This window comes from Nonomuraea sp. NPDC049684 (assembly GCF_044465345.1).
In the GTDB taxonomy this organism is placed as follows: Bacteria; Actinomycetota; Actinomycetes; order Streptosporangiales; family Streptosporangiaceae; genus Nonomuraea.
This window is the reverse complement of record NZ_JBITLO010000029.1, coordinates 1-56,817: the sequence shown is the minus strand read 5'-3', so window position 1 is coordinate 56,817 and position 56,817 is coordinate 1. Positions and strand designations below refer to the sequence as shown.

Here is a 56,817-nt window from a genome sequence, read left to right as displayed (position 1 = left end):
GACCATGTTTCCTAGATCACCTGTCGCCTATGTCCTGGGACAGAAACGTCAGGCATCTCATGGGACTAGACACGTGGATCACGCATCGTGGATCACGCATCTGACCTGCGAGCCTGTCTGATCGCCATCGTGCTCGGCTGTGGCTCCATGCCGGTTGTCTCAGGTCTCAGCCGATGTACGGGTCGGCTGCTTCGAGGTAGTGGTTGATGCGCATGCGCATTGACTGATCCATCGGGTGGCTCTTGATGTCCTGTCGCGCTACCCATCGGACCTCGCGGGACTCTGAGCTCGGAGTCGGCTCGCCCCCAGTCAGGCGTGCCGTGAGCACGATGGAGAACTCTTGCCGCGCCTCCCCGTTGCTGGTGTAGAGGATGACGTGCCTAGGGTCGCTGTACGTGCCGACGATCCCGGTGATCTCGCAGGTGATTCCTGTCTCTTCCAGGGTCTCACGGATGGCTGCGGCAGGGATGGACTCGCCGAGGTCGATGGCACCTCCGGGGAGGGCCCAGTTGTCGTTGTCGCTACGGCGGATTAGGAGCAGGGCGCCGGCCTCGTTGGTGACGGCCACATTGACCGAGGGCACGAGGCTGTTCGGCAGAGGGGCGTCTGGGTTGTCGTAGTAGTCGATCCGGCGGTTCATGCTCGGGGAGAGTACTCCGCCAACGTGCCGCGGCTCAGCTCTTCGTGGATTCGGCTTCGCCGGGTGGGCTGACGAAGCTGCCGAGGTTCGGCACGGTGTAGATCAGCCCTTCGTCGCGCAGCTGGCGGATCGCCTTGCGGATGGTGTCGCGGGCTACGCCGAACTCCTGGACGAGGCGGACTTCCGAGACGAGGTACTTTGGCGGGTATTCGCCGCTGCTGATGCGTCCGCGGAGGACGTCGGCGACCTGCTGCCAGCGGGGGCGATCCGGCTCGAATTCGATCACGAGGCCCAAGCGTAGAAAGGGGACTTCAAGGGTCGTCACTTGCCTATAGGGATCTATCGGTACCTCTCGGTATCCCTAGGGGTAGGCTCCGCGCGCAGCTTCTACGCTCGTGACATGGCGACCAAGAGTCACTGCCTGTAGCGCTTCGCGCCTGCTTCCCCGGCTGGTCCTTCTTCCAGAGTGACGCAGGCGCCTTCTATGGGAGTCGGAGCGGCGTACGGCTCAGCGACAAAGACGTTGACGCTGGGATGCGGCAGACGGTGAGCGCGGATGACCTGGAGACCTTCGTCAGGCTGCTTCTCGCGCAGGCGCAGTTGGGGGCCGAGACATGACCGTACCGTCGTGGCGCTTCGACCATCACAGCCATCACTTGGCAGTTCCTCAGGAGGATGTGCTTCAAGTGGCCTGGCAAGACGTTGTGCGGCGATGCGATCGGATCAGGGTCCATGAGCATACGTGCACCTGCATGCCTCCGATGTACGAGCTGTGCGCGGCCGGCGGGTTGTCGTTCATCCGACGCTTGTCATCGGACGGCCGTCCGCGCGTCGTTCAGACTGAATGGATGTCTGCTCGGGCTGCTCGGCGGCTGTGGATGCAGATCCTCACCGGCTACGCGCGTTGATCCATCGGCACCACTTCGCGGCCGTGGTAGGCGCTTGCGATTTGCTGCGCTATCTCTTCCGGCGCGATCAGGTCGGTTCGGTGTCGGTGATGGAAAGTGATCTCACCATGGGTGTGCAGGTCGGCGAATGCCTCGTCCCATGCTGCCAAGCGGTGTGGGGTGTCTATGTCGAGGCGCTGTCGCGAGCGTTCCTCGCAGACCGCCCGCGGCACCCACAGCAGGACGACCAGCCAGGCTGTTGCCTCGGTCAGCCGGCGGATGTCGGCGATGGTGCCCAGATGGACGATCGGTACCTGGCCGGACGAGACCAGTTCGTCGATCTGGTGGCGGTCGATGGCGTACGTGTTGCCGTAGCGGCGCGTCTCCAGGAGGAGGCGGCCGGCGGCTCGCAGCCTGGCCAGCTCCTCGACGGTGACGAAGTCGTACTCTGTGCCGCGCTGGTTGCCGGCTTTGAGCTTGCGCACCAGAACGAACCGCGGGTCGAGTCGGCCGAGGGCGGCGGTGATGGTGCTCTTGCCGCTGGCGGGTGGCCCGTACAGGACGATGCCCCTCATGTGAGGATCCGCTTCAGGGTCTCGCGGGTCTGGTCGGCAAGGCTGATGGCGGCGCCGAGGCGGTTGTCGACGGTGATGTGGGCGGTGGGCGGGCTGGTCTCGGAGTTGAGGCCGCTGACATACGTCTGCCAGTTGGCGAGCTTCCAGGCGTCTCGGGGCGCGCCGCGGAACTCGATGTACTCGCGCATGGAGTCGGCGTCGCAGCGCACCCAGACTACGGCCACGTCGATGCCCTTGGCCGCGCATCGGTTGGTGAGGCGGGAGATCCAGTCGGGGGATTGGAGTTCGGCAATGAATGGCGCCGCGAGGATGGCCGAGGTGCCGACTTTGAGGTTGTCGAACGCGTTTTCCATCAGGCACCGGTACTCCAGTGGGCGGACCTCGCTCAGGTACAGCTCGGTGTGCCGGTCGTGGGGGTCGCCGCCGAGGGAGACCAGTAGGCGCTCGACCATGGGCGGTCAGGGAGTCCTTGTCCAGGAAGGCCCAGCCGGTGATGTCGGACAGGAAGCGGGAGAACTCTGTCTTCCCGGATCCGGCGTAGCCGCCGACGAGGGTGAGGATGGGCTTGGGGCTGCCCTGGCCGTGGCGGCGTCGCCAGGCGTCCACGACTCGGTTGAGGAGGGCGTTCTGCTCACCGTTGGTGGGAGCACCGGAGACTTTGACGAGGGCTTGTTCGATCACCTCGGCGGCGGCGTTGTCCACGGCGGGTCGGTGGGCTGGGGCAAATCCGAGATGGAATTTTCCACTTCGGATATTTCGCCAGGAAGCGGCAGTCGGAAACCCAGTGTGGGTTCGTTTGCCTGGTATAGGAGACAATAGGCTCGTCGGTAGTGAGGCCCGGGATATACCGATCCCTGTTCGTGTGCCCAGAGTGTCTGGAAATTCGCGGCCGGCGCGGTGAGCCCGTGCCGGGCGGCGACCTGGCGTAGCTGGTCACCTGCGGCTTCGAGGGTGAGGCCGTGTGCTTCGCGGTACTGGCGCAGCAGCAGAGGTTGCCATCCGGGGCGGTGAATTGTCTTCATCGCATCCTTTTGCGCGCTTGGAGGGGCGGACATGTGTAAGCGCATGTGTAACCGCCGTGCAGGCAGCAATGCAGAAGCTTAGCTAACGCTCCGTGATACTCAACAGCGGCGATACGCGATGAACTAACGGCATCCCGCAGGGGATTACGAACCACCAGAAAGGGGGTGCCGAGAGTGAGGCCATTCGGTCGGAGGTGGAAGAGTTGGCCTGTCGGGTCAGCGAGATCGCTTCCGCTCTTGGAACACGGCCTTCTCCAGGTCGGCGATCCGCTCGCCGAGAGTCGCCAGAGTGCTCCGCATCTGAGAGAGCTGGTCCATGACGTCCGACGAGGCCGGCTCTTGGAGCGACTCCGCCGCGCCCTCCCGTACGAACACGCCCTTGCCCTGCTGGCCGACGATCAGTCCCTCGGTGCGGAGCACGCTGATCGCGGCCTTGACCACGCTGGCGGACACGTCGTAGCGCTGGCCGAGCTGGGCGGTCGAGGGCAGCGCAGCGCCGGGCGCGAGTGAGCCCGTTCTGATCTGCGTACGAAGGTCGTCCGCTATCTGGAGGTAGCCGGGGCGACCGCTCTTCTCGACCATGCCGCGCCTTCCGTGAGGTCGTCTGGCCTCTACTTCAGCACACCCCGCACGACATGCCAACCGAGTCTTCGTGGAATCCCTTGACAACTTAGAACGCCAAGTGTTCCATGAATACTAAGAGTCACAACGTCGCTACGTAAGGAACTCACGCCATGCGCACCGTCCCCATCCCTGTGGACACCAGCAAGCTCGCGATCACCTGCGTGAAGGCGCCGCGCCCGCGGCTGCTCAACAAGGACACCGGCGAGATCAAGACCGACAAGAACGGCAACACCGTCTACGAGGTGACCGTGTCGGTGGAGGACGAGTTCGGCCGCATCGAGCTCGTGAAGATCGGTATCAGCGGAGAACCGCCCATCAAGGCCGGTGACGCCGTCAACGCAGTCGGCCTTCTCGGTTACGTCTGGGAGATCGCCGGCCGTTGGGGGATCGCCTACCGGGCCGCCGCCCTGCTCCCGCAGCAGGAGGCGGCCAGTGTCTGATCAGCTCTACACGCTGCTCGGAGTCCTGGCCGCTGTCGCGGCCGGGCTCTGGGCCTGGCGCCGCTGGCACCACCCGTCGTTCTGGCTCGTCGTCGGCTATCCGCTGACCGCGATCAGCGTCCGGGCGTCCTGGCGCAAGGTCGCCCTCGGCTGCGGGCTGACCAAGAAACGGCAGCGGTTCTGGTTCACCACCGTTCCGGGCATGGTGGCCTCGACCGGCGTCGTCCGCGTGAGGCGCAAGTTCCAGCGCGTCGCCGTGGACACCAAGCCGTTCATGTGGCTGCCGCTGCCGACCCGTTACGGCTGGCGGGTCACGCTGCACACCCTTGAAGGCCAGATCCCCGCCGACTACTCCGACGCCGCCGAACGGCTGGCGCACTCCTGGGGCGTGCACGCCGTGCGCGTCTCCTCCGACAAGCCTGGTCGGGTACGGATCGCCGTCACCCTGCGCGATCCGCTGGTCCAGGTCGATGACCTGCCGCCCTCGACGGAGCTGCTCAAGGTCACCGTCGGTCGGCTGGAGACCGGTAAGCCATGGACCGTCGACTTCCGGACGGTCCCGCACTGGCTGAACGCCGGCGCCACCCAGTCCGGCAAGTCCAACCTGGCCAACGCGCTCATCGTCGGCCTGGCCCCGCAACCCGTCGCCCTGGTCGGTTTCGACCTCAAGGGCGGAGTCGAGTTCACGCCGTACGCGCCGCGGCTGTCCGCGCTGGCCACGAGCCGCGCCGAGTGCGGGGGACTGCTCGACGACCTGGTGGAGCTCATGACCGACCGGATGGGCTTGTGCCGGATGGCCTCGGCCCGCAACATCTGGCAGCTCCCGCCGGGCATGCGTCCGGTCCCGGTCGTGGTCCTGGTCGACGAGCTGGCCGAGCTCTACCTGATGGCCGACAAGTCGGAGAAGGACGAGATCGCCAAGACCTCGACCGCGCTGCTGCGGGTGGCGCAGCTTGGCAGGGCGTTCGGCATCTATCTGTTCTGTTGCGGTCAGCGCATCGGCTCTGACCTCGGTCCCGGTGTCACCGCCCTTCGGGCTCAGTGCTCCGGGCGGATCTGCCACCGGGTGAACGATCCCGAGACCGCCACCATGACCCTCGGCGATCTCGACCCGGCGGCGCTCGACTCGGCTCGCGCCATCGCCGCCGAGACGCCGGGTGTCGCCATCGTCGCCGGTCAGGACGGTCAGTGGTACCGGGCCCGGTCCTTCTACGTCAGCGAGCAAGTCGCCGAACACGCCGCCCACACCTACGCCGACAGAGCGCCGAAGTGGGCGGATGTCATGGCCGCACAACCTCACCAGACACCCGACTCCCAGACCGCCTGACTCGCCGGAGAGGAGGAGCAAGATGCGACGCTTCGCCGCCTGGCTGCTCGACACCGGCCCTGTCGTCGTCCTGGCCCTCATCGCCGGAGCTGGATCCTTCACCCACATCCGCGACACCGCTACCGAGAACGGCCAGCAGGGCTGGATGGCGTGGGCCATCGCCGTCTGCATCGACCTCACCTGCGTCATGGCCGCTCGCGAACGCCAGCGCGACAAGAAGACGGGCAAAGTTCGGCGCGGTCTCGTCTCCTGGCCCGTCCTCGTTCTGTCCGGCGGCGTCGTCCTGTCCTTGGCCGCGAACCTGCAACAAGCCGCTCCGACCGTCTGGGGCTGGATCACCGCCGCCACTCCGGCCGGCGCCTTCCTTGTCGCAGTCTCCATGCTCGAACGCCGCGCCACCACTGCCCGTACCGAACCGTCCCAGGACGTCCTACAGCCGTCCTCGTCCTGGGCAGAAGCGTCCCCGTCCGTCCCTGAGACGTCCCAAGCCGTCGCGTACGAGGACCGTCCCGCGCTCGTCCCTGCTGACGACGACGGTCCCGCTCCCGCACCTGCCCTGGTCGACTACGCCCGCCGCGTGGCCGCAGAACACCAGACCAAGCACGGCAAGCCCATCACCTGCGACCTGCTGCGCGCCCGCCTGGGCGTGTCCAACCAACTTGCCTCAGCCCTGCTCCGCACCCTGCGGGCCACACCAGAAATCCCTTGAGAGGAACGTCATGCCCGACTACCGCCGAGAACTGATCAACGGCCTGCTCAGCCTGGCCATCTTCCTGGAGACCCACCCCGACGTACCGGCTCCGCCCGACCCGACCCTCCACTACTTCTCCGCCCACGAAGCCGACGAGGACATGCGCGCCGAGATCGACCAGATCGCCGCCCGGATCGGATCACCCATCGAATTCGACAACTCGCCGTACGGCCACTACGCGACCTCCGTGCACTTCGGGCCGGTCGAATACCGGGCCGTGGCCATCCTCGCCGCCGCCCAAGCCCGCCACGACGCGGTGAACAGCTACCGCGACTCCATCCAGCACGACGAGATCTAGGAGATCACTAACATGCGTATCCGCCTCGAAGGAAACCGCGCGGAGATCACCCTCGGTCTGATCCATCTACGTGAGGTCTTCACCATCACCGCGATGTCACGGGCGTACCCGGACCGCGTCCACCCGCGCAAGTACCGCGTGTACGTCCGCATCGTCCCTCGGGACAACCGGTGACCATCCCGATCCCGCGCTACTGCTGCTGCACCTGCAACGGCACTGGCATCACCGACGACCAGACCTGCGCCGACTGCCACGGCAGCGGCATCGACAACCACGGCGCATAACGCGCAGCGCCCCCCGCCTGGCCACACATCCGCCAAGATCCGCGCCAGGCCGGGGGCCATCCACACCAGCGTCACTGGATAGGACGGAACCCATCTTGCCCCACCTTGCCCGCTCTCACGCGGTAGCCGGGATGATCGACCGGCTCCACCAACCCGACTACGACCGCTGGGCCCACCAGATCAAGCGCACTGGCGGCTGCCGACAGCCCATCCATCTGCGTGGCAAGGTCGAGCACTTCGACCAGGCCACCGGCCAACTGCTCCACCGCTACAGCACCAACCGGGAACCGGGCGGCGTCCTGCGCGTTCCGTGTAAGACTCGCCGCGCCTCCCGTTGCCCGGCCTGCGCCGAGGTCTACCGCGCCGACACCTACCAACTCGTCCGCGCCGGCCTCGTCGGTGGCAAGGGCGTCCCGGCGACGGTCAGCTCGCATCCGTGCCTGTTCGTCACCCTTACCGCGCCGTCCTTCGGGGCGGTTCACGTGCGGCGGGAGAAGAACGGCAAGGTCCAGCCCTGTCACGCCCGCCGCAACGCCCAGACCTGCCCGCACGGACAGCTCATGTCCTGCACCGACTGGCACCACGCCGACGACCCGCGTCTCGGCGAACCGCTGTGCCCCGACTGCTACGACTACGACGGCTCCGTCCTGTTCAACGCCATCAGCCCCGAACTCTGGCGCCGCTTCACCCTCGCCCTACGTCGCCGCTTCGCCCGCCTCAACGGCCTGACCGTCAAAGCCCTGCGCGACCAGGCGACCATCGCCTTCGCCAAAGTCGCCGAATACCAGCGCCGCGGCGTCGTCCACTTCCACGCCGTCATCCGCCTCGACGGACCCGACGGCCCCCACTCGCCGCCACCGGCCTGGGCCACCGCCGACGCCCTGGCCGACGCCGTCCAGCACGCGACAGCCGCCGTGACCGCCGAGATCAAGCCGCTGGGCCGAACGTTCCGATGGGGCAAGCAGCTCGACGTCCGCCGCATCACCATGAACGGCGACCTCACCGAACAAGCCGTCGCCGCCTACATCGCCAAGTACGCCACCAAGGCTGCTGAATGCGTGGGGACGTTGGACCGCCGCATCCAACCTCTCGACAACCTAGAAACACTGCCCGTTCGCGACCACGCCCGCCGCCTGATCGCCGCCTGCATGCGACTGGGCAGCGACGAGGACCTGGCCGACCTGCGGCTGACCCACTGGGCCCACATGCTCGGCTTCCGCGGCCACTTCTCCACCAAGAGCCGCCACTACTCCACCACCCTCGGCGACCTCCGCGCCGCCCGCGAAGAACACATACGAACAGAAGAGATCAGCCTCGGGCGGGTGCCGCTCTTCGACGAAGACACCGTCCTCGTCGTCGCTCACTGGGAGTACGCCGGACAAGGCCTCTCCCTCGGAGACCAACTCCTCGCGGCTGCACTCACTGGCACACCACTCGCCACGCAGTTGGTGACCGCCGATGAGTAGGCGCGACGAACTGCTGACCGTCCCGCAGGTTCTCGCCGAACTGGGCGGCGTCTCCCGGCGCACCTTCTACCGCTGGCGCGAGCTTGGCCGCGCGCCGGTCTGCGTCCAACTGCCCAACCTCGAACTCCGCGTCTGGCGGAGCGACCTCACAGCCTGGCTCGACTCGCGACGGGGGGCCGTATGAACACTACTTACGACGTGAAACTCGGCGAGATCCAGCACCGTACGGACCGTGAGACTCCTACATTCATCGCCCGCTGGCGGGTCGCGGGCAAGCCCAAGTCCAAGAGCTTCAGGACCAAGGGCCTGGCCAACGCATTCGTCTCTGACCTGCGCCAGGCTGCCAAGGCGGGGGAGGAGTTCGACATCGCCACCGGCCTGCCGGTGTCGATGCTCGCCGCCGGGTCCTCCGGGCCGTCCTTCCTGGAGTTCGCTCAGGCGTACGTTCTCCGGCGCTGGAACACCTCAGCGGCCCGGACCCGTGAGACGGACGCGTACGCACTCCTAACTCTGATTCCGGCCCTGGTGACCGACACACCTCGCCGTCCCGCCGCAGAAGAACTGCGGGAGGTCCTCAGGATTCACGGACTGCTTCCAGAGGGCAGACGTGCAGCCCTAACGACGGCCCAAGCAGCAGCATTGGCCTGGCTGCAGAGGGCATCACTCCCGCTCTCGGCACTGGGAGAGGCACACGTTCTGCGTACGGCCCTCGACGCCATCTCGGTCACCTTCGCCGACACTCCAGCGGGGGCGAACACGGTACGGCGCAAGCGCGCCATACTGCATCACCTGCTGGAACACGCAGTAGAGCAGAAGGTGTTCAACACCAACCCGCTGGACGAGATCAAGTGGACAGCCCCGAGGGCCGTCACAGTCATCGACCCTCGTACGGTGGTGAATCCCGCCCAAGCACGGCAACTTCTCAACGCCCTGCCCAAGGTGGGCCGCAAGCGAGGCGCCCGACTACAAGCCCTGTTCGCCTGCATCTATTACGCCGCTCTCCGGCCAGAGGAGGCGGCCGACCTCCGGCTGAAGAACTGCACGCTGCCCGAAACGGGCTGGGGCCTGATCGTCCTGGAGAAGGCCCGGCCCCAAGGCACAAAACGCTGGACCAACTCCGGCGAGACCCACGAGTCCCGCAGCCTGAAGCACCGCGCGGACAAGGAGACACGAGATATCCCCATTCCGCCCACCCTGGTCACGTTGCTCCGGGACCATGTCGCCGAGTACGGCACGGCCAAGGACGGCAGGATCTTCAGCACGGGCACAGGCGGCACCTACTCCAGTTCAGCGCACTCCTACGTCTGGCAGGAAGCCCGCAAGCGGGCTCTCACCCCAGAACAGGCCGCCTCCTCACTGGCAGCACGACCGTACGACCTCCGTCACGCAGCGGTCTCCCTCTGGCTGAACGCCGGCGTGCCGGCCCCCGAGGTAGCCAAACGAGCCGGCCACAGCGTCGACGTGCTCCTGCGGGTCTACGCCAAATGCATCGACGGGCAGCAAGAGCAGATCAACAGCAAAATCAACAACGCCCTCGACACATAACTAACTCTTGTCCCCTTTCGGCCCCGGATCTGCCGGGGCCCTTTCGTTTCACGCTGCTCGCCATGCCGCGTCGTTCCCACAGAAACCCATCACGCTGCGCCACCCTGTCATGCACGCGCAGCGAGAGGAGGACCATGCACACCGACCCCGACCACCCAGCGCTGCTCCCCGCAGAGCCACCCTCGCCGCGGCAACCGCCATACGGCCGGTCGCTTCGAAACCTTCCTCGGGTCCTCAACACGTCCGACGCCATCGACTGGCGAACATATTCACCCCCCGCCTCCCCCAAGCGATCAGGTATGCGAAGGCGAGGCCGCTTGATCCAGTCGGCGCTCATCGCCGGCCTCTTGGCCTGCGGCAGCTTCAGCCTCTGGTCGAGGGCATGGGGCAATGACAACGCGTCGCCTCGAACGACGGCTACCTCGACGCCGACACCCCACCCGAGCCTTGCTGACCGCCCTGCGGTGCTCACCCCGCCAGCGACGCACGCACGCGCATCCCATGCACCTCCACCTTCGACAGTGCCGCGGGCAGACCGCAAGCAGTCGAAGAACAAGATGAGGCGGCCCGGGAGTCACCATCAACCACAGGACTCGGCTGTGCCACCTCAGCGCTTTGAAGCCATCCCCCGGACATCGCACACGACGGCTGCGACGCCCCCTCGTCGTCTGAGGAGGCTCAGACCCATGATTCCTGAGGAACGCGACAGGACGAGCCCGGCTCCCTGGATCGCCACGAAGTGTGACGAGCTGTTTCCGCCTTCCCGATCAGAGTTCCTCATCCGCAATCGGGCATGTCACTTTCTCTACGGATAGCGCCTCATCCCCGATTGGAGCTGAGGAGGAGGGGGCGGAGTTGCCGGGCGAACTCGATGGCGTCTGCACGGTGATCTCGGCCCGGTGCCCCGCGGACTATTTGGATCTCAAGCATCTTGGAACCGTTACGCGTCCATGCGAGCGCCTTTGCTCCAGTCGGGTTTCCATCCGTGTCTTTTATGACTGCGCTATAGCCCGGCCCCGAGTCGATCGGCAAGTCGGTTCCCTTGTCGACGAACTTGGTGTTTTCTAGGCTCCCCAACGTGGAAGTGAAGGGGCTGTGCAGCTCGATAAACAGTAGCGCCTTGTCTCGAATGCTTGGGGATCTGGTAACAATGCAGCGAGAGGAGTCTTTTGGCGAGTCGGTGCCGCTTGCGTAGAAAGTGTCCAGGCCAATGGTGCGAGATATGGCCCCACTGGAAATAAAACCGCACTCTAAGGGTGGCGTTGTAACACTGCCTAGTGGCCGCCTGTCAGTAGGGGGAGATGGCGACGACGAACATGCTGCCGCAGTGACAAGAGCGGCTGACAGTATTGCCGCTGAACGCCGTGCTCTCATTCCTCCGCCTCTGGATAGTCGTCGCTAGGTCGTTGGAACCCCTCCCAGACAGAACTGTCAGTCTTGCGCCAGAGGCCTGACGCTGGTGAAAGTCTTAGCCATTCATCGTAGGCGAACGCCTGTTCGGAGGTCATCTCGCTTCGCGGTATTATCTGGCCATTGGCGATGAAGTCTCCTGCAGAATTCTTCTTATAGTTATCAAAGGCGTGAGGATGAATGGCACCTGGAGTTTTTTCATCGCCGAACAGGCCATGTCGCATCATCGCATCGACGGTGAGATCTTTGAATAGGTTCTGGCTCTCGACGAGCGTATCTACTGCCTTGCTTCGGGCCGCCTTCCCTTCAGCGAACTTGACGCTGTCGCTGGCATATGCTTCCGCGAATTCATACCCCGAGACGACCCAGTCCCCGGCGGGCGTGAGCGCTAGCTTGAGCGTTCTGGTGAACGCATCTTTGAGTGCGTTGTTGGCCTCATCTCTGCGGTCGGCTTCCTTGATGTTCGCAAGGTTTCCGGCGTCGACTATGAGATGCAGCGACTTGCTCAGGCCATAAACTCTGGCATTGAAGAGGTCTCCCATTTTTCCTGTCATACCATCAGACAGCAACTTCTGACGGTATGCGCGCTGTTCGGCGTCCGTAGCGTTTGGATGACTACTGCGCCATGCGCTGAATGCCAAACTGATTTCTCTTCCGATGTTGACTCCTTGGTAATCGAAGACCTTCACGCTGTACTCTCCGTGTGCCTCGGCGGCCGCCTTGAGCGCTTGGGGATCTTTGAAGGCCCATGTCATCACGTTCTTGACCGCGTCCTGATTGAACAGAGCTCCATAGGGCTGAATTCCGGGAAGGCTCGGGTCTGGGTCCGGTAACTCTGTTACACCCATCGACTCCTTGTTGCTACTACCAGAGATGCGATGAACGTCGCCCATGTAGGCCGAGAAAACACGGCCTGCGCTCATGCGTGTGTCAGGGAGGTTGGCCTGAGCTCGAGGGTCTGACCAGAAGTGGACAGCCCAGGACGCGATCAAGGCTGACTTGTACCCTCGTGAACTGCCGGGAGGTTGGCCGTGGTCGCGGAACCTCGTGGTGGCCGCCTCAATGGCCCGGCCGAGGTCGCCGCTGCTGTGGCCCCAGCGGTTGTCCCGCATCAAGAAGGACAGGGGCTTACGGGCGGGATCGGTGAAGAAATCCTGCGCAACTCTGGCGTTGTTAGCCAAAGCCGCTGCCAGGCCGGCACCGAACCGGATGATGTCCTCCTGTTGGGATGGTGGCTTCTTGGCGTTGTCGAAGACCTTGTTGGCGATCTCGCGCAGGAACGCGTCGTCGAATGTGCCGTACCGTAGGAGTTCATCAACCACGGTATCGCTCAGCAGATCGTCGGTCGACAACAGCTCGTCGACGTAGCTCTTGGGTAGCTTCATCTCGCCGACTCCACGCGAGGCCGTTCCCAAGGTGACGCTCAAAGCGCGTGCCACACCGTCCATGACGGGGGAGGACAACGACGCTTTCCCCCAGGGCTTTTCCGCAGAGCTGCGGTGCTTCAGGTAGAGGTTCGTCAGGAGCACCTTCAACTCCTTGGGAGGCATCTCCTTGAAGAAGGCGACCGCGAAGTAGGGATCGTGCTGGTGCTTCTCCAGCAAATCCAATGTTTCCTTGGTGAGGCCGCCCCTAGCGCTGAGAGCGTCTTTCATGGCCTTGCGAAGCTGGTCGGCTACGGACTTGGCGGCTGCGGCGCCGCTTGCCGGCGAGTTAGAAGCCCACAGCGTTTCATCCGCCCAGACAACACCCTTGTCGAGCGCGATCTTCTGAGTGGCGATGATCAGGTCCAGGCGGCGCTGAAGGTCGGGAATCTGCTGGGCGATCTGAGATGCGACGTCTGCCAGTGTGCCCGGCCCAGTCATGCTGGCGCCGATCGAGCCCAAGGCTCTACCGATCTGCGCATCCGCCTCCGGCCATGACTGTTTCAGGCGCTTGATCTCGCCGATCAGCTGAGTCATCAGCGCCGGGTCGATGCCGATCCGGTTCGCAGATGGGCTCATCAGCCAACCCTTCCCGGCAGATTGAACGGCGGGGTCCAGCCTTGGCCCAATGCGGTCGTCGGCTCGGCAGGGTCGGGATGTGCGGACTCGACCAGTGCCAAGGCTCGGTTGAAGGCGCCTCTATAGGCTGCCTCCCACGCCTGGCAGTCCTTGAGCAGCTTGTCGGCGGCCTTGCCCTTCATCGCGCCGTCTTCGAGCAGCCTGACGAGTTTGCGCACGTCGTTAGCGTGCTGGTCGCGTAACTGCTCGATCGTCCGCCGGGCGGCGGCGATCTGTTCCTGGGACGCCATCATCCTGGATCCTTCGGATCTTGAGGACGACTATCTGTGGGATCAATGTGACGATAAAGGGCGGTCGTAGTGCCGTCGAGCCGAATGACTCATACGGCATAATCTCAACGTTTATCTCGGCTGATGCGTATCACGCATAATGGCAATCGCCTCGGCTACGTCCGCCACCACGTGATCGGCCCGATGCTCGTGCCCCGACCACGTACCTCGATCGACCCAGATCCCGCGCAAACCCGCAGCGTGAGCACCTGCGATGTCCGCGATGAGGTTGTCACCCACCATCCAACCGCCATCGATGAGGCTGGCTCCGCACCGCTCGGCGGCGATCTGGAACAGGCGAGTATCCGGCTTCCGGACGCCCTCAACCCCCGACACGGCGTAGCCGTCAACCGCGTCGGCCAGCCCGGTTCGGTGGAGCTTGCCGAGCTGGTTGTCCGCCATGCCGTTCGTGACGATTCCTACTCGCCACCCCGCGCCCCGTAGGTCAGCCAACCCCGCCAGGACGCCGGGGTAGCACTCCACGAGGTACGGCATCCGCTGACGGTAGCCGGTCCACAGCGCTTCGACCGGGTCCGGCAGCGCGAAGTGCTCGCGCACCTTGGTGAAGAAGACGTCTCGGTGAGGGTGTACGCCTTGATCCAGGGACGTGAGCCAGGAGATGTCTTCCGGCTTCAAGTGATGGTGCTCAGCGAACTCCTCGGCCCACCGCAGGAACGCGCTGCTGAGGTCAATGAGCGTCCTGTCGAGGTCGAAGAGGGCAAGGCGCTGCACGATGACACCCTAGGCGTGAACATCCCACGACAACAGCCCATCTTGTGGCCGCTGAGTACCTCGGCCAGTGCCCTCCGATTCATCACGTCGCATCAACTGGCCTGGCGCCCGCGAAATGCGGAGAGGTGATGCCGGCTGCTCCGCTCAAGGCTTTCGTCGGCTTATCCGGGAGTGGATCCAGGCAAGATCCCGCTAATCTTTGACACATCGGTGATGCGGCCCGACGGGCTTCCGCCCCAGTTGCGGACACGCCCCCATACCGCACGAGTCTTTCGTGCTGCCTGGGGGTACATCCGTGGCCGTTTTCCGGCACTCGGCGGAAAGCCTTGTCCAGTTGGTGTCTGAGTCGGTGCCCGAACGCGTCCTCAGCGAAGTGATCGCCGAGAACATGCGCGCCACCCAGGGCATCAATCCAGGCAAGAGCGAGCGTAGGTCCTGGGACCGGAGCATCCCGATCTTGGCCCGCGATCTGATGGAAGCCGGGCTCGGTGGCGTCGAGATGCTGATTGAGTACCAGCTGCCGTTAACCAGCAAGCGGGCGGACGTCATTCTCGCCGGACGCGACCGGCGCACAGGAGCCGACTCCTACCTGATCGTCGAGCTCAAGCAGTGGAGCCAGGCCGAGCTGTACGAAGACGACGCTGAAATGGTGCTGGTGTCTGGCATGGGGCCGCGACCCAAGCTTCACCCGGTCGTGCAAGTGCGGGGCTACTGCGAATATCTGGCCGACTTCGTCGGAGCCCTGGACCAGCACCACAACGCCGTGCGTGGAGTGGCCTACCTGCACAACGCCAGCGACCCGGACATCCACGATCTCTACGACCACGTCGAGGACGAACGCACCCGGCTCTTCAGCAAGACACGCCGCGGTCAGTTCGTCGACTACCTCCAGGCGCAGTTCGCGCCTGAGCCTGGGGCTGCTGCGGCCGACCGCCTGCTGTCCAGTTCCATCCGGCCGTCCAAGCAACTGCTCAAGGTCGCTGCCGGCGAGATCAAGAATCGGGATCAGTTCGTCCTGCTGGCCGAGCAGCGGTTGGCCTACGAGATGGTCCTGCACGCGGTGGAGAAGGCTCGAGCGAGCAATTCGAAGCAAGTGGTGATCATCACCGGAGGGCCGGGTTCCGGCAAGAGCGTCATCGCGCTGTCCCTGCTCGGTGAGCTCTCCGGCCGTGGGTACTCGGCTCTGCACGCCACCGGTTCACGGTCCTTCACCGAGACGATGAGGCGCGTCGTCGCCAAGGGGTCGACTCGGCTGAAGGGGATGTTCAAGTACTTCAACAACTTCATGACCGCCAACCCCAATGACGTGGATGTCCTGATCTGCGACGAGGCCCACCGCATTCGCGAGACCTCGGCCAACAGGTTCACCAGATCAGACCAGCGAACAGGCCGGCCGCAGCTGGATGAGCTGATCAACGCAGCGAGAGTGCCGGTCTTCCTGCTGGATGAGCATCAGGTGGTACGGCCCGGCGAGATGGGGCGCGTCGCCGACATCACCAGCTACGCCGAATCGCTCGGCCTCGCCGTGCACCAGGTCGATCTGGACGCACAATTCCGCTGCGGTGGGAGCCGCAAGTACGAGGAGTGGGTGCTGCGCCTGCTGGGCTTGGACGGCGACTCGCCAGAGGTGTGGAAGGGGGACGACCACTTCGCTGTCTCCCTGACTGAGTCTCTGTACGAGTTGGAGGCCACGCTGCGAGCCAGGCTTCAAGCGGGCTACTCGGCGCGGATGACAGCCGGGTTCTGCTGGCCCTGGAGCGCGCCGAATGGGGATGACAGCCTGGTCGCCGACGTGCGGATCGGTGACTGGGCGCGGCCATGGAACGTCAAGGGTGACAGGGCCGTGGGGAACGCGCCGGCCAGCGCCTTGTGGGCCTCGGCGGCTGGTGGCTTCGAGCAGGTGGGGTGCGTCTACACGGCGCAGGGCTTCGAGTACGACTGGAACGGCGTGATCTTCGGTCCGGACCTCGTCTACCGCGACGGCAGGTTGGTCACTGTTCGCAGCGCCAGCAAGGATCCAGCGCTCATGCGGAAGGGAGTCAGCGACGAACAGGCGGACCGGTTGATCCGCAACACCTACAAGGTGCTGCTGACCCGCGGCATGATGGGCACCGCCGTGTACTCGGTCGATCCGGCGACGCAAGAATTCCTCTCGGGACTTCTGGAATCGCAGGTATGAGCGATCGGGCAGAGTTAGAACCTCTCTCTGTCAGACTCTCGTGAGATCTGGGAACGAAGCAGTCTTCTGTGAATCAGGCAGGGCGACATGTTCACCTGAGCCAACGGTGGATCACAGCGAGGGCGCTGTGATCCCTTCGATGTGTCACCCGACATGGTATGAAGATGCCGCTGTTGATCCATCTGGGGGAAGCGAGCCGATGTGAGCGAGGCACTTGCTGGTTTAGTAGGGGTTCTGGTGGGCTCCATCATCACGGCGATCGTAACGATCTACGGGGAGCGTCAGAAGGGTAAGCGCGAGGCAGCCCAAAACGATCGACAGTACGAGCGCGAGCGTCGGTCAGTACGCGATGCGCTCCAGCGAGACAGCATTCTCGCCCTCCAAGCCGCTGTGGCCGATCTGATCACGGCGGCATATGCCGAACTTGACCGACTCATCGCCATCGCAAAAGAGGCAGGTGAGTGGCCGGCCCGGCAATGGGAGACACCTACAGCAGTCGGATGGTCGCCTGCCCTGCTGCTACTGAAGTCATCCCGAGCTCGGGTCTTTAACGAAGACATCCGCTCGCTGGCCACCGAGCTAGAGAAGGTGGCAGGGGACTCGATATGGGCTAAGAGCCTGGACGAGGCGCAGCAGCACAGCAAGCGCCTCGAACCATTGCTTGACCGCTTCAACGATGAAGTCGCACGGGCGCTTCCTTCGCACTATTAGCGTCTTGCGGCCCGTGCACGTCCTGGCGAAAGATCGCGTCTTACCGTAGCTCGTCTACCGGATCCTGCTCGTAAAGCTCATCCTCTACGCGCGGGGCAGCCGGGGGCACAGCTTGGATTGGGCACGGGTCAGCCTTGAGTGAGCCCGCACGCACCTCCAAGATCATCCCCCGTATGCCCCCGGAGCGCTGTCCTACGGCTGCATTCGGGTGCGCTCGGCGACCTACCACGGGTGGGGTGAGCAAAGGCCTGCGCACGAGAAGCCGCAGGTCAGAGGCTGAAATGCCTGGTGGAGAAGAGTGCCCCCGGCAGGATTCGAACCTGCGGCACCCGCTTTAGGAGAGCGGTGCTCTATCCCCTGAGCTACGGAGGCGGACTCTCGTAAGCCTAGCGAAAGTTGGGCAGTGCGTGGGCCGCTGGGCCGGGGTCAGTTTGGTGAGGTTGGTTATGGGTGCTCTGAGCTGCGGTAAAGGCATGGCAAGCGGTCGGATTCCGGTGCTTCGTGCGTGGCTAGGTTCTGCCTGTGACCATGAGGCGATCCACGCAAGCTCGTAGGCGGCCCGTTGTGTTGTTCGGGGCGTTGCTGGCGCCGGCGATTCTTGCCGGTGGGCTGTTGGCGGGGGAGATGCGGGGGTTCGAGGGAGTTGGTGCGCCGGTGGGGATGGAGGAGCGGAGGGCGGTGCGGGTGGCGTTCGAGCCTGTGTGGATGCCCGCGCCTGCGCATCCTGATCGGCGGTACGAAGGGGTGATTCCGGCGCCTGTGCGGAAGGTCCCCAAGGTGTCTGAGGCGTTGGAGGTGCGGTCGTCGGTGCCCGCGCCAGAGCCCGGGCCGGATCCTGTGGTTGAGGAAGATCCGTACGAGCCTGAGGCTTCGCGGTCCTCGCCTGGGTGTGCGGGGGAGTGGGAGGACACCTGGCTGTGGGACATGTGCCGGGAACGGGAGCAGGAGGCGGCACAGAATGCCCGGTATGGCTGGTTGTCTGGCTTGTGAAGTCGGTGAGGGGCGTGGGCTGAGGAGGGTGTGGTCACGGGGTGCGGCGGTGCCCAGGCCGCCGACGGCCGGCTAGGCCAATGACCTGTCTGACTACCGTGTCGCTGTGTCTCGGAGCGGTTGGGCGGCGGGAGGTGCTTGGGGATCCTGATGTCCGTTGCGGGTGGGGCTTCCGATCAGGGGCACTGCGCTGCCGGGGCAGGGGCTTCGGCTTCGGTGGCACTTGGAGGCAGACCTGCGTGCGATCGCGCGGCTGGTGTGAAGGCTCTGAAACAGAGGGTTGGGTTGAGGTCCTGAGTGACCCGGCGACGATGCGCTTCGTGTGGAGGGCTGTAGGTCGGGTGGCGCAGCTCTTGGGATGGACCTTCCGCGACAGGCTCGGAGGTGGGGGGACGCTGTCGGCGGTGATCTCAGGAGGAACTGGCCGCAAGGGAGTAGAGCACTGTTCCGGAGGAGACCGAGCCGCCGAAGATCAGACGACGGAGGTTCCGTAGAGGGGGCTTCGCGGGCCTCGTAAGCGGTCGCGGGTTCTCGTGACAAGAGGGACGCCGAAGGCTTCGGAGAGGTGAGCAAGGGTGCTGTAGCGGACATCGGACACGAACCGCCGCAAGGAAGCTCAGAGTGGCGTCATGCGTGGAGCTATGCCATGCCAGGGCGCCTGCAGGTCAGGGTGTGCGCGGGGCGGCGATGTATGAGGGGCGCAGCGTGTATGTCAGGCAAGGGTGCAGTTGGCCCGTTTGGCCAGTGTGCGCTCTCGCAGCCGTCTCCGGGCTGTGCGGTGACAGCGCGTTGCGGGCCGCCGGAACCCTGGCAGAAGAGGCCAGGACGGGGGCGAGACGGAGGTAGGGATGCGATGCCGCTGGTGGGGAGGGGGAGCCGTACATAGTGCGCTTTTTGTCTCATAGCAGCTCTTCGGAGTTCGGTCCGGACACTCGGGGGGCTGTAGTAACGTGCGTGCCTGACCCGGGTAACGAGTGTGCAAACGGAGGAGTCGAACGTGCCATCCCCTCGATCAGCGGGTCTGATCGCGGTCGTCATGGCGATGGCTTCTCTCTTCGTGCCATCAGCGGTTCAGGCGCAGGCGCGGACCCAGGTGGAGCGGCGGGATCCGAGCAATCTGGCGGAGCTGCGCAAGGAGGCCGAGAAGTCGGCCAAGGAGCTTGAGGACGCGACCAAGGCGCTGGAGAAGCGGCGTGCCACGATCGCGGCGTCCGAGAAGGAGCTCAAGACCAAGCTGAACGGGCTGCAGGATCTGGAGCGCAGGCTCGCGGTGATCCGGCAGCCGGTCTCGCAGCTCGCGGAGCTGCTCTACGAGCAGCCCGTCGGGGCGGACGGCGTGGTGCCGTTCCTGTCGGGGGACGCCGGGATCGGCACCCTGCGGGCGCTCTCGGACTCGACCGAGATGGTCCGGGTGCGGCAGCAGGCCGTGGAGCAGACCAGCACCCTGTACAAGGAGGCGGAACGGCTGGCCGCCGAGGCTCAGGAGCTGAGGGCGGGCAACCTGCTGGCCGAGGCCCAGATGGCGGCCGAGATCGACACGCTCAGGCAGCGTTCGGACAAGATCGTGAAGTCGCTCACCGCGGCGCTGGTGAAGCTGGGCATCAAGATCGACAAGGTCGGACGGGCGGCGCTGGGCTGCAACCCCCTCCAGGCCGCCACGGCCAACAGCTACCCCAACGGGCTCATCCCCAAGAGCATGCTCTGTCCGCTGCAGCAGAAGGGGTTCAGTCTGCGGGCGGACGCCACCATCGCCTTCGTCAGCCTCAACGAGGCCTACCGGAGGCGGTTCGGCAAGGCGATCTGCGTGACGGACGCCTACCGGAGCCTGGCCGAGCAGCAGTCCGTCTACTACCGGCGGCCGGGGTTCGCGGCAGTGCCGGGGCGGAGCAACCACGGTCTCGGGCTGGCTGTGGACCTGTGCGGCGGCGTGGAGCGGTTCCGGTCCACGGAGTTCGTGTGGATGGAGAAGAACTCCAAGAGGTACGGGTGGTTCCATCCTGCCTGGGCCTACAGCAGCCCGTTCGAGCCGTGGCACTGGGAGTACGACCCGAAGATCGACTCGCAGCTCTAGGCGGGCACGACCTCGGCGCTGCAGAAGGCGCAGCGGGAGGCGGCCTTCGGGATCTCCGACAGGCATTCGGGGCAGTCGCGGGTCTTGGCCTCGACCTGGGCCGCCGCACGCTCCTTGAAATGCGTGTACGGCTTGACGACCAGGAAGTAGATCACCGCCGCGATCATCAGGAACGAGATCACCGCGTTGACGAACTTGCCGTACATGAAGTTGGACGCGCCGACGGTGATCTTCAGCGAGGAGAAGTCGGGCAGGCCGCCGAAGGCCGAGATCAGTGGGGTCAGCAGGTCGGCGACGAACGACTGCACGATCGAGTTGAAGGCCGCCCCGATGACCACCGCGACGGCCAGGTCGAGGACGTTGCCCTGCATGAGGAACTTCTTGAATCCGTTCATGGGCAAGAATCGTAGTCGAACGATTACTCTCAGTTAACTCTTGAAGGTGATGGAGAGGCGGCCCGCTGTCTGGGCCCCCGCCAGCTGGGCCGCCTGCTGCGGGGTGGCCGCCAGCACCACCAGCGCGCCGCCGGTACGGGAGTCGTCGGCCGGACGCGGGATGGTGATCACGCGCACGTCGTCGGCGATGAGCTGGGCCGGCTGACCGCTCTCCCCGGCGGCCAGGACGCCGACGGTCGAGCCGGGGGAGATGAGGGCGACGGCGTCGGGATCGGCGATGCGCACGGGGGCGGCCACCGTGCCCGGCGGCAGCGGCACGGGATGGAGCAGCCGCGCGTCGGTCAGTGGCTCGCCCCGGCGCATGGGCCCGGCGAGGTAGCGGCCCGCCGCGTACGACCGGACGGCCCCGTCGGGCGGATGGGCGAGCGGCGCCGGACGGAGGTCGCCCGGACGCAGGAGGCCGGGGGCGAGGTCGCGCACGGCGACCAGGACCTCGGGGCCCGCGGCGGGACGGAGGGCGACATAGGCCGACAGGACGCCCACCGCGGCCAGGGCCGCCGCGATCAGACGCCGCCGCCGGGCCCACGGCCGCAGCCAGGCCGGCTGCCTGCTCACGGCAGCTCGAAGGGCAGCTTGATGCCGTCGAGGGCCGAGCCGCAGGAACACGTGCGGTCGGTGGGCAGGGCCTGGACGGTCTCGGCGATCAGCGTGCGCATGCGGGTGACGTTGCGGGCGAAGAACTCCAGCACCTCGTCGTGGGTCACGCCCTGACCGGCCTCGACCCCGGCGTCGTGGTCGGTCACCAGGGAGAGCGAGGTGTAGCACAGGGCCAGCTCGCGGGCCAGCACGGACTCGGGGTAGCCGGTCATGCCCACGATCGACCACCCGTTGGCGGCGAACCATTGAGATTCGGCCCGGCTGGAGAAGCGGGGGCCCTCGATGACCACCAGCGTGCCGCCGTCGACGACGTCGCCCCAGCCGGTGGAGCGGGCCGTGGCCACGGCCGCGGCTCTGCCGGACGGGCAGTAGGGGTCGGCGAAGGAGACGTGGACGGCCCCCGAGGCGTCGTAGTACGTCTGCGGCCGGCCCGAGGTGCGGTCGACGATCTGGTCGGGCACGACGATGGCGCCGGGGCCGTACTCGGCCTTGAGCGAACCGACGGCGCTGGGGGCGAGCACCTGGGTCACGCCGAGCGAGCGCAGCGCCCACAGGTTGGCGCGGTAGGGGATGCGGTGGGGAGGGAAGCGGTGATCCCGGCCGTGCCGGGGGATGAACGCGACCGAACGCGAGCCGATGCGGCCGACGGTGACGACGTCGCTGGGCGGCCCGTAGGGGGTGGAGAGCTCGATCTCCTCCGCGTCGTCGAGGAGGGAGTAGAAGCCCGAGCCGCCGAGGACGCCGATGTCTGCGCGAGTGACCATGGCGCCGAGAGTAGCCGGACGGCCGGGGGCCCCGAGAACGCCGAACGCCGTTCTGTGGACAACCGCACGGGCGCCGGTCGCACCGCTCGAACGCGGAGCGTACGCACACCAGTACGAAGAGTAGGATCGCCGCATGCGGCAAAAAGGGCTGGGCCTCATCATTCTCGCGCTGATGCTCGGGATGCTGCTGGCCTCGCTCGACCAGACCATAGTCTCCACGGCCCTGCCGACGATCGTGAGCGACCTGGGCGGGCTGGAGCAGCTCTCCTGGGTCGTGACGGGCTACATGCTCGCCTCGACCGTCTCCACGCCGTTGTGGGGCAAACTGGGCGACCAGTACGGCCGCAAGAAGCTCTTCATCGCCGCGATCATCATCTTCCTCATCGGATCGGCCCTGTGCGGGCTGAGCCGGAACATGGGGGAGCTGATCGGGTTCCGGTCGATCCAGGGGCTGGGCGGCGGCGGGCTCATGGTGCTCGCGCAGGCGATCGTGGGCGACGTGGTCTCGGCCCGCGAACGAGGGCGCTACCAGGGCTTCTTCGGCGCCGTCTTCGCCGTCAGCAGCATCGTGGGGCCGCTGCTCGGCGGGTTGTTCGTCGACCATCTGTCCTGGCACTGGGTGTTCTACGTCAACCTCCCCCTGGGCGCGATCGCCCTGGCCGTGATCGCGGCGGCGCTGCCCGGCGACGACACGCGCACCAGTCATCGCATCGACTACGCCGGGGTGGTGCTGCTCGGCGGCGCGACCTCGTGCCTGGTGCTCATCACGACGTGGGGCGGCGCCGTCCATCCCTGGGCGAGCCCGGTCATCGCCGGCCTGGCGCTGGGGGCGGCGGCGCTGGTCGCGGCGTGGGTGGCCGTCGAGCGACGGGCCCCCGAGCCGGTGCTGCCCCTAGGGCTGTTCCGGGTGCGGGCGTTCGCGATGTCGTCCGCGGTGGGGTTCGTGGTGGGGTTCGCGATGTTCGGGGCGCTCACGTACCTGCCGCTGTTCCTGCAGGTCGTGCACGGGGTGAGTCCCACCTTGTCCGGGGTGTACCTGCTGCCGATGATGGCCGGGATGCTCACGATGTCGATCGTCAGCGGGCTGGTGATCTCCAAGACCGGCAGATACCGCTTCCTGCCCATCGCGGGCACGGCCGTGGCGACGGCAGGGCTGTTCCTGCTGTCCGGGCTGAGCGAGCGCAGCAGCCTGCTGACGATGGGCGGCTACCTGCTGGTGCTCGGCGTCGGGCTCGGGATGACCATGCAGGTGCTGGTGATCGTCGTGCAGAACGCCGTCGACTTCAAGGACCTCGGCGTCGCCACGTCGGGGGCGACGTTCTTCCGGTCGATCGGCGGGTCCTTCGGGGTTGCCACGCTGGGGGCGGTCTTCACCGGCACGCTCAACGGCGACCTGCGGGAGGTGCTGGCCAGGGCCCGGTTGCCGGCGGGGTTCGACCCGTCCAGGATCCAGCGCGACCCGACCGTCATCCAGCGGCTGCCTCCCGCGCTGGCCGGTCAGTTCCTCCACGTGTACGCCGACGCCATCGCCACCGTCTTCCGGGTGGCCGCGCTGGTGATGTTCGGCGCGTTCGCGCTGAGCTGGTTCATCCCGCAGACGCGGCTCAGGGAGACCACCAAGGCGGCGGACCTGGGCGAGGGGCTGGGCGCCACGTCGGCCGAGCGGTCGTCGCTGGAGGAGGTCGAACGGGGGCTCATGCGGCTCGCCGACGCCGACCTGCGCAGGGGCTACTACGAAAGGCTCGGGGCGCTGGCCGGGCTGAGCGGCCTCGCGCCGCAAGGGGTGTGGGTGCTCGCCAGGCTCAACGGCAAGGGCTGGGTCGGTGCGGACGAGCTGGCCGAGTGCGCCAAGGTGAGCAGGGCACACGGACGGCCCCACGTCGACCGGCTGGTGGACGAGGGGCTGGTGGAGCGTTCTGACGACGGCGAGCGGCTGCGGCTCACGCCGAAGGGGGACCGGGCGGCCCTGGGGCTCGTGCGCTGCTCACGCGAAGGGTTGAGCAGGCTCGTGGCCGACTGGGGGCCCGATCCACAGCTGAGGCGGCTCGTCGATCGCATCGCGCCGGAACTGCTCGGCGCGTACGCCGACCGGCCTCGATGAGGCCCCCGCCCGTGCGGGCGGGGTGACGCGCCTAGTTGGAAGCCGCGGCGGGCGCCGGCGCCGGGGTGGACGACGACGAGGACGACGCGGACGACGACTCGCTCGACTTGCTCTCGGCCGGCTTCGACGGGGTGGTCGAAGAGGCGGAGGACGTCGAGGACGAGCGGTTGTCGGTGCGGTAGAAGCCCGAACCCTTGAACACGATGCCGACGGCGGAGAACACCTTCCGCAGGTTGCCCTGACAGTTGGGGCACACCGTCAGCGCATCGTCGGTGAACTTCTGCACGACTTCGAGCTGCTCGCCGCAGTCGTTGCAGGCGTACTGGTAGGTCGGCACGCGCTCCTCCTTATACGTTCTGGCACTCGAGCGATGCGACTGCTAATGCTAACCGATTGGGCCAAACACCTATTCCAACCCCCGCTCCCCGTACCAACCGGCCAGCTTGCCGCTGCGGCTCACCGCGCGCAGGCGGCGTTCGACCTGGTCACGGCAGGCGGCCGTGGTGACCACCAGGAGCTGGTCGTCGGCCCGGACGCGGGTGCTGTTGTCCGGCACGAACGATTTGCCGTCGCGGACCACGAGCGTGACGGCCGCTCCGGCGGGCAGGCGCAGCTCGAAGACCTCCACGCCGTGCAGACGCGACCCGACGGGCACCTTGACCTGGAGCAGGTCCGCCTTGAGCTCCTCCAGCGGCGCGGACTCCACCTCCAATTCGTGCGCCTCGCCCGGCGCGCTCACCCCGAGCAGCCGGGCCGCGTACGGCAGTGTGGGCCCCTGCAGCAGCGTGAACACGATCACGATCACGAAGACCTGGTTGAAGATCTCCTTCGAGCCCTGCACGCCGGACGCCCACGGGATGGTCGCCAGCACGATGGGGATCGCGCCGCGCAGCCCGGCCCACGACAGGAACGCCTGGTCGCGCCAGCTCACCCGATCCAGCCGCAACACCCGGGCCACGGTCGAGCTGACCAGCACCGACAGCGGGCGGGCCACCATCACCAGCACGGACCCGGCGATCACGCCCGGCACGATGGCCGACGGCAGCTCGTCGGGCGTGGCCAGCAGGCCGAGCATGACGAACAGCCCGATCTGCGCCAGCCATGCCGCGCCTTCGGCGAACCCCCTGGTCGCGGCGCGGTGCGGCAGGCGTGAATTGCCCAGGATGAGGGCCGTGAGGTAGACGGCCAGGAAGCCGGAGCCGTGCAGCAGCACCGCGCCGCCGTAGGAGACGAAGGTGAGGGCGAGCACGGCGATCGGGTAGAGGCCGGAGGCGGGCAGGGCGACGCGGCGCAGCGCGTACGCGCCCGCCGGTCCGACCGCGAGGCCCACGGCCGCGCCGATGACCAGCTCGATGGCCGTCTCCAGCAGGAACGTTCCCACGGACGCCGGCCGCCGGGACGCCCCGCTGAGCAGCACGACGGCGATGACCGTGGGTGCGTCGTTGAACCCGGACTCCGCCTCCAGGACCCCCGCCAACCGGGTCGGAAGCGGCAATCTGCGCAGCACCGAGAAGACGGCGGCCGCGTCCGTCGAGGCCAGCACGGCGCCGAGGACGAGCGCCGCGGTCGGATCCATGCCGAGCAGCCCCTGGACGGCCAGCGCCACGACCACGATGCTCACCGTCACGCCGACGGTGGCCAGGATCAGGGCGAGGGGCACCGATTTGCGGACGTGCGACCAGGTCGTGGTCAGACCGCCCTCGGCCAGGATCACCGCCAGCGCGATCAGGCCGATCTGCTGGACGGCCTGCGGGCTCTCCAGCTTGGCGCCGAACCCCGAGGCCCCCAGAACCAGACCGAGGGCCAGGAAGAGGAGAAGACTGGGCAGACCGCTGCGATGTGTGATGCGTACGGACGCGATGGCCGCGATGACAATTCCGGCGCCGATCAGGAGCCAGACATCAAGCGTCATCCAGCCCCCTCTCGTCCCTTCGGTCACATAAGCCTAGTGAGTCCGCGCGGCGTCATCGCAAAACGGACCCGGTGGTCGTGCGGCTCGGCGGGCACGTCGTCGATCAGCTCGCCGTCGTGCAGCAGGGCCACCGTGGGGACGTTGGGCCCCACCCTGGCCAGCGCGCGGTCGTACGAACCGCCGCCGCGTCCGAGCCGCACCCCCGTGCGGCGGTCGACCGCGAGGGCGGGCACGATCACCAGCGCGGCCGTGCGGACGGCGTCGACGCCCCGGCGCGTGTCGACCGGTTCCATGATGCCGAAGCGGCCAGGGGCGAGCGTGTCCGGGCCGTCGTAGACCGCCCAATCCAGGTCATTGTCCTCTTTCAGCACCGGAAGGATCACCGTCGCGCCGTGTTTCCACAGAGCGAACACGAGACCGTGCGTCTCCGGCTCCGACCCCGCCGACCAGTAGCAGGCCACCAGACCGGCCATCTGGACCCACGGCTGCTCGAGCAGCGTCTCGCGGACCTTGGTGGCGTTTGCCCGCAGTTGTTCGGGGGACAGAGCGGTACGCGCCGCGAGCAGTCGGCGACGCAGGTTCAGCTTGTCCACAGGTACCTCCACTAGGGTCTACTCATGGCTGACTTCGACCCTGTGACGAAAGCCGTCGTGCCCGCCGCGGGTCTGGGCACCCGGTTCCTCCCGGCGACCAAGGCGACACCCAAAGAGATGTTGCCCATCGTCGACAAGCCCGCGATCCAGTATGTCGTCGAGGAGGCGGCCTCCGCCGGGCTCCTCGACGTCCTCATGGTCACCGGCAAGAACAAGCGGTCCATCGAAGACCACTTCGACCGCGCGTTCGAGCTGGAAGAGGCCCTGGAGGCCAAGGGCGACGAGCAACGGTTGTCCCAGGTCCGCGAGCCCGCCTCGCTCGCCACGCTGCACTACGTGCGGCAGGGCGAGCCGAAGGGGCTCGGGCACGCGGTGCTGTGCGCCAAGCAGCACGTCGGCGACCACCCGTTCGCCTGCCTGCTCGGTGACGACCTGATCGACTACCGCGACCAGCTGCTCAAGCGCATGATCGAGGTGCGTGACACGTTCGGCGGAAGCGTGGTGGCGCTGATGGAGGTGCCGCGGGAGCAGGTCTCGCTCTACGGCGTGGCCACCATCGCCGGCACCGTCGAGGACGACGTCGTGCGCGTGACCGACCTGGTGGAGAAGCCGCCGGTGGACGAGGCGCCCTCCACGTGGGCGGTCATCGGGCGATACGTGCTCGATCCCGCCGTTTTCGAGGTCCTGGAGAACACCCCGCCGGGGCGCGGCAACGAGATCCAGCTCACCGACGCGCTGCGCACGCTGGCCGGCCGCGGCTCCGAGCAGGGCGGCCCGGTGCACGGCGTGCTGTTCCGCGGGCGGCGGTACGACACCGGCGACAAGCTCGACTATCTGCGGACGGTGGTGAAGTTCGCCGCCGATCGCGAGGATCTGGCGCCGGAGTTCGTGCCGTGGCTGCGGGAGTTCCTCGATGAGATCGGTTGACGCGCATCTGGCCGAGATCCTGGCCACTGTGCGTCCGCTGGCGCCCCTGGAGCTGGAGCTGGAGCGGGCGCTCGGCACGACCCTGGCCGAGGACGTCTCCTCGCCGGTGCCGCTGCCGCCGTTCGACAACTCCGCGATGGACGGCTACGCGGTCAGGGCCGAGGACGTCCCCGGCACGCTGCCGGTGATCGACGACGTCGCCGCCGGCTCCGACGAGCTGCGGGCGGTGGGCCCCGGGCACGCCGTCCGCATCATGACCGGGGCGCCGATGCCGGCCGGGGCGGACTCCGTCGTGCCGGTGGAGTGGACGGACGGCGGCACGGTCTCCGTCCGGATCAATCGTGATGTCCCGGTTGGCAACGCGATTCGCCGGGCGGGCGAGGACGTCCAGGCGGGCGAGGTGGTGCTCAAGGCCGGCACGGTGATCGGGCCGGCCCAGCTCGGGATCATCGCCGGTGTGGGCCGGCGGCGCGTGTGGGTGCGTCCGCAGCCGCGCGTCGTCGTCATCTCGACCGGCGCCGAGCTGGTCGAGCCGGGGGCGCCGCTGGGCCGCGGGCAGATCTGGGACTCCAACAGCTTCGCCCTGACGGCCGCGGTGCGGCAGGCGGGCGCCGAGGGGTTCCGGGCGGGGTCCGTCGGCGACGACCCCGCCGTCCTGCTCGACCAGCTCGACACCCATCTGGTACGCGCCGACGCGATCATCACCAGCGGCGGCGTCTCCATGGGGGCCTACGAGCCCGTCAAGGAGGCGCTGTCGCCGCTCGGCACGGTCCGGTTCGAGAAGGTCGCGATGCAGCCCGGCATGCCGCAGGGGTTCGGCGTCCTGGGCGACGACCGGGTGCCGATCTTCGCCCTGCCGGGCAACCCGGTGTCGTCCTTCGTGTCGTTCATGCTGTTCGTCCGTCCCGCGCTGGACAAGATGCGTGGTCTGCCCACCGAGACCGCTCCGGTGACCGCCTACGTCACCGCGGCGCTGCGCTCGCCGTCGGGCCGGCGCTCGTACCTGCGCGGCGTGCTGTCCTCCGACGGCACGGTCGCGCCGGTCCACGGGCAGGGCTCCCACCAGCTCGCGGCCCTGGCCTCGGCGAACGCGCTGATCGTGGTGCCGGAGGACGTGACCGAGGTGCCCGGCGGGTCCGAGGTGGAGGTGATCCGGCTGTGAGCGAGTTCACGCACCTCGACGAGACGGGCGCGGCGCGCATGATCGACGTCTCGGCCAAGGACGTCTCCGCCCGTACCGCGACGGCGACCGGGCGGGTGCTGCTGTCGTCCGAGGTGGTGGCGCTGCTGCGGTCGGGCGAGGTGCCCAAGGGCGACGCGCTGGGGGTGGCCCGGATCGCCGGGATCATGGGGGCGAAACGTACGCCCGACCTCGTCCCGCTCTGCCACCCGATCGCGTTGCACGGCGTCAAGGTCGTGCTCGACGTCGAGGACTGGGGGGTGGCGATCACCGCCCGGGTGAAGACGGCCGACCGCACCGGGGTGGAGATGGAGGCGCTGACCGCCGTCACCGTGGCCGCGCTGGCGCTGATCGACATGGTCAAGGCGGTCGACCCGGCCGCCGTGATCACCGACGTCCGGGTGGAGGAGAAGGTGGGCGGCAAGACCGGCCTGTGGACCAGGGAAGCCACGTGATCAGGGCGCTCGTGGTGACCGTGTCGAACCGCGCGTCCGCCGGCATTTATGCCGACAAGTCAGGGCCGTTGCTGGCCGAGTTGCTGGCCTCCGACGCCGGTTGCGAGGTCTCCGGGCCCGTGGTCGTCCCCGACGGCGACGCGGTCGAGACGGCCCTGCGGGACGGCGTCGCGCAGGGGTACGACGTGATCGTCACCACCGGCGGCACCGGGCTCACGCCCCTCGACCTGACGCCGGAGATGACCGCCCGCGTGATCACCAGGGAAATTCCCGGTATAGCGGAGGCCATTCGCCTGGCGAATCGCGACAAGGTGCCCACGTCGGTCCTGTCCCGCGGGCTGGCCGGTCAGGCGGGTGACACGTTGATCGTGAATCTGCCTGGCTCGTCCGGTGGCGTCCGGGATGGGGTGGCGGTGCTCGCACCCGTCCTGCGGCACGCCGTCGAGCAGATGAAGGGCGGCGACCACCCCCGCTGACCAGGTTTCGGTCTGCCGATCGATGATCCGTGGCGACATCGAGCCCGATGGGGGGATGATGAGAGGCGTGGATCGACTTCGTGGCTGGCCGGCGATTCTGAACGAGGGCCCGGTAGGACTGCGGCCGCTGCGGCTGAGCGACGTACGCGTCTGGCGCGAGACCAGGTTGCGCAACGCCGACTGGCTGCGTCCCTGGGAACCGAGCAACCCCGAGACCCCGCTGTTCAGAACGGGGCTCGGCCCGTACATCTCCATGGTCGGCACCCTGCGCCGCGAGGCCAGGCAGGGGCTGGCGCTGCCCTGGGTGGTCACCTACGGCGGCCGTTTCGCGGGGCAGCTCACCGTGGGGGCCATCGTGTGGGGATCTGCCCGTTCTGCCCAGGTCGGTTACTGGGTGGACGGCGCGCTGGCCGGGCGGGCCATCATCCCCACCGCCCTGGCCCTGGCCGTCGATCATTGCTTTTTCACCACCGGATTGCATCGGCTAGAGGCGAACATCCGTCCTGAGAACCAGGCCAGCCGTAGGGTGGTGGAGAAGCTCGGGTTCAGGGAAGAAGGCATTCGGCGTCGCCAACTCCACATCGACGGGGCCTGGCGCGACCACATCTGCTACGCGCTGACCGTCGAGGACGTCCCCGGCGGCCTGCTCGTACAGTGGCGGCGCGCCCGTGAGGCGGCCGCTCACGGCGGTTCTCCGATCGAAGAGGTTTGACGATCTCGCGACACACCGCACCGAATGCTCGTCAATCAGTGACACACGGTCTTACGGTGCGTGACGTGAGCACAATGAAGGCGCGACGAGCACAGACGCGCTTTCGTGCTGCCCGGAGGTGGTCGTGAGCAGCGCCTTCCTCTATGTCGCCATTGTGGTGATGTGGCTGTGCGTCCTGATCCCGATGTGGTTGCGCCGGGACAAGACGAACCTCCAGGAGCTGGCCGAACTCGAAGAGCACTACACCGGCGAGCACGCGCTGCCCGACCTGGACAACCTGGACGCCACCCTCGGCGACGAGGACGCGCCGGAGGTCGAGAAGGTCGATGTCCGGCAGTTCCGGCTTCGGCGTAGGGCGATCATCGTAGCGCGCCGCCGGAGGTTGTTGTTCTTCACCGCGCTGCTCGTGCTCGCCTCGGTGGTCACGGCCGGGGTCGAGATGATCCCGTGGTGGGGTGTGGCGCCGTCCGTGGTCGTCATGCTGTCGTACATGGCCTTTCTGCGGATCGCCGTACAGGTGGATCGCGAACGCCGCGAGCGGGCGCTCCAGGCGCGCTCTGAGCGGCTGCGACGGGCCCGCGAGCGGCGGCGGGCGGCGGCCGAGGTCGAGGCCGAGGTGATCGACCTGACCGCGCTGCACGCCGACGTCCTGTTCGACCAGTACGCCGAACCACCCAAACGGGCGGTGGGGGACTGAGAGGATGGCGCGAGGACCCTCGGGAGTTTGCTAATCTGGTCGAGTCCTTGGGGATGTAGCGCAGTCCGGTAGCGCACTTCGTTCGCATCGAAGGGGTCAGGGGTTCGAATCCCCTCATCTCCACCAGGAAGATGCAGGTGAGAAGGGTCTTTGGAGAAATCCGGAGGCCCTTTTCTCATGTCTGGAAGTCGATGGGAGCCAATCGGGGAGCCATCTCATTCGGACTCTCAACCCGTGGGCTTCTCGCCGAAGATGGTGTTCATGGTCTGGGCACCCTTGGTGATCACCGGCCGTAGCTGGTGCCGGTAGACCGCCTCTGTGACGCTGGTGCCGGCGTGGCCGACGAGATCGGCGATGGTCTCGATCGGTACGCCCTGGTCACTCATGATGGAGACGAACGAGTGACGGAGTTCTCTGGGACTCCAGGTGGTGCCGAGTCCTGCTCGATTGGTGATCCTGCGGAATGCCCGCCGTACGTTCGATGCGTCGAGTGGGGTTCCGACGCTTGTACAGAAGAGCAGGTTGTGGTCTTGCCACGCCTCGCCGGCCTTGAGCTTCTGGGCGGCTTGGCGGGTGTGGTGCTGCCGTAGTGCTTGAGCTGCGAGGGTGGGCAGTTCCAGCGTTCGGCGTGACTTGCGGGTCTTGGTGTCTCCTCCTACTCGGTCGGCTCGCCACACGTAGATGGCGAACTTCTTGTGCTTGAAGCCGGCCTCGGTGACTGGATGCCACTGCTTGAGGCTCGGGATCCAGGCCACGACGTGATCCCAGCGCAGGGCGCGGGCTTCTTCGGTACGGATGCCCGTCGTGAGGCTCAGCACCACGTAAGCGTGGAGTTCGGAGAACTCGGCGGCCTTGAGTACGGCCTCTGCTTGCTGTCGGTTGAGTGCCTTGCTGGGGCGTCCGTTCGTGCCCTTGGGCGTGGTGACCAGCTCGGCGACGTTCCTGAGCACCATGTCACGGGCTTGAGCTTGCCGGATGGCTCGCTTCAATACGCCGTGGATCTCGCGCAAGGTGGTAGTGGCCAGTTCTTCGGCGAGTTGGTCCAGCCACGCGTCCACGTGATCGGCACGTAGCTGCTTGAGCTTGATCTTCCCTAGGTTCGGGATGACGTGCGTTTCAGCGAGGATGCGGAGCTTGCTCACGGTGTTCTCGGATCGGCCCTTGAGACCTTTGGTGAGCCAGTCGTTGACGGCATCGCGCACGGTGTAGGTCTCCGATGCGCTGACGCCTGCCTCAAGGTCTTTGACCGCCTTGATCAGCTTGTCCTTAACCGCTGTCTTGGTCTTGGCCTTGCGCTTGAGGCGCTGGCGTCTGCCGTCCGGGCCGAACCCGAGGGAGATGGCTCCGGTGTAGCCATCTCCCTCGGGATAGATGGTCGCTTCGTACTTGCCGATCAGGATCTTGGCCAAGGGATCACCCCTTCTCGTGACGGTTGAGGTACTCCTCGATCGCCTTCCTGATCACCCACGACACATCTCGCTCCTGCGACTCGGCGTACCTGCGGAGACGGTCCTTCAGTTCCGTGTCCACCCGTACGGGAGGCAGGGTCGTTCGGTCGCTCGTCATAGACGGCTTCCTTTCGTGTCATGCAGTTATCAAGAGGCGCTCTGCCGGTTGTGCGGCGAGTGCCGCACAACCGGCTCTGTAGAACCTTGTAGCACGGTGCTCTACGCCTCGTCTGTCGCTTCGAGGTAAGAGACGAAGTCGCTGAGTTGCCGATCGGTGATCCGACGAAGCTTGCCGATCTTGATGCTCTTGAGCTGACCGGTACGGAGAAGGAAGTAGATCTTGTCGCGCCCGATGCTCAGCATCTCCGCAACTTGTTCGACCGTGTATGCCTGCATGCGGCATCCCTCCTCTCGCTTGTCGCTGCGGGAGTTACGGATTGTGATCGTCCGCCCGTTTGTCCGTCCGCGTCCGTCGCGCTCTCTAAACGCGCAGACGTGCGAACGGACGCGGACGGCGGACGTGGACGATTACGAGCCGTCATCTTCAGCAAGGGCTCGCCAGCGCCCTCGTGAGACCTGTGCGACCTGGTCTGCACGGCTCAACTCCTGGAGGCGTTGGTAGACCCACGTGCGGCGCATGCCGGTTTCGCGCATGAGGTCGCCGATGCTGGCTCCGTTGCTCGACGCCTGTCGCAATGACGCTGTCAACGCCTCTTCGGCTCTTCGTGCCGCGTTGTCGCGTGCGTGGCGGGGCGATGGTCGGAAGACAGATTCAAGCGGTGCAGCGGGTCTTTCAGACGCTTCTTGCAGGGCTTGAGCCGACACCTCATCCAGGGGCGGGCGATGTTGCCCATGCCGTTCGGCAGTGGCTTGTACCCCTTGGTCGTCGAGGAGGTAGGTGCGGGCTCGGCGGGGGATGTCGTGTTCCGGGGAGCTGATGAGGAACTTGCCGGGGGCGTCGAGCTTGTGGGCGTGCCAGCCGGCCTTCACCATGCCTTGTCCCAGGATGAGATCCCCGTCGCGGGGTTCGCGGACTCGGAAGCACAGCCGGACATCCATCTGGGACCGGACCGCGCTCTTGCCCATCGCATCCTTGGACGGGCGTTGCGTGGCGGCGATCAGATTGACCGCTGGTGCGCGGCCTCGCCTGGCGATCGAGTCGGCGTGGTCGATGGCTCGTGGTGCCTCGCTGGCCAGCTCGGCGTACTCGTCGATGATGATGAGCAGGGCGGGCCGGTCGGGGGAGGGTTCCCAGACACGTTCGCCGCGTCTGGTGAGGTCGTCGGCGCGTCCGTCGAGGATGACCACGGCATCGGCCAGCAGGGCCTCTGCCTCCTGCGGGGTGGTGGCCAACCGGTCGATGCACGACGCCCACGGCTGTAGCTCCATGCCGCGCTTGAGGTCGATCGCCCAGAGGATCACGTCCTGGCAGGCGGTCAGCTCGCCGAGCAGGACGTTCACCCCTCCGGACTTGCCTGCCCCCGACATGCCGGCGAACAGTCCGTGTCTCCGCAGGAGGGGAACGCGGACCGGCGTACCGTCCTCGAAGAGCCCTAGCTTGACGGGCTGGGTGATCGAGGTGATGGACGGGCCGGGCCAGGCGATGGCGTCGGCGTGCGGGTCTGTCTCTATGACTCGTATGTCGGCGCGGTTGGCCTTCTTGCTCGCCACTGGTTGGACGCGGATGCCGCCGCGGGTGGTGCCGAGCGCCGATTCCAGGCGAGGGACGGCGTTGACCGCGTCTTCGACGGTCTGACCGATGCCCAGCCCGAGGCGGAACCGGTAGCCCCACAGGTCGACCATGGCCGATTGGACACGGGAACCGGCCAGTCCGACGGCCTTGGCGATGTCGGGCCAGGCGGCCAGGGTGCGTTCGACGCGGACTCGGGCACGTCTGCGGCGGTGGGCCCACCAGGGCAGGGCCAGCACGAGTGTGCCGATGCCGAGTGTGGCGGGCAAGAGAGTCGTGAACGGCCCGAGACAGGTTGCCAGGGTAAGCCATGTTCCGGCGAACGCTGTGGCGGTGGCGGCGTAGCCGCGTTCGATGGGACGGGGAAGGTTCACCCATCGTCCCCAGATGATCAGTGCGATAGCCGCCGTGATCGTGCAGGCGATCACGGTCGGCCACCACTCCGGACACCAGCGCCGCAGGATCACGCCCGCCAGCAGGACGGTCATGGCCAGGCTGAACGGCGCGAGTTCGGACCGGTAACGCCAAGCCAGACGGGTGATGCCGGCGATCGCCAGAGGTGCCAGCTCCAGGTCGTCGATCATCGCGACGGGCTGGACCCCGTAACGACGCATCCGGCGCGCGTTGCGGCGCATCTCGTAGCGCGTCGCCCGGTGCCTGTTCATCGTCCCTCGCCGGACGCCTGGGCATGCAGCTCGTCGCGCACGTAGTACAGGGGGTCTTCGTCGCCGTCGTGGTGGGCCGCGAGGGTGGCGCGGACGGAGGCCAGAAGGTTGGCCCGCTGATGGCGGATGAGTGCCAGTTCCGCGCGGAGGCCGGTGACCTCGTCGATCAGGGTGTCGATGTCGTCGAGGGCGGCGATCAGATACGCCCAGACGGGCAGCATGGGCAGAGGGTCTCGGGTGAGCGCCGTCAGGAGTTGAGCGGCGGTGACGTTGCGGTGAGCGACCTCCTGGAGATCAGTGTGCGGGTACGGGTGGCGGTGGGTCATCAGGCATCACATCCTTCGCTGGGGGACATGGGTCAGTGGCTGGAGATCCAGCGCAGAGCGCCGTGCAGAAGGGCGCGGATCTCGGGTGCGAGCGTGGTGGCGGCCAGTAGGAAGCCGAACAACAGCGTGATCAGCGCATGCCACAAGCGCAGTCCCAGGTAGCGCCAGGCGATGAACACCATCGCGCCGAACACGAGCACCAGCGGGACGGTCACGGTCATGGGGCTTCACCTCCTCTCGGGGGGCGATCGGTGGGCGGATCAGATGCCGTCGTGTCGGGACTTGCGGCGGAGCCAGCGCCGGCGGGCGCGGCACTTGCGGCACAGACGGCTTCCGGACGTGGCGTCGGCGCCGCAAAGGCACCGGAGCGGGACGAGGCGGGTCATGCGCATCTGAGGTTCACCTCCTCCCTGCACAGGCGGCGGGCGGGCAGTGGTGGGCGTAGGTGCCCAGGAGGCGACGGCTCAGGGTTCCCGTGGGGGCGTGGCGACGGTCCTCGGTACGGATCACGGTGACCAGCACCACGAAGAGCGCGAGCGTGACGGCCGACAGCGCCAGGGCCAGGAAGACGACGAAGAGTCCGAAGTCCATGGGTCACGCCCCTTCGATCTCGTCGAGGGCGATCGCGTCGCGGTAGGAGTCGAGCGCTTCGCGCCGGACCATCGCCGCCTGCGTGATCAGGACGGCCTCAAAGCGGACGGTGCCGAAGTCGATACCGGCGACGTGGTGTCCGTTCTCGACGATGGGAGTCGTGCCGAGCAGAGCGGCGATTCGCTGAACTTCGGCGATCGCTTCGGCTTCCGTGGTGGCGTCGGTGTCGTAGTTGGTGTGGACCGACACGCGCACGGTGCCGTACCTGGGAACGGGCACCCGCGGGTGGCTGTCCAGGAAGGTGGCCAGGGCCCGCAGTCCGGTGATCAGTTCGCGGCGGTGGTGGTGCTGAGCTGCGCTCATAGAGATCACATCCCTTCCGTCTCCGGTGACCTACGAGGCGAAGGTAGGTTTCGGGGAAGGGGTGGCCCCATCGCGCGATGTGATCATGTGGTGAGATCAAGAACATCCACCGATGAGATGGATCAGATCCTGTGGTGAGATAAGCCCCAGCTCACGACCCATGCCATACAAGAGACCCCCGACAGGGTCCTTTGGGAACTGGCACTCTCGCGAGCGCAGAAGGACCCTGCCGGGGGCGTTGACGCGACGGCGCGGGACGCGGTGGCAAGGTGTGAGCGAGCCGCGGGCCATGCACCGTCGCGGGTCAAGGCGGCCAGGGAACAGGCGAGCGTGCCTCTCCGGTCACGTTCGGTCCCGCCGGGGATCCTGGCCAAGGTCAATCGGTGTCGGGTGAGTCATCAGGCGCTTTTCGGGAGCCGTTTGTCAGTCGTGTTCCAGAGCAGGCGCGTTCGCGCACGGGAAGTCAGATACAGGTGGTAGAGCGCTGGGGCGGTGTAGCCCTCACAGCAGTCATCGACGTTCAGGTCGAAGTGGTCGAAGAACGCCGTGCGCGAGAGTGCGCCGTGCGCCGCGTCTCGTTCTCCCAGCAGGGCTGCTCTATGCGCGGTCGGATGGGCCTGACTCCACTTGTCCTGAGTCATGTCCCTACACCTCACCGGGTGCGGGCGCTGTGCGGAGGTCCCGGTACCGGGCGACGATTCGGCGCCCGGCCCTCGCGGGATCCGCTGTGGAGTGCCAGGCGTAGACGGGGCGGTGCCGGCGGTCGTTCCAGCCGGCCCGCCACCAGAACCGGTCCCCGTTCGTCCACACGACGAGATCGCGCCACACCGACACCGCAGCCAGGCCGTAGCCGTCGTTCACGTCGGTCGTGATCCCGTACAGAGCCAGCTCCCGTTGTAGCCGGTCAGCCGCGGCGACAACGGAGCTGAGGCGATATGCCGCTCGCTGTCCGGTCATGCGCTGGCTTCCCTCCCGCAACTCTGCTTTCTCAGGCAACAAATTGGCGGAAGTCAGACAAACGCGAATCTTTGACTTGCCTCAGATCAGCTCTGACGTGCTCCGCGAACTGATGCGAGGTTTCCAAGCAAAGCGGTTCCGTAGAATCTCACCGTGATATCTCACGGTGTGATGGACTAGGAGCGCTTCACTTCTTCTCGAACGGCGCGCTACCAGGGGAACGGAACGCCGCCATGACAATGGATCAAGAGCGAGTTCTTCATGTTCTTGAGACTGTTTTCGCACGTCAGGACATGGAAGACGTGTGCAAGCAGCGCGATCTCGGCGGGGTCATCCGCATCCTCACCAAGTACGGAATCACCCAGGGGCAGATAGCCAACCTCACCGGAATCCCCCAGGGGCGCGTCAGCGAGTACAAGAGCGGAAAGCGCCTCCCGACCGCGAAGCATACATTTGAGTCGTTCGCTGATGGTTTGAGCATGCCTGGCCACTTGCGTCGCCATTTGGGGTTAGCGTCCCCAGGTGGCCGAGGTGGCGGTGCACAGGTCATCAGCGATGGGGTTCAGATCCCCACGGACACATTTGACTTGCAGCTCTTCGCTGAAGCGATCGGGAAAAGGGGCGAGCCGTTGAAGCGCCGCGAACTGCTGGCAATGATCGGACAACTGGGTGCCCAGTCAGCTCTGGCCCAGAATGAGGCATGGGAGAAGGTCGCCTACGCACTGTCGAAGCCGAAGGCGCTAGACGAAGCGGTGGTGCGAGAGATGGAAGCGAGGGCGGCCGGCTTCCATCGCCTGGAAGAGATGCTGCCCGCACAGACCATCTTCAAGGGCCTGGCCGCCCACCTGAACGAGGTCGGCACCCTCCTGAACAGCACAGCCACCGACCCCAAGGACGAGCTCCGTAGACGCTTGATCGTGGTCGCCGGCGAGAGCAGCGTCCTCGCCGGCTGGATCGCGACTGACCTGGGGAACGTCTCGGCGGCTCGCAACTTCTACGACACAGCGGAGAAAGCCTCCAAAGAGGCGGACGATCCCGCCATCATCGCGTGCGCGTTCGGATACAGAAGCTACATTCCCAGCGGCAAGGGAAACCACGGGCGAGCCCGCTCCCTGTTGACCACCGCACTCCAGCACCTGCCCAGGGACGTATCACCTGGCACCACATCCTGGCTTGCGGCCCGGCATGCGGAAGAGAGCGCCGCGCTGGGAGAGCGGGAAGCTGCCATTCGGTCATGGGCCGAGGCAAGCGAAGCATTCAACATCGCAGATCCAGAAGAGGACCGGGTGTGGACCAGATTCCTGGACCGTGACCGCTTCGACTCCTTCCTAATCTCGACCTACGCGCAAATCGGCCGACTGGACGAAGCTGAAGGTGTAGCTCGTGCGGTCATCGCACGACTGCCTGAGGTGGAACGAAAGCGAGCAGGCATCATCCTCGGAGATATTGCCACGGCTCACCTCATGCATGGATCGGTGGCGGAAGCGGCCAGAGCGGCGAGAGAAGGTCTCGCGATCATACGTGAGACAGAGTCAGGCATCTGGCTACCACGGTTCATTGTCCTCGGTGAATCGCTCAGGCGCTGGCAGACTCAACCGCCGGTCCGCGCGTTCCTGGAAGAACTGGCAGTCACGAAGCGTCAGTTCTCTGCGTCTCCGTACTGATCCAGTTCAGATAGGCGCCGCTGCCTTCGAGTATCTCGGTGGCGATAACTTCGGGGACTTCATAGCTGTGGCCGGCTTTGATGTGTTCTTCAAGTTCTGCGAATAAAGTCCGCGTAGTTTTGATAACCAGCTGCCATTCCTGTTCATCTCGAAGAGAGCCCTTCCACCAGTAAAGAGAGCGGATCGGGCCGATGATCTGAACGCCAGCAGCGAGGCGTTTTATAGTAATGCTACGTGCTAGAGCAGCGCCTGCGTCCACATCCGGGACGGTCGTCAGTACCTGAATGTAATCCGTCACAACCCCGGCACCTCGTTGACTCCGAACAATCAGATGTTGCCTACCTTAGATTCCGGGCAACTTAGGTGCGAGTGTAAGGAGCACCGAACAGGAGGAAGCCCCCGCATGTGCGGGGCCGACCGGACGAGCGTGTGGGTGTTGGCCTGGCCGCGCGGAACATCCCCGCGTCCGCGGGGTCGACTGGGACGCAAACGACGCCAACCCCTACGACGCCGGAACATCCCCGCGTCCGCGGGGCCGGCCGACTGCCTGGCGGACGACCTCGCGACCGTACAGAGAGGAACATCCCCGCGTCCGCGGGACCGACCTTGAGCTCGTCCTGTTCGGCCTTCAGCTCGGCGGAACATCCCCGCTTCCGCAGGGGCCGACCTGGTGATGGTGGCACCCGGATTGTCCTTGTATGGAACATCCCCGTGTCCGCGGGCCCGACGCCAGCGTCGGGGTGCATGATCGGGATGCCGGTGGAACATCCCCGCGTCCGCGGGGCCGACCCCACGTGCTCGGCAAGCGCCGGGCCGACACGAGGAACATCCCCGCGTCCGCGGGCCGACGCTGCCTCCACCACCTGCTCACGCAGGCGCGCGGGAACATCCCCGCGTCCGCGGGGCCGACGCGGGAGCGGCCGGGGCTTCTCCGGGGATGAGCGGAACATCCCCGCGTCCGCGGGGCCGACGCCGGACGGCTGTGAGCTTGTTCCTAGCGTCGAGGAACATCCCCGCGTCCGCGGGGCCAACAGCTCCAAGTCGCGTGAGGCGTCGGCGTTCATCGGAACATCCCCGCGTCCGCGGGGCCGACACCCCGAGCGAGCGCCAGAGGGCGTGGGAGGCGGGAACATTCCCGCGTCCGCGGGGCCGACGTTCGGTGGGTTGCACCTCGAATCTCCGGCCAGGGAACATCCCCGCGTCCGCGGGGCCGACATGCTGGCCAGCTCCGGAACCGTGTACAAGCCCGGAACATCCCCGCGTCCGCGGGGCCGACGCCTACACCCCGGGCACCCAGACACAGGTCCGGGGAACATCCCCGCGTCCGCGGGGCCGACGAACCGGGACGGCTCGTCCGCCCCGGAGGGAAGGGAACATCCCCGCGTCCGCGGGGCCGACGAACCGGGACGGCTCGTCCGCCCCGGAGGGAAGGGAACATCCCCGCGTCCGCGGGGCCGACACGAAGCTGCTGGCGAGGCGTCAGGGGCGACTCGGAACATCCCCGCGTCCGCGGGGCCGACCGGGGTGAGGTCGGGGCGCTTCGGGGTGAGGCCGGAACATCCCCGCGTCCGCGGGGCCGACCCTCCGTGAACAGGGACATCTTGGCCAGGGACGGGAACATCCCCGCGTCCGCGGGGCCGACGGCAGGTCCTCCCATTCCAGGGGCGCCGGGGCCGGAACATCCCCGCGTCCGCGAGGCCGACCGCGCCATGGCCCGGCCGGTCGACGTAGCCAAGGGAACATCCCCGCGTCCGCGGGGCCGACCCCAAGGGTGTCCCCGTGTGGCTCGCCGAGAGGGGAACATCCCCGCGTCCGCGGGGCCGACACGTCATACCGAGGCACATCGGCCCCGGCCTCGGGAACATCCCCCCGTCCGCGGGGCCGAGTCCAGGCGCAGCGCCCAGAACCCGGAACATCCCCGCGTCCGCGGGGCCGACATGTGGTCGGTCATGACCCGTGGCACCCCGGGCGGAACATCCCCGCGTCCGCGGGGCCGACGGTCGCAAGCCCGCGGATCAGGACCAGCACGGAGGAACATCCCCGCGTCCGCGGGGCCGACGCTCGTGTTCCCGAACACACGAGCTGGCCAACCGGAACATCCCCGCGTCCGCGGGGCCGACACTGAGAGCGGTCGCGCCGAGCGCGTCACTCAGGGAACATCCCCGCGTCCGCGGGGCCGACGCGAGCGCGGTCACGAGCTCGCGGATCGTCGCGGGAACATCCCCGCGTCCGCGGGGCCGACTGAGCTCGATATTCGCCTTGCTCCTACCAGGGCGGAACATCCCCGCGTCCGCGGGGCCGACGGCGACGACAGGATGGAGCTCACCGCCACCCAGGGAACATCCCCGCGTCCGCGGGGCCGACACGGCCGGCGGCGTAGTCGTCACTGGCACCGCCGGAACATCCCCGCGTCCGCGGGGCCGACCGGCATCTACACCTACGCCGCGTCCGGGCAGCCGGAACATCCCCGCGTCCGCGGGGCCGACGAAAAGATCCCGGTGGGGCCGCAACCCGAAAGGGGAACATCCCCGCGTCCGCGGGGCCGACTGAGCTCGATATTCGCCTTGCTCCTACCAGGGCGGAACATCCCCGCGTCCGCGGGGCCGACTGTACGAGCTGTACCCGGACACCGCCGACATGGGGAACATCCCCGCGTCCGCGGGGCCGACACGTCGAGCCCGCAGGGCTCACCATGAGAAGAGGGAACATCCCCGCGTCCGCGGGGCCGACTGCGCGGCGGTTCATCGGCCGCCTTCGTCATGCGGAACATCCCCGTGTCCGCGGGGCCGACTGTCGGTAGCGTCTGCGGGCACCGTCACTGCCAGGAACATCCCCGCGTCCGCGGGGCCGACTCCTACGACCGGCAGTACTACGACCCGGCCGACGGAACATCCCCGCGTCCGCGGGGCCAACTGGGGCACGAATCTCGAAGGCACGCGGCAGGTAGGAACATCCCCGCGTCCGCGGGGCCGACGCCACCTCGACGGCGAACCCGAGCTGGAAGACGGGAACATCCCCGCGTCCGCGGGGCCGACGAGTGCCCCGCCCAGCACCGGAGGCCATCCGGCGGAACATCCCCGCGTCCGCGGGGCCGACACCGCTACCGTGACCGGCGCCGCGACCGGTGACGGAACATCCCCGCGTCCGCGGGGCCGACTGTGGAACGCTGAGACGTTCAGCCGGGCGCTGCGGAACATCCCCGCGTCCGCGGGGCCGACTTGCCCGCCGGGCCGTAGCCCCCTCTCGGCGAGGGAACATCCCCGCGTCCGCGGGGCCGACGCGACCGGGTCGAGTTCCTCGGCGACCTCCACGGGAACATCCCCGCGTCCGCGGGGCCGACCTCTACACAGGGTGATCGAAGCTGGACAATGCAGGAACATCCCCGCGTCCGCGGGGCCGACACGGTGGGAAGATGTTCATGAGACTCGCGTCCCGGAACATCCCCGCGTCCGCGGGGCCGACCGGTAGAACTCGGCCCGGTCCGCCGCCGCGAGCGGAACATCCCCGCGTCCGCGGGGCCGACTGGTGGTGGCGCTGGCCGGACTCCTGGCGGCCAGGAACATCCCCGCGTCCGCGGGGCCGACAAGTTGTGACCGTAAGGAAGCTTGCGCACTGCCGGAACATCCCCGCGTCCGCGGGGCGGACCCTACGGGCGCTCCGGCCAACGCGGGTACCGACGGAACATCCCCGCGTCCGCGGGGCCGACGACGTGCCCAAGAGCGCGTGCGTCGGGTGTCCAGGAACATCCCCGCGTCCGCGGGGCCGACCCACCGGCTCCAGCTCACCCCTGGCCATGCGGGGGAACATCCCCGCGTCCGCGGGGCCGACACGTTGAGCCGCATGGTGATCTGGCAGGCCCGCGGAACATCCCCGCGTCCGCGGGGCCGACAGAGCCCCCCTCCGGGGGACGACTACGAGACGCGGAACATCCCCGCGTCCGCGGGGCCGACTGCGAACTGTGCTTCCTCAGGGGCGAGGAACAAGGAACATCCCCGCGTCCGCGGGGCTGACGACAGGTCCCGCAGCCGGTCGGGGCCGGACAGCGGAACATCCCCGCGTCCGCGGGGCCGACCACGTGTAGTAGCCGTCGTCGCCGCGGAACACCGGAACATCCCCGCGTCCGCGGGGCCGACTCGACCAGGACGCTGACCGGCTTCCACTTCGGGGGAACATCCCCGCGTCCGCGGGGCCGACCCAGCGATGAAGCCACTCACACGAGCGCGAAGGGGAACATCCCCGCGTCCGCGGGGCCGACGTAGGCCGGAACGTCGACCAACGGAAGACGACCGGAACATCCCCGCGTCCGCGGGGCCGACGAGACGGGCGTGGCCATCACGCAGGACGGGTGGGGAACATCCCCGCGTCCGCGGGGCCGACGCTCCGGTAGAAGTTGCGCGGGTCGTCAAGCATGGAACATCCCCGCGTCCGCGGGGCCGACGCCTCGGCCTTGGCCAGAGCGGCGAGGTATGGCGGAACGTCCCCGCGTCCGCGGGGCCGACCATGCCAGCGCTCCCCGGTCAAGCTGAAGTCGTGGAACATCCCCGCGTCCGCGGGGCCGACGGTGTTCATCTGCATGGTTTCCTCCAGGGAAGGGGAACATCCCCGCGTCCGCGGGGCCGACGTGATCGCCGGGTCCATGAGCGGGTCGAAGATGGGAACATCCCCGCGTCCGCGGGGCCGACTGGGACGACATGTACGACCCGTCCATGTCCAGCGGAACATCCCCGCGTCCGCGGGGCCGACGCGGTGACGTTCCAGACCGACTCGGGTGGCTGGGGAACATCCCCGCGTCCGCGGGGCCGACTGCTGGTTCCGCCGCTTGCTGCTGGTGTGGAGCGGAACATCCCCGCGTCCGCGGGGCCGACGCGATCAGCTTGTCGATCAGACCGGTCAGCGCGGGAACATCCCCGCGTCCGCGGGGCCGACCCCGTGACGGACCGGGTCGCCGTTTCGAGTTCCGGAACATCCCCGCGTCCGCGGGGCCGACGACCACCACGTAACTGGAGATCGAGCATGAGCAGGAACATCCCCGCGTCCGCGGGGCCGACCAGGGGCACACTGACCGGGGCGGAGCCTCCGTGGGAACATCCCCGCGTCCGCGGGGCCGACGTCAGCAAGAGCACCACAACCGTAATGCTCGCGGGAACATCCCCGCGTCCGCGGGGCCGACGTCGGCGGTGGATTGTTCGAGGCGCTGGACAGCGGAACATCCCCGCGTCCGCGGGGCCGACGGCCTGGGCCCAGTCCTCCGTGGAGAACCGGGCGGAACATCCCCGCGTCCGCGGGGCCGACCCCTGGGAGATCGCCCAGGCAACCCAGGTGGCCGGAACATCCCCGCGTCCGCGGGGCCGACTGCGGGTCCAGGGCGGCGAAGCAAAGCAGGATGGGAACATCCCCGCGTCCGCGGGGCCGACGGTCGCTGAGCACCGCGCACATCTCCATGAAGGGGAACATCCCCGCGTCCGCGGGGCCGACTCGATCGAGGCGGAGGGCGAGTTCAAGGTCGCCGGAACATCCCCGCGTCCGCGGGGCCGACGGATCTTGGGTCCCCTTGATTGGGGAGGAGTGGGGAACATCCCCGCGTCCGCGGGGCCGACTCGAAGTTGACCAGCTCGATCGGGGTGTAAGGGGGAACATCCCCGCGTCCGCGGGGCCGACGGATATGCCTGCCTACGGTCGTGCTGTGAATGAGGAACATCCCCGCGTCCGCGGGGCCGACGCGCGCGCCATCTGCATGGCGAACGTCTGGCCGGGAACATCCCCGCGTCTGCGGGGCCGACTGCGGCGGCCCGTGCCCGGCCCGGGAAGTCCAGGGAACATCCCCGCGTCCGCGGGGCCGACGAACGGTAGGGGTGCGCGACGCCGGACGGCAGGGGAACATCCCCGCGTCCGCGGGGCCGACTGGTCTCTCTCGGAATCCTGTAGGCCATCTAGCGGAACATCCCCGCGTCCGCGGGGCCGACGTCCCGCCGGAGATGCCCAGCCCGCCCGCGTCGGGAACATCCCCGCGTCCGCGGGGCCGACGATGCCCGGCTCTACCGCGCGACGCATGAGACGGGAACATCCCCGCGTCCGCGGGGCCGACTCGCCGTAGAGGATCGTCGGCCCTGACGCGACGGGAACATCCCCGCGTCCGCGGGGCCGACCCCTCGGGGGCGGTCACGTTCCAGCCAGGCCGGGGAACATCCCCGCGTCCGCGGGGCCGACCCGTACCGGTCCATGGCCTCGGCGAACGCGCCGTGGAACATCCCCGCGTCCGCGGGGCCGACGGGTCCGGCAACGGCGACGCCATCACCGGCCTGGGAACATCCCCGCGTCCGCGGGGCCGACCTTACGACACCGGCCCCGGAAGCTGTATCGCCAGGAACATCCCCGCGTCCGCGGGGCCGACTCGTCGATCAGGGCGAGGGCGCGGCTGATGCGGGGAACATCCCCGCGTCCGCGGGGCCGACGTTTCCGGGGGTGGCGGGCGGGTTGGGTGGCGGGGAACATCCCCGCGTCCGCGGGGCCGACGGCCGGGTGTCGGTCGGCGGGTCCGTCATCGGCGGAACATCCCCGCGTCCGCGGGGCCGACGCGACGGCCTCAAGCCCGCCATGGACGCCGGAGGGAACATCCCCGCGTCCGCGGGGCCGACTGTCGATGGCGCAGAACGCCTACCGAGCTGTGGTGGAACATCCCCGCGTCCGCGGGGCCGACTTCGTGACTACCGTGCTCGCACACCACTGCTGAGGAACATCCCCGCGTCCGCGGGGCCGACTACCCCAAGCTCGGCACGACCGCCGACCACGTGGGAACATCCCCGCGTCCGCGGGGCCGACGGCATCGCCGCGATGCGGTTCGGGGCCCAGTGGGGAACATCCCCGCGTCCGCGGGGCCGACCAGGCGGGCGGCGCGGGCGATGCGCCGGATGAGGGAACATCCCCGCGTCCGCGGGGCCGACGGCAAGACCGGCAAGAACATCACGACCACGGCGGGAACATCCCCGCGTCCGCGGGGCCGACCCCTCCCAGCGACCGACCACCAGACCGTGCCTCGGAACATCCCCGCGTCCGCGGGGCCGACATCACGACGGGCACCCCGGGGAGCAGCCGCCGGTGGAACATCCCCGCGTCCGCGGGGCCGACTGGTCGGCCGCTGCCCGGAGCCGTCGTCCTCTCGGAACATCCCCGCGTCCGCGGGGCCGACAGCTGGGTGCCCTGCGCGGTGCTGACGGGCAGGGGAACATCCCCGCGTCCGCGGGGCCGACAGCCTCCCGCTCTCCCTGGCCCAGTCGATGATCGGAACATCCCCGCGTCCGCGGGGCCGACCCGTCCCATTCCACAGTTTGTAGTCCAGACGCAGGAACATCCCCGCGTCCGCGGGGCCGACACTTGCTGACCTGGGGCGTTACCGGGCGGGCCGGCCGATTTCCTTCGGGTGTGTAACAGCAGCCTGCTCAGTCACCAGTCTGTGCCCCTCCTCGACAGTCGCTACCTGCTAACGCTGGGGTGTAGCCGAACGATATCGCGGATGTGTCCGCCCACTCTGTTTTGTCGGTGGCGCTGTCTAGGCTGCGGGCTTGATGGAAGGAGGTGCGATGACGTGGTATCACGCGCTTGGATACAACCAGACCCTGATTGGGCAACTTGGGGCGCTTTGGGGGAAATCGCGCCTTAAGGCAGGTGGTAGGACGAATCTTCTACTCTCGCACCTCTTGGACACGGCGGCGGTGGCGGAGCGGATTTGGGATGGCTATCTGGCGCCATCAACGAAGCATGTCTTGAACGAGCTTTCGGGCGAGCGAGGAAAGCTGTTTTTCGCCTGGATATGCGGTGTGCATGACTGCGGCAAGGCGACGCCGGCGTTCCAGCGAGTGGACGCTGAGGGAGCGGCAGCCGTCCGGCAGGCCGGGCTGCGCTGGGACGAGGCGAGGGTGCAGCGGGCTCGATGGCGGCACGACAAAGCTGGGGGCACCCTCGTGCGACGTCTGTTGCGGGAAGCAGGCTGGGCGTCTGAGCAGATCGATTGGCTGTGGCCACTGGTTGCCGGTCATCACGGCACGGTGCCTTCGGTGGGCACGCTGGAGGGACTGCGGACCGCGCGAGGTGAACCTCAAGGCAAGGGGCCGGCCTGGACGCAGGTGCAGTCGGCGGTGGTGGACGTCTTCACGCGGTTGGTCGGGTTCGCCGATCTGGCCGACGTGCAGCCGCAGCGGGCCCCCAGCCGAGCGGTGCAGTTGCAGCTCAGCGGCCTCGTGGTGATGGCTGACTGGATCGCCAGCGACGAGAGGCACTTCCCTGGCGTTGACGATCTGGCCGACGTGACGATGCATGGGGCCAGAGACCGCGCGGCGAAGGCGTGGGAACGCCTTGGACTACGGGGTGGCTGGGGAAAACTGGCGCTGCCTGCCCCCGAAGCGTTCGCCCACCGATTCGGCCAATCGCCTCGCCGGTCGCAAGAGCTCGTCCTGGACGTAGCGCGACGGATGCCGAGGCCCGGCTTGCTCGTTGTCGAAGCGCCGATGGGCGAGGGCAAGACCAAGGCGGCGCTGGGCGCGGCCGAGGTGCTGGCCGCGCGGTTCGGCGCCGACGGTGTGTTCATGGGGATGCCGACGCAGGCGACCAGCGATCCGATGTTCAGCCAGGTCCGCGCCTGGTTGAACAAAATCGACCCGGAGCTGGCCGGTCAGGTGGCGCTGTTGCACGGCAAGCGGATGTTCAACAAGGAATGGCAGAGCCTGCTGGACGGTTCGGACTCCGACCCGGACAGCTACTTCGACGGGATTGAGGAAGACGACCTGTACGGCCTGGCCGACTCGCCCTTCGGCGGCGAGCGGATGGCGGAGCGGCAGGCGCCGGCGGAGTGGTTCTTGGGCCGTAAGCGCGGACTGCTCAGCCCGTTCGTGGTGGGCACCATCGACCAGCTGCTGTTCGCGGCGACACGGACCAAACACGTGATGCTGCGTGCCGCCGGGCTGATGGGCAAGGTCGTGGTCCTGGACGAGGTGCACGCGGCCGATGTGTACATGTCGCAGTTCCTGCTGGAGGGCCTGCGCTGGTTGGGGCAGGCAGGGGTACCGGCGGTGCTGCTGTCGGCGACGCTGCCACCTGCCCAACGCCGCTCCTTGGTCGCGGCTTATCTCGCCGGGGCGGCATCGGCGGAGACGTTCGACATCGAGAAGTTGCCGACGCCACAGGGGTATCCCAGTGTCACCGCTGCCTGCCTTGTCGATGGGCAGGCGGTCTACGACGTAGCCGACACGAAGCAGTGGCGACCGGATCTGCATGTGAAGGTGACGGTCCACCCAGAGATGCCCAGTACGAAGCAGGAAGAGGCGAGCGGGCAGGCCGAGGCTGCGATCGCCGATCTGTTGCAGGACCGACTCGCGCAGGGCGGATGCGCTCTAGTCATCCGGAACACCGTTCCGCGGGCGCAACGTCTCTACAAGGCGTTGCGCGACCGGTTCGGCGACCATGAGGTGCGCTTGCTGCATGGGCGCATGACCGCGCGCGACCGGGCGGAGGGCACAGAGCAGTGCCTGCAACTTCTGGGCCCGCCGGGCAAGGACGGACCGAGGCGGCCTGATCGCCTGATCCTGGTCGCGACGCAACTGGCGGAGCAATCCTTCGACGTGGACGCAGACGTGCTGGTCACCGACCTGACGACAATCGACCTGCTGTTGCAACGGCTCGGTCGGATCCATCGTCATGACGGAGTGCCCCGCCCGTCGCGCGTACGTCAGCCAGAAGTGATCGTGACAGGGTTCGCGCCGAGAGGCGAGGACGCGCCGTGGATTCTCAATGCGAGTGAAGCCATCTACCGTCGCTACCTGCTGCTGCGTACGGCCGCCTTGGTCTGCGCAGCCGACGGTGGTGAATGGTCGGTGCCGAGCCAGGTGCCGCAGCTGGTTGAGCGGGTGTATGGCGAGGCTCCTGACGTGGTCCCGCCCGCCTGGAACAAGGACGAGCAGCAGGCCCGCGAAGAGTGGGTGTCCGAGCAAGAGAACAGGGCCCGAAGCGCAGAGCACTTCTTGCTCACCCAGGCCGGTGAGCACACGAAGGCCACGCTGGACGGTCTGCACCATGGCGCAGCTCCCGGCAGCCTGGCCGAGCACAAGCTTGAAGCGGTGGTACGGGACGGCGAGCGCAGCGCCGAGGTGATCCTCGTGCGCCAGGACCAGCGGGGGTATCACACCATGGCCGGCAGATGGCTAGGGATCAACGGCGAGGTCGTTTCAGACGACGTCGTGGAAGAGGTACTCGGCGCCACGGTCCGGCTCCCCTCCAAGCTGACCGAGCCGGCCGAGCGGGACCTCGCACCGCTGGACGGCTGGCGAAGCCACCCCTGGCTGAAACACAGCAAGGCGCTGATCCTGGCAGCAGAGACTCCCACCACCCTCGGGGAGTACGAGGTGCAGTATGACGACGAATTGGGACTACTCGTGGACGGTGGCCCTCGACGCCCCACCCGAAAACATGCGTGACCCATGGGCGCGCCGGACGCCTTGAGACAGGGCGCAATGAAGGCCGCCCGGCTGGTGGAGGCTTGATCCCCGCATGGCGGGGCCGATATGTGCCCGAAACACGACCACGGGCCATCCCCACGCCATGAAGGTCGAAGGGCCAAGCGACTCCACTCTACGGATTCGCCAGACGGAATGACGTCAGATGTGGCACGCTCCAATCCGCACCCTCTAAACACGACCAATTAGAGGAGCTAGGAATGTCCGGTTATGACTTGATTGATTCACCATGGTTGCTTCCACGGCCATGCGGCGAGGCTGCTCAAAAGCCTTACTCATTGCGTGAGACGCTGCTCCAAGCTCATCTTCTCGATGCACTGGAAGTGGACGTTCCTACGCAAAATCCCGCACTCATGCGTCAGGTACTTCTGCCCGTTGTCGTGGATGCTTTGGGACGCCCTTCTGACCGCAAGGAATGGGCACGCCGTTTCGCAAACGGACGTTTCACCGATATCGAGCAAAAGGCGATCGGCGCCTACCTGGACGAGCATCGATCCCGCTTCGACCTGTTCGATCAAGAGGCCCCATTCGCCCAGGCCGCCGGGCTGCACACAGCCAAGCAGGAGACGAAGGGGACGGCCCTGCTGGTCGCCACCCAGGCGTCCGGGAACAACGTGCCGCTCTTCTCGTCCCGCACCGAGGGAGACCCACTGCCCTTGACGCCTGCCGAAGCAGCCCGGTGGTTGCTGCACGCGCAGTGCTGGGACACCGCCGGCATCAAGTCCGGTGCGGCTGACGACGGCATGGCGAAGGCGGGCAAGACCACGGGCAACGTCACTGGCCCGTTGGGTGCGCTCGGAGTGGTCGTCCCGATGGGCCGCACCTTGTTCGAGACGCTGATGCTCAACATCCCGATCGGTACGCAGGCGGCCGACGATCTGCCGCAGTGGCGGCGTGCCCCGACGTCAGGACAATGGACGACTCGGCACGCCACCGGACTACTCGACCTGTGGACCTGGCAGGCACGCCGGATTCGCTTGATCCCCGAAGACACCGAGCACGGCCTTCGAGTCTGTCGAGTGGTGCTGTGCGCAGGTGACAGGCTGCAGGCTCTCCCGGAATGGGAGCCGCACACCGCGTGGTCCTTCGTTAAAGATCCGAAGAGTCCCACAGGCACGCAGCGTCGGCCGCGTCGCCACCTCCCCGGCAAGGCCGCCTGGCGTGGCATGGAAGCGCTGCTGGTCGCGGAACGGCAGGACGGTGACGACGGAACCGAGACTTCGCGGCTGCTGAGCCAGCTCGCCGATCTCCAGGCCGAGGGCGCTCTTCCCTTCGACTACCCGCTTCAGGTGCAGACGATCGGCATGGTCTACGGCACCCAGTCCGCCGTCGTGGAGGATGTGCTGTTCGATTCGATCCCGCTGCCGATCGCCGGGCTACGAACCGAGACCGACACCTACACCACGCTGGTCGAGGTGACCGAGCAGGCAGAAGACCTGGCCAAGGCGGTCAACGGCCTGTCGGCCGACCTGCGACGCGCGCGGGGAGCCGACCCGATCCCCTGGAACAAGGGGCAGCGTCCCGGCGAGTTCGTGCTGCACGCGTTGGACCCCCTGGTGCGACGCTTCCTGGTCGGGGTTCGGGCCAGTGCCGATGACCCGGACCAGTTGGAGCGGGGGCACACCGCCTGGGAGCAACTCGCGTACTGGAAGACCCAGGACGTGGCGGAGAGGCTGCTCGCCACGGCCACCGGCAGCGAGTTCGCCGGGCGTGCGCTGAAGAAGGACAAGACGGAGTACGTCTACCGGCTCGCCTCCGCCGAACAGAACTTCCGCCAGCAGCTACGTGCCGCCCTCCCCCGATGGGCCCAGTCCGTACGCGATCGGCCGGACGACGAGCCCGGAGAACTATCCGCCTGACGGGCCCCAGCCAGTCTGAAGACGAGGACAACATGACCTCTCCCAACGATCACATCGTCCGATACTGGACCCGCTACGTGGCCGCTGATGGCACCTGGCGCAAACAGGGCCCGCCACCAGGGGAGGACCTGGCCGCCTTTCGTGCGGGGCTGGGCCGTCCAGCCGGTACGGTGCCGGCCCTCTGGCCGTACTACACCACGCCCATCGACGACCGGCTTGCCAAGCAGGGCAGGGTGTCACACGAGCTGGCCGCCGAACACGCCGCGCTCGCCCTGTTCGGCCTGCACCAGCAGTCCCGCTCCGACCCCATGCATCGTCCCGACGTGCGGCTGGGGCAGGCTCTTCGGCGGCTCCACAAGCAGTCGGAGCAGGACAAGGGGTTCGTCCGGGAGGCAGTGGATCGGCGGGTCAACGCCGCCGCCTCGGCCACCCAGGTGTCGGCCTTTCTCACCCACTTGCGTGGCCTGATCTCTCAGCTACGTACCGTCGGTGTGCCGCTCGACTACGACTGGCTGCTTCGTGACATCCGCGCCTGGCAGCGGCCCGACACCCGGCAACTCGCCCGCCGTCGGATCGGGCTCGATTACCACGGCTGGCAGCCGCCCGCGAAGACGCCTGCGGATCCGACAACCGCCCCCGCATCCAGCCCGCAGTAACCAACACCCGATTCATCCCCTGATTCGATCCGGAGCCCTCCATGGACAAGCGTCTCTACGTCGATGTGCACATCATCCAGACCGTCCCGCCCGCGAACCTGAACCGAGACGATCAAGGTAACCCGAAGGAGGCCTACTACGGCGGGCATCGCAGGGCCCGGGTCTCGTCACAGGCGTGGAAGCGCGCCACCCGCACCAGCTTCGCCGAGCACACTGACGAACAGGATCATGCGACGCGGACCAAGCGGATAGCGGCCGAACTCGCCACCCGGCTGGCGAAACGTACCGGCCTGGAGATCGAACAGGCCACTCGCCTGGCCACCGCCCTGCTGCAGCCGTTGGGCATCAAGCCCGGCAAGAAGGCCGGTGACACCGCCTACCTGCTGTTCTTCGGCTACCGGCAGCTGGAGGACATCATCGACCTGGTCGCCGACCAAGCCACCGACCTGATCGCCCTGGAGGACGAGGAACTGGCCAAGTCGGTGAAGGACCTCCCGGTCGCCGCGAAGCTCCAGCAGGGCCACCCGATGGACGTCGCGCTGTTCGGACGGATGGTCGCCGACATCCCCGCCCTCAACGTCGACGCCGCCGTCCAGGTCGCGCATGCCCTGTCCACCCACGCCGTGGATCTGGAATTCGACTACTACACCGCCGTGGACGACGAGAATCTCAGAGAAGAGACCGGCGCCGGCATGATCGGGCAGATCGGCTTCAACTCCGCCACCCTGTACCGGTACGCCACGGTCAACGTCCCCAAGCTGATCGAGAATCTCGGCGACGACGAGGCGGCCCTGACCACGGTCCACTCCTTCGTCGAGCACTTCGCCCGCTCCATCCCCTCCGGGCACCAGAACTCCTTCGCCCACCGCACTCTGCCCAGCCTTGTCGCCGTGGTGGTGCGCGAGGACCAGCCGGTCAACCTCGTCTCCGCCTTCGAAAAGCCGCTCCTGCCCGAGGAGGACGGCGAGGGCCTGGCCGCGGACTCGGCCGTCCGCCTGGCAGTGGAACACGACCGCGCCATCCGGCAGTGGGGCGACACTCCAGCTCACGTCGCCGTCTGCCATACGTTCGACCCCGACCAGCACACCGGGGAGCGGCTCACCACGATCTTCGGCGCCAACACTTCCTTCCCCACACTGGTCGCGGACCTTCGCGCCAAGCTGGCCGAGCGCATTCAGCAGGCCCGATGACCGCCACTCAAGCCACGCTGGTCCTGCGCCTGGCGGGCCCGCTGCAGTCCTGGGGCGACCGCAGTACGTTCAACCGGCGTGAGACCCGCCCCGAACCCACCAAGAGCGGAATCCTGGGGCTACTCGCAGCCGCTGCCGGTCGGGCGCGAGAAGATCGCCTGGACGACCTGCTCGGCCTCCAACTGGCCGTGCGCGTCGACCAACCGGGCAGCCTGCTGCGCGACTACCACACCGTCAGCGACTACAGAGGACGCCCCCTTCCACAGGCAGGGGTGTCGGCGAAGGGCGTGCAAAAGCCCACGTCGCCGGCCAAGCACACGCACGTCACTCAGCGCTTCTACTTGCAGGACGCGGTGTTCCTCGCGGTGGTGCACGGCCCTGCCGGTCTTGTGGAGACGTTGGCCGAGGCCGTCCAACGTCCGGCCTTCCCTCTCGCGCTGGGGCGCCGTTCCTGCGTCCCCGCCCAACCGCTCTTTCTCGATGTACGGCCGGACCCCATGCTGGACGTACTGAACACGGTCCCCTGGCAGGCCACGGACACCGCCCGACAGATCTACGCCCGCGACCGGGGACGACCTTCCACCATCGATCTGGCCGCCACCTGGGACGATCCTGCCGGAGAAGATTCGCTCACCGACGTCCCGTACTCCTTCGCCCCACGCGAGCGCCGCTTCAGCAGCCGCCGCGTCCGGCACCAGTGGATCACCGTCCCGACCGGATTCGCCAAGGCCGACCGTGCTGGGGACGACCCCCGAAACCACGACCCGTTCGCTCTCCTGGGTTGGTGACCTGAGACATGACCTACCTGTCCCGTATCAGGATCAACCCGCTCCGCGAGAAGAGCCGGTTGCTGCTGGCCAGCCCGCACGCCATGCACGGCGCTGTCATGTACGGCATCCCTGATGCGCCGACCGAGCAGCGCATTCTGTGGCGGCTGGATGCCGACGATCCCCGTCGGCCGATGCTGTTCGTCCTGACCGGCACCCGACCCGACTGGAGCCATCTCGTCGAGCAGGCCGGCTGGCCCGACGCCGACGGCACGCACGCCGCCATCCGTGACTACACGCCACTTCTCGCCCAGATCGCAGTCGGCCGCGAATTCGCCTTCCGGCTCACCGCGAACCCGGTGCAGAACACCTCCAACCCCGTCAAACCCACGGAGACCCAGCTCGAACGAGCTGTGGAGGCCAAACGGCGTTCCTTCCGGATCGGTCATCGCACGGCGGACCAGCAGCTCGGCTGGTTCCTCTCCCGTACCGAACGGTGGGGTTTCGAGGTTCCCCCTTCGCGCACCGACCCGCCGGGACTTGGCCTGGAGCCTGGAGAGGGAGAGCCGGCGACGCCACGCGAAGTACGCATCACCGCTCGCGCACGTCGCTCCTTCCGAAAGAAGAACAACGGCGGCAACCCGGTCGTCCTGCACACCGCCACTTTCGAGGGGCGGCTGCGCATCACGGACACCGCCGCGTTCACGGACCGGCTTCTGCACGGGATCGGGCCGGCCAAGTCCTACGGCTGTGGCCTGCTCACCCTCGCGCCTCTCCCCGGTCTCCGGCAGGAGAGGTGATGGCTGACATCTGGTGGAAGGCACACCCTCACGATTTGCATCGCATCGCCGACCGCGTCTCCAGCGTCTACATCGAACGCAGTCACATCGACCGGGAGGAGAACGCCGTCGTCGTCATCAACAAGAGGGACACCGTCCGCATCCCTGCCGCGATGGTTGCCGTCATGCTCATCGGGCCCGGCACCCGCATCACCCACGGGGCGGTCCAGCTTCTGGGGGACTCCGGCACGGCGGTGTGCTGGGTCGGCGAGCAAGGCGTCCGCCTGTATGCATCTGGACTGGGTCCCAGCCGCGGCGCTGGCCTTCTCTACCGTCAGGCCTGGCTCGTCACCCGTCCCAAGGAACGTCTCGCCGTCGCCCGCGCCATGTACGGCATGCGTTTTCCCGGCGAAGACGTCTCCGCGATGACGATGCAGCAACTGCGCGGTCGGGAGGGCGCCCGCGTCCGCAAGCAGTATCAGCACCACTCCCGCCGCACCGGCGTTGCCTGGAACGGCCGCGACTACCGCCCTGGGGATCCCTTCGCGACCGGTGACGATCTCAACCGCCTGCTTTCGGCCGCGAACACAGCCCTGTACGGCATCTGCCACGCCGTCATCGTCGGTCTCGGCGCCAGCCCTGGTCTAGGCTTCGTCCACACCGGCGCGGCCACTTCCTTCGTGATGGACATCGCGGACCTCTACAAGGCCGAGTACACCATCCCTCTCGCGTTCGACCTCGCCGCCAGGGGGTTGACCGAAGAGCGTGACGCTCGCCTCGGCCTCCGGGACCGAATCGCGGAAACCAAGCTGCTCGGCCGCATTGTCCGCGACATCAAGGCCCTACTTTCTCCAGATGGCTCCGAAATTCCAGAGATCGAGGTCAACGAACTCTGGGACGAGAAGGTGGGCGCCGTAGCTGGAGGCGTCAACTGGGCCGGGACCGAGGAGTTCCCGGAGGATCCTCTCTTCGTCGAGTTCGCGCAGGCCACCATGGGCTACGAACATATCGCCGTCATCGGCCCAGAGTTCGACGACGAAGCCCACGACCGTCCTCGACGTCGTAACGGAGCGGCCGACACATGACCGTCATCGTTCTCGTCGCGGCTCCGGAAGGCCTCCGCGGTCACCTCACTCGCTGGATGGTCGAGGTCAACGCCGGGGTGTTCGTCGGCAACCCCAGCAGACGCATCCGCGACCGCATCTGGACACTCCTCGCCAACCGCATCGGCGACGGACAGGCCGTACTCGTCGAACCGGCTGCGAATGAACAGGGCTGGGCGATACGTACTGCCGGCAAGGATCGCTGGTACCCGGTCGACTTCGACGGACTGATTCTCTCGGCCCGTAATCGGCGATAAAACCGCAGTTCAGCAAGTGTCGGCCCCGCACGCGCGGGGATCGTCCCTGCCGGCCGTGCGGCGGCACAGGCCAGGTCCCGTCGGCCCCGCACGCGCGGGGATCGTCCCACCCGCTTGTGCCACATGTCGGCCGTGGGCACGTCGGCCCCGCACGCGCGGGGATCGTCCCGCGAAAGCGGCCCTCCGCTGGTCCCGGAGAGCGTCGGCCCCGCACGCGCGGGGATCGTCCTCAGCCAGTAGGGGTATCTGCCAGCGAGTATCTGTCGGCCCCGCACGCGCGGGGATCGTCCCCGCCACCCGAACGGCCCGCAACCCTGGGAAATGTCGGCCCCGCACGCGCGGGGATCGTCCTCATGAGCGCCCCTCCCCCCGGTCGATGCCCCGGTCGGCCCCGCACGCGCGGGGATCGTCCGGTGTGACGTGGCGTGTCGGTACGGCCAGACGCGTCGGCCCCGCACGCGCGGGGATCGTCCCAGCACACGTTCCAGCTCCTCACGAAGCGGCATGTCGGCCCCGCACGCGCGGGGATCGTCCGTCGCCAATGATGATGACTTCGTCAGGCTGCCAGTCGGCCCCGCACGCGCGGGGATCGTCCGCGGCCGTGCAGCGGGTCCGGCAGGCCGCAGACGTCGGCCCCGCACGCGCGGGGATCGTCCCGGGGATTCGGGCATCTTCAAGTGGACGGATGCGTCGGCCCCGCACGCGCGGGGATCGTCCACGGTCCGGTCCACTACGGCCGTGGTCGAGAAGGTTGTCGACGACGCGTGAATACTGACCCCCAGGCGACAGCCGAAATCTGACCCCCTTGCAGTTCACTCTGGAGGGTGATCAAGGTGGAGGACTGGGC

Annotated in this window: 52 protein-coding genes, 2 tRNA genes and 2 CRISPR repeat arrays (1 of these 56 only partly in view); of the genes, 29 read left to right on the top strand and 25 right to left on the bottom strand. The window is 67.4% G+C overall.

Features of this window, described 5'->3' with window-relative positions:
* Positions 1–15 carry the final stretch of an IS481 family transposase gene (locus tag ACIBST_RS48450; RefSeq protein WP_397180211.1) on the top strand. Its footprint begins 1,797 nt before the window's first position, so the window shows 15 of its 1,812 coding nt (coding positions 1,798–1,812); its start codon lies beyond the left edge, outside the window; the stop codon is at positions 13–15.
* A 151-nt stretch (positions 16–166) separates the two neighbouring features.
* Here ACIBST_RS48450 and ACIBST_RS48445 read toward each other — a convergent pair whose 3' ends face one another.
* The 5 genes from ACIBST_RS48445 to ACIBST_RS48425 form a co-directional block, all read right to left on the bottom strand.
* Positions 167–640 carry an NUDIX hydrolase gene (locus tag ACIBST_RS48445; protein ID WP_397180210.1) on the bottom strand — a complete coding sequence of 158 codons (474 nt, stop codon included), beginning with the start codon at positions 638–640 and terminating at the stop codon, positions 167–169.
* Between the two features lie 34 nt (positions 641–674).
* Entirely contained in the window at positions 675–926 is a 252-nt protein-coding gene (locus ACIBST_RS48440; protein ID WP_357696295.1) for a winged helix-turn-helix domain-containing protein, read from the bottom strand.
* Between the two features lie 609 nt (positions 927–1,535).
* Positions 1,536–2,102 carry a guanylate kinase gene (locus ACIBST_RS48435; RefSeq protein WP_397180209.1) on the bottom strand — a complete coding sequence of 189 codons (567 nt, stop codon included), beginning with the start codon at positions 2,100–2,102 and terminating at the stop codon, positions 1,536–1,538.
* Positions 2,099–2,554: a hypothetical protein gene (locus ACIBST_RS48430; protein WP_397180208.1), complete on the bottom strand. Its 456-nt coding sequence runs from the start codon at positions 2,552–2,554 to the stop codon at positions 2,099–2,101. Before ACIBST_RS48430 ends, ACIBST_RS48435 begins: the two co-directional genes overlap by 4 nt.
* A gap of 786 nt (positions 2,555–3,340) precedes the next feature.
* Entirely contained in the window at positions 3,341–3,706 is a 366-nt protein-coding gene (locus ACIBST_RS48425; RefSeq protein ID WP_357999276.1) for a winged helix-turn-helix domain-containing protein, read from the bottom strand.
* Between the two features lie 152 nt (positions 3,707–3,858).
* On the opposite strand from ACIBST_RS48425, the gene ACIBST_RS48420 reads away from it, so the two are divergent.
* The 8 genes from ACIBST_RS48420 to ACIBST_RS48385 all read left to right on the top strand — a co-directional run bounded on the left by ACIBST_RS48420 (position 3,859) and on the right by ACIBST_RS48385 (position 9,859).
* Positions 3,859–4,188 (top strand): hypothetical protein, encoded by a 330-nt coding sequence (locus ACIBST_RS48420; RefSeq protein WP_357696286.1) that lies wholly within the window; start codon positions 3,859–3,861, stop codon positions 4,186–4,188.
* A complete protein-coding gene (locus ACIBST_RS48415) occupies positions 4,181–5,515 on the top strand; it encodes an FtsK/SpoIIIE domain-containing protein (protein WP_397180207.1) in 1,335 nt (444 codons plus the stop codon). The genes ACIBST_RS48420 and ACIBST_RS48415 overlap by 8 nt, the downstream gene beginning before the upstream one ends.
* Before the next feature lie 22 nt (positions 5,516–5,537).
* Complete coding sequence (locus ACIBST_RS48410) at positions 5,538–6,224, top strand: DUF2637 domain-containing protein (protein WP_397180206.1); 687 nt, start codon at positions 5,538–5,540, stop codon at positions 6,222–6,224.
* Positions 6,225–6,234: 10 nt separating this feature from the next.
* Entirely contained in the window at positions 6,235–6,564 is a 330-nt protein-coding gene (locus tag ACIBST_RS48405; protein ID WP_397180205.1) for a hypothetical protein, read from the top strand.
* Between the two features lie 12 nt (positions 6,565–6,576).
* Positions 6,577–6,738: a hypothetical protein gene (locus tag ACIBST_RS48400; RefSeq protein WP_397180204.1), complete on the top strand. Its 162-nt coding sequence runs from the start codon at positions 6,577–6,579 to the stop codon at positions 6,736–6,738.
* Between the two features lie 241 nt (positions 6,739–6,979).
* On the top strand, positions 6,980–8,314 hold the full coding sequence (locus tag ACIBST_RS48395) for a replication initiator (RefSeq protein ID WP_397180203.1): 1,335 nt from the start codon (positions 6,980–6,982) through the stop codon (positions 8,312–8,314).
* Complete coding sequence (locus ACIBST_RS48390; protein ID WP_357999261.1) at positions 8,307–8,498, top strand: helix-turn-helix domain-containing protein; 192 nt, start codon at positions 8,307–8,309, stop codon at positions 8,496–8,498. The genes ACIBST_RS48395 and ACIBST_RS48390 overlap by 8 nt, the downstream gene beginning before the upstream one ends.
* Before the next feature lie 14 nt (positions 8,499–8,512).
* Positions 8,513–9,859, top strand: coding sequence for a tyrosine-type recombinase/integrase (locus tag ACIBST_RS48385; RefSeq protein ID WP_397180202.1), 1,347 nt, complete (start codon positions 8,513–8,515; stop codon positions 9,857–9,859).
* Positions 9,860–11,229: 1,370 nt separating this feature from the next.
* Here ACIBST_RS48385 and ACIBST_RS48380 read toward each other — a convergent pair.
* The 3 genes from ACIBST_RS48380 to ACIBST_RS48370 form a co-directional block, all read right to left on the bottom strand.
* Positions 11,230–13,272 (bottom strand): hypothetical protein, encoded by a 2,043-nt coding sequence (locus tag ACIBST_RS48380; RefSeq protein ID WP_397180201.1) that lies wholly within the window; start codon positions 13,270–13,272, stop codon positions 11,230–11,232.
* Positions 13,272–13,565: a hypothetical protein gene (locus ACIBST_RS48375; protein ID WP_397180200.1), complete on the bottom strand. Its 294-nt coding sequence runs from the start codon at positions 13,563–13,565 to the stop codon at positions 13,272–13,274. Before ACIBST_RS48375 ends, ACIBST_RS48380 begins: the two co-directional genes overlap by 1 nt.
* A 108-nt stretch (positions 13,566–13,673) precedes the next feature.
* Complete coding sequence (locus tag ACIBST_RS48370) at positions 13,674–14,333, bottom strand: HAD family hydrolase (protein ID WP_397180199.1); 660 nt, start codon at positions 14,331–14,333, stop codon at positions 13,674–13,676.
* A 295-nt stretch (positions 14,334–14,628) separates the two neighbouring features.
* Between ACIBST_RS48370 and ACIBST_RS48365 the strand changes: the two genes are divergently transcribed.
* The gene (locus tag ACIBST_RS48365) at positions 14,629–16,512 is read left to right on the top strand and encodes a DNA/RNA helicase domain-containing protein (protein WP_397180198.1); all 1,884 of its coding nucleotides are present in this window, start codon (positions 14,629–14,631) and stop codon (positions 16,510–16,512) included.
* 201 nt (positions 16,513–16,713) lie between these two features.
* Positions 16,714–17,223, top strand: coding sequence for a hypothetical protein (locus tag ACIBST_RS48360; RefSeq protein WP_397180197.1), 510 nt, complete (start codon positions 16,714–16,716; stop codon positions 17,221–17,223).
* Positions 17,224–17,522: 299 nt separating this feature from the next.
* Here the strand turns inward: ACIBST_RS48360 and ACIBST_RS48355 are convergent.
* Positions 17,523–17,595, bottom strand: a tRNA-Arg gene (locus tag ACIBST_RS48355).
* A 1,675-nt stretch (positions 17,596–19,270) separates the two neighbouring features.
* On the opposite strand from ACIBST_RS48355, the gene ACIBST_RS48350 reads away from it, so the two are divergent.
* Positions 19,271–20,284 (top strand): D-alanyl-D-alanine carboxypeptidase family protein, encoded by a 1,014-nt coding sequence (locus ACIBST_RS48350; RefSeq protein ID WP_397180196.1) that lies wholly within the window; start codon positions 19,271–19,273, stop codon positions 20,282–20,284.
* On the opposite strand, the gene mscL is transcribed toward ACIBST_RS48350, so the two are convergent.
* From mscL to ACIBST_RS48335, 3 genes are read right to left on the bottom strand one after another with little or no spacing between them, the layout of a single operon-like run.
* Positions 20,281–20,679 carry a large conductance mechanosensitive channel protein MscL gene (gene mscL / locus ACIBST_RS48345; RefSeq protein ID WP_397180195.1) on the bottom strand — a complete coding sequence of 133 codons (399 nt, stop codon included), beginning with the start codon at positions 20,677–20,679 and terminating at the stop codon, positions 20,281–20,283. The two genes, ACIBST_RS48350 and mscL, sit on opposite strands and share 4 nt — an antisense overlap.
* Before the next feature lie 33 nt (positions 20,680–20,712).
* Entirely contained in the window at positions 20,713–21,294 is a 582-nt protein-coding gene (locus ACIBST_RS48340; RefSeq protein WP_397180194.1) for an RcpC/CpaB family pilus assembly protein, read from the bottom strand.
* A complete protein-coding gene (locus tag ACIBST_RS48335; RefSeq protein WP_397180193.1) occupies positions 21,291–22,100 on the bottom strand; it encodes an S-methyl-5'-thioadenosine phosphorylase in 810 nt (269 codons plus the stop codon). The genes ACIBST_RS48340 and ACIBST_RS48335 overlap by 4 nt, the downstream gene beginning before the upstream one ends.
* Before the next feature lie 133 nt (positions 22,101–22,233).
* Between ACIBST_RS48335 and ACIBST_RS48330 the strand changes: the two genes are divergently transcribed.
* Positions 22,234–24,201 carry an MFS transporter gene (locus ACIBST_RS48330; RefSeq protein ID WP_397180192.1) on the top strand — a complete coding sequence of 656 codons (1,968 nt, stop codon included), beginning with the start codon at positions 22,234–22,236 and terminating at the stop codon, positions 24,199–24,201.
* Positions 24,202–24,232: 31 nt separating this feature from the next.
* Here the strand turns inward: ACIBST_RS48330 and ACIBST_RS48325 are convergent, their stop codons facing one another.
* The 3 genes from ACIBST_RS48325 to ACIBST_RS48315 all read right to left on the bottom strand — a co-directional run bounded on the left by ACIBST_RS48325 (position 24,233) and on the right by ACIBST_RS48315 (position 26,706).
* Positions 24,233–24,538 carry an FmdB family zinc ribbon protein gene (locus ACIBST_RS48325; protein ID WP_352366385.1) on the bottom strand — a complete coding sequence of 102 codons (306 nt, stop codon included), beginning with the start codon at positions 24,536–24,538 and terminating at the stop codon, positions 24,233–24,235.
* Positions 24,539–24,607: 69 nt separating this feature from the next.
* Complete coding sequence (locus ACIBST_RS48320; RefSeq protein WP_397180191.1) at positions 24,608–26,113, bottom strand: potassium/proton antiporter; 1,506 nt, start codon at positions 26,111–26,113, stop codon at positions 24,608–24,610.
* A gap of 23 nt (positions 26,114–26,136) precedes the next feature.
* On the bottom strand, positions 26,137–26,706 hold the full coding sequence (locus ACIBST_RS48315; protein ID WP_352366381.1) for a 5-formyltetrahydrofolate cyclo-ligase: 570 nt from the start codon (positions 26,704–26,706) through the stop codon (positions 26,137–26,139).
* A gap of 24 nt (positions 26,707–26,730) precedes the next feature.
* On the opposite strand from ACIBST_RS48315, the gene galU reads away from it, so the two are divergent.
* The 7 genes from galU to ACIBST_RS48280 all read left to right on the top strand — a co-directional run bounded on the left by galU (position 26,731) and on the right by ACIBST_RS48280 (position 31,279).
* Positions 26,731–27,633, top strand: a complete 903-nt coding sequence (gene galU, locus ACIBST_RS48310; protein WP_397180190.1) for a UTP--glucose-1-phosphate uridylyltransferase GalU — start codon at positions 26,731–26,733, stop codon at positions 27,631–27,633.
* The gene (gene glp, locus ACIBST_RS48305; protein WP_397180189.1) at positions 27,620–28,795 is read left to right on the top strand and encodes a gephyrin-like molybdotransferase Glp; all 1,176 of its coding nucleotides are present in this window, start codon (positions 27,620–27,622) and stop codon (positions 28,793–28,795) included. The genes galU and glp overlap by 14 nt, the downstream gene beginning before the upstream one ends.
* Complete coding sequence (moaC, locus tag ACIBST_RS48300; protein ID WP_397180188.1) at positions 28,792–29,268, top strand: cyclic pyranopterin monophosphate synthase MoaC; 477 nt, start codon at positions 28,792–28,794, stop codon at positions 29,266–29,268. Before glp ends, moaC begins: the two co-directional genes overlap by 4 nt.
* A complete protein-coding gene (locus ACIBST_RS48295; RefSeq protein ID WP_397180187.1) occupies positions 29,265–29,744 on the top strand; it encodes a molybdenum cofactor biosynthesis protein B in 480 nt (159 codons plus the stop codon). Before moaC ends, ACIBST_RS48295 begins: the two co-directional genes overlap by 4 nt.
* Positions 29,745–29,802: 58 nt before the next feature.
* Positions 29,803–30,456: a GNAT family protein gene (locus tag ACIBST_RS48290; RefSeq protein ID WP_352366396.1), complete on the top strand. Its 654-nt coding sequence runs from the start codon at positions 29,803–29,805 to the stop codon at positions 30,454–30,456.
* 124 nt (positions 30,457–30,580) lie between these two features.
* Positions 30,581–31,153, top strand: a complete 573-nt coding sequence (locus ACIBST_RS48285; RefSeq protein ID WP_352325747.1) for a hypothetical protein — start codon at positions 30,581–30,583, stop codon at positions 31,151–31,153.
* 49 nt (positions 31,154–31,202) lie between these two features.
* Positions 31,203–31,279, top strand: a tRNA-Ala gene (locus tag ACIBST_RS48280).
* Positions 31,280–31,380: 101 nt separating this feature from the next.
* Here the strand turns inward: ACIBST_RS48280 and ACIBST_RS48275 are convergent.
* The 9 genes from ACIBST_RS48275 to ACIBST_RS48235 form a co-directional block, all read right to left on the bottom strand.
* Positions 31,381–32,562: a tyrosine-type recombinase/integrase gene (locus ACIBST_RS48275; protein WP_397180186.1), complete on the bottom strand. Its 1,182-nt coding sequence runs from the start codon at positions 32,560–32,562 to the stop codon at positions 31,381–31,383.
* 4 nt (positions 32,563–32,566) lie between these two features.
* Complete coding sequence (locus ACIBST_RS48270; RefSeq protein ID WP_347624618.1) at positions 32,567–32,719, bottom strand: ribbon-helix-helix domain-containing protein; 153 nt, start codon at positions 32,717–32,719, stop codon at positions 32,567–32,569.
* A gap of 101 nt (positions 32,720–32,820) precedes the next feature.
* Entirely contained in the window at positions 32,821–32,997 is a 177-nt protein-coding gene (locus tag ACIBST_RS48265; protein WP_397180185.1) for a helix-turn-helix domain-containing protein, read from the bottom strand.
* A gap of 132 nt (positions 32,998–33,129) precedes the next feature.
* Positions 33,130–34,956 (bottom strand): cell division protein FtsK, encoded by a 1,827-nt coding sequence (locus ACIBST_RS48260; protein ID WP_397180184.1) that lies wholly within the window; start codon positions 34,954–34,956, stop codon positions 33,130–33,132.
* Entirely contained in the window at positions 34,953–35,282 is a 330-nt protein-coding gene (locus ACIBST_RS48255; RefSeq protein WP_397180183.1) for a hypothetical protein, read from the bottom strand. Before ACIBST_RS48255 ends, ACIBST_RS48260 begins: the two co-directional genes overlap by 4 nt.
* 32 nt (positions 35,283–35,314) lie before the next feature.
* On the bottom strand, positions 35,315–35,503 hold the full coding sequence (locus tag ACIBST_RS48250) for a hypothetical protein (protein WP_357999186.1): 189 nt from the start codon (positions 35,501–35,503) through the stop codon (positions 35,315–35,317).
* A gap of 178 nt (positions 35,504–35,681) precedes the next feature.
* Positions 35,682–35,873, bottom strand: a complete 192-nt coding sequence (locus ACIBST_RS48245; RefSeq protein ID WP_352366542.1) for a hypothetical protein — start codon at positions 35,871–35,873, stop codon at positions 35,682–35,684.
* A 3-nt stretch (positions 35,874–35,876) separates the two neighbouring features.
* Entirely contained in the window at positions 35,877–36,236 is a 360-nt protein-coding gene (locus tag ACIBST_RS48240; protein ID WP_397180182.1) for a hypothetical protein, read from the bottom strand.
* Between the two features lie 398 nt (positions 36,237–36,634).
* On the bottom strand, positions 36,635–36,877 hold the full coding sequence (locus ACIBST_RS48235; protein WP_397180181.1) for a hypothetical protein: 243 nt from the start codon (positions 36,875–36,877) through the stop codon (positions 36,635–36,637).
* A gap of 549 nt (positions 36,878–37,426) precedes the next feature.
* Between ACIBST_RS48235 and ACIBST_RS48230 the strand changes: the two genes are divergently transcribed.
* Positions 37,427–38,857, top strand: coding sequence for a helix-turn-helix domain-containing protein (locus tag ACIBST_RS48230; RefSeq protein WP_397180180.1), 1,431 nt, complete (start codon positions 37,427–37,429; stop codon positions 38,855–38,857).
* Here the strand turns inward: ACIBST_RS48230 and cutA are convergent.
* Positions 38,823–39,155 (bottom strand): divalent-cation tolerance protein CutA, encoded by a 333-nt coding sequence (gene cutA / locus ACIBST_RS48225; protein ID WP_397180179.1) that lies wholly within the window; start codon positions 39,153–39,155, stop codon positions 38,823–38,825. The two genes, ACIBST_RS48230 and cutA, sit on opposite strands and share 35 nt — an antisense overlap.
* 92 nt (positions 39,156–39,247) lie before the next feature.
* Positions 39,248–46,226: a CRISPR direct-repeat array (repeat unit 28 nt; unit sequence GGAACATCCCCGCGTCCGCGGGGCCGAC).
* A gap of 193 nt (positions 46,227–46,419) precedes the next feature.
* Between cutA and cas3 the strand changes: the two genes are divergently transcribed.
* From cas3 to cas2e, 8 genes are all read left to right on the top strand, one after another.
* Entirely contained in the window at positions 46,420–49,320 is a 2,901-nt protein-coding gene (gene cas3, locus ACIBST_RS48220) for a CRISPR-associated helicase Cas3' (protein ID WP_397180212.1), read from the top strand.
* A 239-nt stretch (positions 49,321–49,559) separates the two neighbouring features.
* Positions 49,560–51,218 (top strand): type I-E CRISPR-associated protein Cse1/CasA, encoded by a 1,659-nt coding sequence (casA, locus tag ACIBST_RS48215; protein ID WP_397180178.1) that lies wholly within the window; start codon positions 49,560–49,562, stop codon positions 51,216–51,218.
* 32 nt (positions 51,219–51,250) lie between these two features.
* A complete protein-coding gene (casB, locus tag ACIBST_RS48210) occupies positions 51,251–51,874 on the top strand; it encodes a type I-E CRISPR-associated protein Cse2/CasB (protein ID WP_397180177.1) in 624 nt (207 codons plus the stop codon).
* A 41-nt stretch (positions 51,875–51,915) separates the two neighbouring features.
* Positions 51,916–53,064, top strand: a complete 1,149-nt coding sequence (gene cas7e / locus ACIBST_RS48205; protein ID WP_397180176.1) for a type I-E CRISPR-associated protein Cas7/Cse4/CasC — start codon at positions 51,916–51,918, stop codon at positions 53,062–53,064.
* Positions 53,061–53,852: a type I-E CRISPR-associated protein Cas5/CasD gene (cas5e, locus tag ACIBST_RS48200; RefSeq protein WP_397180175.1), complete on the top strand. Its 792-nt coding sequence runs from the start codon at positions 53,061–53,063 to the stop codon at positions 53,850–53,852. Before cas7e ends, cas5e begins: the two co-directional genes overlap by 4 nt.
* An 8-nt stretch (positions 53,853–53,860) precedes the next feature.
* Positions 53,861–54,631 (top strand): type I-E CRISPR-associated protein Cas6/Cse3/CasE, encoded by a 771-nt coding sequence (gene cas6e / locus ACIBST_RS48195; protein WP_352353128.1) that lies wholly within the window; start codon positions 53,861–53,863, stop codon positions 54,629–54,631.
* On the top strand, positions 54,631–55,695 hold the full coding sequence (gene cas1e, locus ACIBST_RS48190; RefSeq protein WP_397180174.1) for a type I-E CRISPR-associated endonuclease Cas1e: 1,065 nt from the start codon (positions 54,631–54,633) through the stop codon (positions 55,693–55,695). Before cas6e ends, cas1e begins: the two co-directional genes overlap by 1 nt.
* On the top strand, positions 55,692–55,970 hold the full coding sequence (gene cas2e, locus ACIBST_RS48185; RefSeq protein ID WP_352353126.1) for a type I-E CRISPR-associated endoribonuclease Cas2e: 279 nt from the start codon (positions 55,692–55,694) through the stop codon (positions 55,968–55,970). The genes cas1e and cas2e overlap by 4 nt, the downstream gene beginning before the upstream one ends.
* Positions 55,971–55,988: 18 nt before the next feature.
* Positions 55,989–56,687: direct repeats of the CRISPR family, unit length 28 nt; unit sequence GTCGGCCCCGCACGCGCGGGGATCGTCC.
* Positions 56,688–56,817 lie beyond the last annotated feature (130 nt).

Coding starts and splice junctions, on each gene's coding strand:
- casB (WP_397180177.1), top strand. CDS start 51,251: ATGACCTCTCCCAACGATCACATCGTCCGATACTGGACCCGCTACGTG.
- cas5e (WP_397180175.1), top strand. CDS start 53,061: ATGACCGCCACTCAAGCCACGCTGGTCCTGCGCCTGGCGGGCCCGCTG.
- cas6e (WP_352353128.1), top strand. CDS start 53,861: ATGACCTACCTGTCCCGTATCAGGATCAACCCGCTCCGCGAGAAGAGC.
- galU (WP_397180190.1), top strand. CDS start 26,731: ATGGCTGACTTCGACCCTGTGACGAAAGCCGTCGTGCCCGCCGCGGGT.
- ACIBST_RS48425 (WP_357999276.1), bottom strand. CDS start 3,706: ATGGTCGAGAAGAGCGGTCGCCCCGGCTACCTCCAGATAGCGGACGAC.
- ACIBST_RS48335 (WP_397180193.1), bottom strand. CDS start 22,100: ATGGTCACTCGCGCAGACATCGGCGTCCTCGGCGGCTCGGGCTTCTAC.
- ACIBST_RS48380 (WP_397180201.1), bottom strand. CDS start 13,272: ATGAGCCCATCTGCGAACCGGATCGGCATCGACCCGGCGCTGATGACT.
- ACIBST_RS48330 (WP_397180192.1), top strand. CDS start 22,234: ATGCGGCAAAAAGGGCTGGGCCTCATCATTCTCGCGCTGATGCTCGGG.
- ACIBST_RS48420 (WP_357696286.1), top strand. CDS start 3,859: ATGCGCACCGTCCCCATCCCTGTGGACACCAGCAAGCTCGCGATCACC.
- ACIBST_RS48410 (WP_397180206.1), top strand. CDS start 5,538: ATGCGACGCTTCGCCGCCTGGCTGCTCGACACCGGCCCTGTCGTCGTC.
- ACIBST_RS48270 (WP_347624618.1), bottom strand. CDS start 32,719: ATGACGAGCGACCGAACGACCCTGCCTCCCGTACGGGTGGACACGGAA.
- cas7e (WP_397180176.1), top strand. CDS start 51,916: ATGGACAAGCGTCTCTACGTCGATGTGCACATCATCCAGACCGTCCCG.
- cas2e (WP_352353126.1), top strand. CDS start 55,692: ATGACCGTCATCGTTCTCGTCGCGGCTCCGGAAGGCCTCCGCGGTCAC.
- ACIBST_RS48320 (WP_397180191.1), bottom strand. CDS start 26,113: ATGACGCTTGATGTCTGGCTCCTGATCGGCGCCGGAATTGTCATCGCG.
- ACIBST_RS48235 (WP_397180181.1), bottom strand. CDS start 36,877: ATGACTCAGGACAAGTGGAGTCAGGCCCATCCGACCGCGCATAGAGCA.
- glp (WP_397180189.1), top strand. CDS start 27,620: ATGAGATCGGTTGACGCGCATCTGGCCGAGATCCTGGCCACTGTGCGT.
- ACIBST_RS48245 (WP_352366542.1), bottom strand. CDS start 35,873: ATGGACTTCGGACTCTTCGTCGTCTTCCTGGCCCTGGCGCTGTCGGCC.
- casA (WP_397180178.1), top strand. CDS start 49,560: ATGTCCGGTTATGACTTGATTGATTCACCATGGTTGCTTCCACGGCCA.
- ACIBST_RS48255 (WP_397180183.1), bottom strand. CDS start 35,282: ATGACCCACCGCCACCCGTACCCGCACACTGATCTCCAGGAGGTCGCT.
- ACIBST_RS48445 (WP_397180210.1), bottom strand. CDS start 640: ATGAACCGCCGGATCGACTACTACGACAACCCAGACGCCCCTCTGCCG.
- ACIBST_RS48230 (WP_397180180.1), top strand. CDS start 37,427: ATGACAATGGATCAAGAGCGAGTTCTTCATGTTCTTGAGACTGTTTTC.
- ACIBST_RS48290 (WP_352366396.1), top strand. CDS start 29,803: ATGAGAGGCGTGGATCGACTTCGTGGCTGGCCGGCGATTCTGAACGAG.
- ACIBST_RS48375 (WP_397180200.1), bottom strand. CDS start 13,565: ATGATGGCGTCCCAGGAACAGATCGCCGCCGCCCGGCGGACGATCGAG.
- ACIBST_RS48395 (WP_397180203.1), top strand. CDS start 6,980: ATGATCGACCGGCTCCACCAACCCGACTACGACCGCTGGGCCCACCAG.
- ACIBST_RS48260 (WP_397180184.1), bottom strand. CDS start 34,956: ATGAACAGGCACCGGGCGACGCGCTACGAGATGCGCCGCAACGCGCGC.
- ACIBST_RS48435 (WP_397180209.1), bottom strand. CDS start 2,102: ATGAGGGGCATCGTCCTGTACGGGCCACCCGCCAGCGGCAAGAGCACC.
- cas1e (WP_397180174.1), top strand. CDS start 54,631: ATGGCTGACATCTGGTGGAAGGCACACCCTCACGATTTGCATCGCATC.
- cas3 (WP_397180212.1), top strand. CDS start 46,420: ATGGAAGGAGGTGCGATGACGTGGTATCACGCGCTTGGATACAACCAG.
- mscL (WP_397180195.1), bottom strand. CDS start 20,679: ATGAACGGATTCAAGAAGTTCCTCATGCAGGGCAACGTCCTCGACCTG.
- ACIBST_RS48405 (WP_397180205.1), top strand. CDS start 6,235: ATGCCCGACTACCGCCGAGAACTGATCAACGGCCTGCTCAGCCTGGCC.
- ACIBST_RS48240 (WP_397180182.1), bottom strand. CDS start 36,236: ATGAGCGCAGCTCAGCACCACCACCGCCGCGAACTGATCACCGGACTG.
- ACIBST_RS48400 (WP_397180204.1), top strand. CDS start 6,577: ATGCGTATCCGCCTCGAAGGAAACCGCGCGGAGATCACCCTCGGTCTG.
- ACIBST_RS48390 (WP_357999261.1), top strand. CDS start 8,307: ATGAGTAGGCGCGACGAACTGCTGACCGTCCCGCAGGTTCTCGCCGAA.
- ACIBST_RS48250 (WP_357999186.1), bottom strand. CDS start 35,503: ATGACCGTGACCGTCCCGCTGGTGCTCGTGTTCGGCGCGATGGTGTTC.
- ACIBST_RS48430 (WP_397180208.1), bottom strand. CDS start 2,554: ATGGTCGAGCGCCTACTGGTCTCCCTCGGCGGCGACCCCCACGACCGG.
- ACIBST_RS48265 (WP_397180185.1), bottom strand. CDS start 32,997: ATGCAGGCATACACGGTCGAACAAGTTGCGGAGATGCTGAGCATCGGG.